General features: G+C 56.3%; 42 protein-coding genes, 2 tRNA genes and 1 pseudogene. 28 read left to right on the top strand and 17 right to left on the bottom strand.

The genetic code is table 11. From position 1 onward, the window contains the following. Positions 1-113, bottom strand: a pseudogene (locus H6F75_RS02095) (photosystem II D2 protein (photosystem q(a) protein)); the annotation flags it as partial. A gap of 517 nt (positions 114-630) precedes the next feature. Here H6F75_RS02095 and H6F75_RS02090 point away from each other — a divergent pair. From H6F75_RS02090 to H6F75_RS02065, 6 genes are all read left to right on the top strand, one after another. Further along, a complete protein-coding gene (locus tag H6F75_RS02090; RefSeq protein WP_190748720.1) occupies positions 631-906 on the top strand; it encodes a hypothetical protein in 276 nt (91 codons plus the stop codon). A gap of 28 nt (positions 907-934) precedes the next feature. Further along, entirely contained in the window at positions 935-1,624 is a 690-nt protein-coding gene (locus tag H6F75_RS02085; protein WP_190748718.1) for an ATP-binding cassette domain-containing protein, read from the top strand. Between the two features lie 112 nt (positions 1,625-1,736). Next, the gene (locus tag H6F75_RS02080) at positions 1,737-1,964 is read left to right on the top strand and encodes a DNA-directed RNA polymerase subunit omega (protein WP_073610122.1); all 228 of its coding nucleotides are present in this window, start codon (positions 1,737-1,739) and stop codon (positions 1,962-1,964) included. A 23-nt stretch (positions 1,965-1,987) separates the two neighbouring features. After that, positions 1,988-2,356: a DUF1818 family protein gene (locus H6F75_RS02075; RefSeq protein WP_190748716.1), complete on the top strand. Its 369-nt coding sequence runs from the start codon at positions 1,988-1,990 to the stop codon at positions 2,354-2,356. A gap of 88 nt (positions 2,357-2,444) precedes the next feature. Then, positions 2,445-2,518, top strand: a tRNA-Pro gene (locus tag H6F75_RS02070). A 674-nt stretch (positions 2,519-3,192) separates the two neighbouring features. Further along, a complete protein-coding gene (locus H6F75_RS02065) occupies positions 3,193-4,572 on the top strand; it encodes a carotenoid oxygenase family protein (protein ID WP_190748714.1) in 1,380 nt (459 codons plus the stop codon). 21 nt (positions 4,573-4,593) lie between these two features. On the opposite strand, the gene H6F75_RS02060 is transcribed toward H6F75_RS02065, so the two are convergent. The 4 genes from H6F75_RS02060 to H6F75_RS02045 form a co-directional block, all read right to left on the bottom strand. Continuing rightward, complete coding sequence (locus H6F75_RS02060; RefSeq protein ID WP_190748712.1) at positions 4,594-4,959, bottom strand: DUF4345 family protein; 366 nt, start codon at positions 4,957-4,959, stop codon at positions 4,594-4,596. A 108-nt stretch (positions 4,960-5,067) separates the two neighbouring features. Then, entirely contained in the window at positions 5,068-5,979 is a 912-nt protein-coding gene (locus H6F75_RS02055) for an alpha/beta hydrolase (RefSeq protein WP_190748710.1), read from the bottom strand. Positions 5,980-6,066: 87 nt separating this feature from the next. Next, the gene (locus tag H6F75_RS02050) at positions 6,067-6,513 is read right to left on the bottom strand and encodes a hypothetical protein (protein ID WP_190748708.1); all 447 of its coding nucleotides are present in this window, start codon (positions 6,511-6,513) and stop codon (positions 6,067-6,069) included. 158 nt (positions 6,514-6,671) lie between these two features. Continuing rightward, positions 6,672-7,457: an RNA polymerase sigma factor SigF gene (locus H6F75_RS02045; RefSeq protein ID WP_190748706.1), complete on the bottom strand. Its 786-nt coding sequence runs from the start codon at positions 7,455-7,457 to the stop codon at positions 6,672-6,674. A 334-nt stretch (positions 7,458-7,791) separates the two neighbouring features. On the opposite strand from H6F75_RS02045, the gene H6F75_RS02040 reads away from it, so the two are divergent. Next, positions 7,792-8,523, top strand: coding sequence for an HAD family phosphatase (locus H6F75_RS02040; protein WP_190748704.1), 732 nt, complete (start codon positions 7,792-7,794; stop codon positions 8,521-8,523). Between the two features lie 118 nt (positions 8,524-8,641). Further along, positions 8,642-9,301 carry an NAD(P)H-dependent oxidoreductase gene (locus H6F75_RS02035; protein WP_190748702.1) on the top strand — a complete coding sequence of 220 codons (660 nt, stop codon included), beginning with the start codon at positions 8,642-8,644 and terminating at the stop codon, positions 9,299-9,301. Positions 9,302-9,318: 17 nt separating this feature from the next. Here the strand turns inward: H6F75_RS02035 and H6F75_RS02030 are convergent, their stop codons facing one another. From H6F75_RS02030 to H6F75_RS02015, 4 genes are all read right to left on the bottom strand, one after another. Next, positions 9,319-9,882 carry an NUDIX hydrolase gene (locus H6F75_RS02030; protein WP_190748700.1) on the bottom strand — a complete coding sequence of 188 codons (564 nt, stop codon included), beginning with the start codon at positions 9,880-9,882 and terminating at the stop codon, positions 9,319-9,321. 59 nt (positions 9,883-9,941) lie between these two features. Further along, positions 9,942-10,445 (bottom strand): 2-amino-4-hydroxy-6-hydroxymethyldihydropteridine diphosphokinase, encoded by a 504-nt coding sequence (gene folK / locus H6F75_RS02025; RefSeq protein ID WP_190748698.1) that lies wholly within the window; start codon positions 10,443-10,445, stop codon positions 9,942-9,944. A 3-nt stretch (positions 10,446-10,448) separates the two neighbouring features. Beyond that, positions 10,449-10,769: a thioredoxin gene (gene trxA, locus H6F75_RS02020; protein WP_190748696.1), complete on the bottom strand. Its 321-nt coding sequence runs from the start codon at positions 10,767-10,769 to the stop codon at positions 10,449-10,451. A gap of 161 nt (positions 10,770-10,930) precedes the next feature. Further along, the gene (locus H6F75_RS02015; protein WP_190748694.1) at positions 10,931-11,791 is read right to left on the bottom strand and encodes an alpha/beta fold hydrolase; all 861 of its coding nucleotides are present in this window, start codon (positions 11,789-11,791) and stop codon (positions 10,931-10,933) included. A gap of 187 nt (positions 11,792-11,978) precedes the next feature. On the opposite strand from H6F75_RS02015, the gene H6F75_RS02010 reads away from it, so the two are divergent. The 5 genes from H6F75_RS02010 (at position 11,979) to H6F75_RS01990 (ending at position 18,198) form a co-directional block, all read left to right on the top strand. After that, a complete protein-coding gene (locus H6F75_RS02010) occupies positions 11,979-12,758 on the top strand; it encodes a DUF1350 family protein (protein WP_190748692.1) in 780 nt (259 codons plus the stop codon). 87 nt (positions 12,759-12,845) lie between these two features. Beyond that, positions 12,846-13,271, top strand: a complete 426-nt coding sequence (locus H6F75_RS02005; RefSeq protein ID WP_073610112.1) for an anti-sigma regulatory factor — start codon at positions 12,846-12,848, stop codon at positions 13,269-13,271. 65 nt (positions 13,272-13,336) lie between these two features. After that, complete coding sequence (locus H6F75_RS02000; protein ID WP_190748759.1) at positions 13,337-14,119, top strand: TIGR00297 family protein; 783 nt, start codon at positions 13,337-13,339, stop codon at positions 14,117-14,119. An 880-nt stretch (positions 14,120-14,999) separates the two neighbouring features. Next, the gene (locus tag H6F75_RS01995) at positions 15,000-17,546 is read left to right on the top strand and encodes an EAL domain-containing protein (RefSeq protein WP_190748690.1); all 2,547 of its coding nucleotides are present in this window, start codon (positions 15,000-15,002) and stop codon (positions 17,544-17,546) included. Positions 17,547-17,829: 283 nt separating this feature from the next. Continuing rightward, a complete protein-coding gene (locus tag H6F75_RS01990; RefSeq protein WP_190748688.1) occupies positions 17,830-18,198 on the top strand; it encodes a thioredoxin domain-containing protein in 369 nt (122 codons plus the stop codon). Between the two features lie 62 nt (positions 18,199-18,260). Here the strand turns inward: H6F75_RS01990 and ribD are convergent, their stop codons facing one another. Beyond that, positions 18,261-19,379 carry a bifunctional diaminohydroxyphosphoribosylaminopyrimidine deaminase/5-amino-6-(5-phosphoribosylamino)uracil reductase RibD gene (gene ribD, locus H6F75_RS01985; protein WP_277874217.1) on the bottom strand — a complete coding sequence of 373 codons (1,119 nt, stop codon included), beginning with the start codon at positions 19,377-19,379 and terminating at the stop codon, positions 18,261-18,263. 149 nt (positions 19,380-19,528) lie between these two features. Between ribD and H6F75_RS01980 the strand changes: the two genes are divergently transcribed. The 4 genes from H6F75_RS01980 (at position 19,529) to H6F75_RS01965 (ending at position 25,727) form a co-directional block, all read left to right on the top strand. Further along, positions 19,529-20,686, top strand: a complete 1,158-nt coding sequence (locus H6F75_RS01980; RefSeq protein WP_190748686.1) for a DegT/DnrJ/EryC1/StrS family aminotransferase — start codon at positions 19,529-19,531, stop codon at positions 20,684-20,686. A 260-nt stretch (positions 20,687-20,946) separates the two neighbouring features. Then, positions 20,947-22,629, top strand: coding sequence for an AarF/ABC1/UbiB kinase family protein (locus H6F75_RS01975; RefSeq protein ID WP_190748754.1), 1,683 nt, complete (start codon positions 20,947-20,949; stop codon positions 22,627-22,629). A 118-nt stretch (positions 22,630-22,747) separates the two neighbouring features. After that, the gene (locus tag H6F75_RS01970) at positions 22,748-23,110 is read left to right on the top strand and encodes a hypothetical protein (RefSeq protein WP_190748684.1); all 363 of its coding nucleotides are present in this window, start codon (positions 22,748-22,750) and stop codon (positions 23,108-23,110) included. Positions 23,111-23,825: 715 nt separating this feature from the next. Beyond that, positions 23,826-25,727: a DMT family transporter gene (locus tag H6F75_RS01965; protein ID WP_242019584.1), complete on the top strand. Its 1,902-nt coding sequence runs from the start codon at positions 23,826-23,828 to the stop codon at positions 25,725-25,727. Positions 25,728-25,933: 206 nt separating this feature from the next. On the opposite strand, the gene H6F75_RS01960 is transcribed toward H6F75_RS01965, so the two are convergent. Continuing rightward, positions 25,934-26,020: transfer RNA gene (locus H6F75_RS01960), tRNA-Ser, on the bottom strand. 258 nt (positions 26,021-26,278) lie between these two features. On the opposite strand from H6F75_RS01960, the gene H6F75_RS01955 reads away from it, so the two are divergent. The 6 genes from H6F75_RS01955 to H6F75_RS01930 all read left to right on the top strand — a co-directional run bounded on the left by H6F75_RS01955 (position 26,279) and on the right by H6F75_RS01930 (position 31,408). Beyond that, on the top strand, positions 26,279-26,647 hold the full coding sequence (locus H6F75_RS01955) for a 2Fe-2S iron-sulfur cluster-binding protein (RefSeq protein WP_190748682.1): 369 nt from the start codon (positions 26,279-26,281) through the stop codon (positions 26,645-26,647). Between the two features lie 44 nt (positions 26,648-26,691). Next, the gene (locus H6F75_RS01950) at positions 26,692-27,525 is read left to right on the top strand and encodes an inositol monophosphatase family protein (protein WP_190748680.1); all 834 of its coding nucleotides are present in this window, start codon (positions 26,692-26,694) and stop codon (positions 27,523-27,525) included. Positions 27,526-27,671: 146 nt separating this feature from the next. Continuing rightward, positions 27,672-28,628 carry a J domain-containing protein gene (locus H6F75_RS01945; protein ID WP_190748678.1) on the top strand — a complete coding sequence of 319 codons (957 nt, stop codon included), beginning with the start codon at positions 27,672-27,674 and terminating at the stop codon, positions 28,626-28,628. After that, entirely contained in the window at positions 28,628-29,881 is a 1,254-nt protein-coding gene (locus H6F75_RS01940; protein ID WP_190748676.1) for an ATP phosphoribosyltransferase regulatory subunit, read from the top strand. Before H6F75_RS01945 ends, H6F75_RS01940 begins: the two co-directional genes overlap by 1 nt. Positions 29,882-30,010: 129 nt before the next feature. After that, entirely contained in the window at positions 30,011-30,238 is a 228-nt protein-coding gene (locus H6F75_RS01935; protein WP_073610099.1) for a ferredoxin family protein, read from the top strand. 60 nt (positions 30,239-30,298) lie between these two features. Next, positions 30,299-31,408, top strand: a complete 1,110-nt coding sequence (locus tag H6F75_RS01930) for an ATP-binding protein (protein WP_190748674.1) — start codon at positions 30,299-30,301, stop codon at positions 31,406-31,408. Positions 31,409-31,422: 14 nt separating this feature from the next. On the opposite strand, the gene menD is transcribed toward H6F75_RS01930, so the two are convergent. The 3 genes from menD to H6F75_RS01915 all read right to left on the bottom strand — a co-directional run bounded on the left by menD (position 31,423) and on the right by H6F75_RS01915 (position 36,653). Then, complete coding sequence (gene menD, locus H6F75_RS01925) at positions 31,423-33,204, bottom strand: 2-succinyl-5-enolpyruvyl-6-hydroxy-3-cyclohexene-1-carboxylic-acid synthase (RefSeq protein ID WP_190748672.1); 1,782 nt, start codon at positions 33,202-33,204, stop codon at positions 31,423-31,425. 17 nt (positions 33,205-33,221) lie between these two features. After that, positions 33,222-34,658 (bottom strand): isochorismate synthase, encoded by a 1,437-nt coding sequence (locus H6F75_RS01920; protein ID WP_190748670.1) that lies wholly within the window; start codon positions 34,656-34,658, stop codon positions 33,222-33,224. A gap of 282 nt (positions 34,659-34,940) precedes the next feature. Continuing rightward, positions 34,941-36,653 (bottom strand): diflavin flavoprotein, encoded by a 1,713-nt coding sequence (locus H6F75_RS01915; RefSeq protein WP_190748668.1) that lies wholly within the window; start codon positions 36,651-36,653, stop codon positions 34,941-34,943. A gap of 535 nt (positions 36,654-37,188) precedes the next feature. Here H6F75_RS01915 and H6F75_RS01910 point away from each other — a divergent pair. The 3 genes from H6F75_RS01910 (at position 37,189) to H6F75_RS01900 (ending at position 40,483) form a co-directional block, all read left to right on the top strand. Then, positions 37,189-38,232 carry a WecB/TagA/CpsF family glycosyltransferase gene (locus H6F75_RS01910; RefSeq protein WP_199303700.1) on the top strand — a complete coding sequence of 348 codons (1,044 nt, stop codon included), beginning with the start codon at positions 37,189-37,191 and terminating at the stop codon, positions 38,230-38,232. A 133-nt stretch (positions 38,233-38,365) separates the two neighbouring features. Continuing rightward, a complete protein-coding gene (locus H6F75_RS01905) occupies positions 38,366-39,199 on the top strand; it encodes a 3'-5' exonuclease (RefSeq protein WP_190748667.1) in 834 nt (277 codons plus the stop codon). Between the two features lie 150 nt (positions 39,200-39,349). After that, the gene (locus tag H6F75_RS01900) at positions 39,350-40,483 is read left to right on the top strand and encodes a WG repeat-containing protein (RefSeq protein WP_190748665.1); all 1,134 of its coding nucleotides are present in this window, start codon (positions 39,350-39,352) and stop codon (positions 40,481-40,483) included. A 2-nt stretch (positions 40,484-40,485) separates the two neighbouring features. Here H6F75_RS01900 and H6F75_RS01895 read toward each other — a convergent pair whose 3' ends face one another. Then, entirely contained in the window at positions 40,486-41,373 is an 888-nt protein-coding gene (locus H6F75_RS01895) for an alpha/beta fold hydrolase (RefSeq protein WP_190748663.1), read from the bottom strand. Between the two features lie 208 nt (positions 41,374-41,581). On the opposite strand from H6F75_RS01895, the gene H6F75_RS01890 reads away from it, so the two are divergent. Then, positions 41,582-42,202 carry a hypothetical protein gene (locus H6F75_RS01890; protein WP_190748661.1) on the top strand — a complete coding sequence of 207 codons (621 nt, stop codon included), beginning with the start codon at positions 41,582-41,584 and terminating at the stop codon, positions 42,200-42,202. A 15-nt stretch (positions 42,203-42,217) separates the two neighbouring features. Here H6F75_RS01890 and H6F75_RS01885 read toward each other — a convergent pair whose 3' ends face one another. Next, positions 42,218-42,937 carry a COP23 domain-containing protein gene (locus tag H6F75_RS01885; RefSeq protein WP_242019582.1) on the bottom strand — a complete coding sequence of 240 codons (720 nt, stop codon included), beginning with the start codon at positions 42,935-42,937 and terminating at the stop codon, positions 42,218-42,220. A 369-nt stretch (positions 42,938-43,306) separates the two neighbouring features. Here H6F75_RS01885 and H6F75_RS01880 point away from each other — a divergent pair, with 369 nt between their 5' ends. Next, the gene (locus H6F75_RS01880; RefSeq protein WP_190748659.1) at positions 43,307-45,541 is read left to right on the top strand and encodes an AMIN domain-containing protein; all 2,235 of its coding nucleotides are present in this window, start codon (positions 43,307-43,309) and stop codon (positions 45,539-45,541) included. A gap of 97 nt (positions 45,542-45,638) precedes the next feature. Here H6F75_RS01880 and H6F75_RS01875 read toward each other — a convergent pair whose 3' ends face one another. Next, positions 45,639-46,073: a DUF1824 family protein gene (locus H6F75_RS01875; protein WP_190748657.1), complete on the bottom strand. Its 435-nt coding sequence runs from the start codon at positions 46,071-46,073 to the stop codon at positions 45,639-45,641. Positions 46,074-46,138: the final 65 nt, after the last annotated feature.

The raw sequence follows: 46,138 nt of genomic DNA, 5'->3' as shown, positions 1-46,138 counted from the left end.
AACAGCAGGATGCCCGACCACCCGATAAACACAAAGCGATCGCGCTTTAGCCAGTCGTCGAGGACGTCGAACCATCCTCGCTCCGCTTGCGCGCGTCCCATTGCTATGGTCATACGCTAATCTCCGTAACTATCTAACAACAAGGTATATACACGGAAGATGATGCCGCTACTTCTAGCCTGCAAACAATTGACCGACTCAGTCAATCAACTATCCACAGATTATGAGTAGTGTTTACTATTCTTTACCGTACGTATCATTATAAGGGGTATTTTTAGGAGGGCTGACCAGGGAAACCAAATTATCTTTGAATTTCAGCAGTTCTAGTAAGCATTTTTGCTTACCTCTTGGGGAAGGATTTAGGTTGTTCTAGTTCAAGCTTATTCTTTATAGTGTTGCAGCTTAGCCAAGCATCAGCAGAGACAAGCGGCATCTCGTTCTGGCGGGGGCTGTAGTTACCGGATGCTAGACGGCAACCTATTGTCTATCACCCACACAGGTAGCTTTTTGCTCCTACCAGAGCTGTAGTTGTCCAGTAGGAACCTTTACACTCTATATATGTATAGATAGGCAAGCTTAGTTCAAGCCACCTGGTCTCCAAATATTCTGTTTACTGAGTAGTAGTCAACCATGTTCACGATCGAGTTAACGCTGAAACACACGCCAATGCCCCTCTCTGTGCAAAAGAAAGAATCAAGTGAGGCACAGGCTCTTTTTGGCTCAATTACAGAGAGCCTACGCAACAACAATGGTCACCTCATCGAAATCACCTGCGACCAACAGCCTCATAAACGTATCAGCGTCCTGGGTAGCGAAATTGCAGCCGTCCAAATTTTTGAGAAAAGCGGTACGGCTACAGCATCAGGTCGCCCACCGGGGTTCTTCTCTTTAAGTAGCGATCAGTAAGCGATCGCTACTTAAGGAGTCAAGATCAGTGCCTAGTAACATTGTTTCAGCTCAAGAGCATAGTGCCATTTGGGTCAATCAGTTGCAGTTTCAGTGGCCATCGGGGCTGCCAGTTCTGCAAGATTGCTCGCTTACGGTGCAGCCCGGTGAGTTCTGCATGCTGCTAGGCAACAATGGTAGTGGTAAGTCAACCCTTCTAAAGATCTTGGGCGGGCTGCTGAAACCTCAAGCAGGAGAGTGGTCGGTCGGAAAGCCCCTAGGATTTGTATTTCAGAACCCCGACCACCAGTTAGTGATGCCGACTGTGGGAGCTGACGTAGCGTTTGGCCTAGTAGATGAGCACCTTCCCTTAGCAGAGATTCGCAATCGGGTTGATGATGCCTTGTCCGCCATCAATCTATTGGAGCTAAAGCGTCGACCTATCTATGCTCTCAGCGGCGGTCAAAAGCAGCGGGTGGCAATTGCTGGGGCCATTGCCCGACACTGCCAGGTGCTACTACTAGATGAGCCTACTGCTCTACTCGATCCCGATAGCCAAATTGATTTGGTGAAACGCGTAAGAAATCTGGTTAAAGAGCGGGGGCTAACAGCTCTATGGGTAACCCACAGACTGGTAGAACTTGACTACTGCGATCGCGCCTTTCTGCTGGAGGCAGGGCGAGTACTGGACGAGGGCGAGCCGGCTCGTCTTAAGCAGCGCCTACAAAGCCAAGTCTGAATGTCTTCAATGGCTGTTTATGGTCCAACCCTAGGCCACCATGCTTGATTGGAGGCGGTGATACCAAAAATTGTTGGTAGAATGAGGGCATGAGTTATTTATTCAGGTTGTTATGGCTAAGCGCTCTCCTTTCGACAGTACGCAGGTTATGCGACGCACCGAAGACCTGATTCGGGCCGCTTCAAATCGCTACCGCATTACGGTACAAGTAGCTAATCGAGCTCAGCGGAGACGCTTCGAAGATTTTGAAAACTACGAAGACCCTAAGATGAAGCCTGTGCTACGGGCCATTATCGAGATGTCTGATGAGTTGACTCAACCTGAGATTATTGGCGAGTAGCAGCATTAAGACTGGCCGCGTTCATGGGTGAGCGGTTTACAAAGGAAGGTAATGGGTGGCGGCTCGGCTGGGACGCCACCGCCCCTAAATACTGTGGACTGCTAGCTGGCTCCAACTGGGCTATAGAGTTAACTAGGGCCGAGTTTGGTGCCTTTCAGCGGCTAGCGATGGAAATAAGTGAAACCATGCAGGCGATCGCCGGCGAACTCATGGACGATGAACGCGTTACCTGTGAAGCAGAAGCCGATCAGCTATGGATAGAAGCAGAGGGCTTTCCAGGGGCCTACGGCATACGGTTCATTCTCAAGTCAGGTCGTCAATGCGAAGGCGAGTGGGATGCGGAGGCGACCCAGCAAATGCTGCAGGCTATCTTCCATCTCACGGTGTTTTGAGGATTTTTCAGCACCGGTTGCAAAATTCTCGAATTTCATTCGGCTATGTACCGCCCTGTGGTATTCTAGGTAAGCACGATTAAAAGACCGGGGCGTAGCGCAGCTTGGTAGCGCACCACTTTGGGGTAGTGGGGGTCGTGGGTTCAAATCCCGCCGCTCCGATTGAGTTAAAAAGCCGGAATCACTGCTAAGCAGTGATTCCGGCTTTTTAGTTCTAGCGTACTAAAATACATTTCGGCGTACTTTAGCAGTACTTAACGGACAGTTAAAGGACACGACAGAATGCGGCTTTCAGCATCCCACTTCAATGGAGTACAAAAGCTTGTAGTAATACTGCATCAAGTACTTAGATCGATGTTCCTGTGACTACTTCCAGAATCTAGTACACAGTTACACATATACCCTTTGTTCATTACTCCGCTAGGGTTTAAGCGTTGCCACAAGGCCGCACACGAAGTAATAAACAAAACACAGATAATTAAGGGCACCTTAGCAACACTCATTGTTGCGGTTAATAAAGCCAGCAGGGTTCATCCCAGTCTTGCAAGACTCAGGCTGAGAATTGGCCATTGAGATACACGCAATCATGACGAGACACTTATGGAGCGTTGCCTTGTTGCCTTACTTCCAACGCTGATTGCTTGGCAGATGACACAGCTAAATTCAGCCAGTAACTTTTTGCGATCGCCCCCAGAGTTGTTGGCCGGTTCTAATCAACTATCAGCGACCTTGAGCTTGCGATCGCCTGCCTGTCCTGATGATGGCCTTATAAGATAGGCAGGCTGCCTATCACACAAAACCAAAACACTCCCACTTATCGTCAATCTACTGGTCCTATGACAACCACCCTCAACCCCTACCTCACTGGTAACTTTGCCCCTATCGAGACGGAGTTAACGGTCGCTCAGCTGTCTGTCGTTGGCGAGTTACCAGCCGAACTGAGTGGCATGTTTGTCCGTAATGGTCCCAATCCGCAGTTCTCACCACTGGGGCTTTATCACTGGTTCGATGGGGATGGCATGCTGCACGGCGTTCACATCCAAGACGGTAAAGCGAGTTACCGCAATCGCTATATTCGGACGCAGGGGTTTAACCAGGAGCACCAAGCAGGGGAGGCCGTGTTTGGCGGATTGCTCCAACCGTCTCAAGGCGGCTTCAAAAACGTGGCCAATACAGCACTCGTATGGCATCGCGATCGCCTGTTGGCGCTTTGGGAAGGAGGGGAACCGCACGCGATTGATGTGCCCGGGCTAGAGACAATCGGTACCTACACCTTCAACGGCAAGCTGTCCTCTCCCGTGACGGCCCATCCTAAAGTGGATCCGGTGACCGGGGAAATGATGTTCTTTGGCTATTCGCTGGCCCAACCGCCCTACGTCAACTACAGTGTCGTGTCGGCTGAGGGAGACCTGTTGCGAACAGTCCCAATCGATCTGCCGGTGGGGGTGATGATGCATGACTTTGCCATCACAGAGCAATACACCCTTTTCATGGATTTGCCCCTCACCTTCCGCTTGGAGCGGCTGCAGCGGGGAGAACCTGCCTTTGCCTTCGAGCGCGATCGCCCCAGTCGATTTGGAATTATGCCTCGCCATGGCGACAACGGGACGATTCGCTGGTTTGAAGCACCTAGCTGCTATGTCTTCCACACCCTAAATGCCTATGAGGATGGGGATGATATCGTTCTAATGGCTTGTCGCACGGGTAACACCAACGTTTTGGGAGCGTCTCCTGATGCCCACGAGGGAGATAATCACCAGGTTGGCAGCGACGTGCCTTTGCTCTACCAGTGGCGATTTAACCTGAAGACAGGGGCTGTGCAAGAACAGGCCCTCGACGATCGCGCCTGCGAGTTTCCTCGTATCAATGAGCAGTATTTGGGTCGGCAATCTCGCTATGGCTATGCTGGCAAGAGCGCTCCTACCGCAGTGCCGAAGTTTGATGGGTTGCTGAAGTTTGATTTGGACAATGGAAACGTTCAGGTTCACTCGTTTGGAGCCGGACGCTATGGTGGGGAAGGGGTCTTTGTACCCCGACCAGGCGCAACCGCCGAAGATGATGGGTGGCTGATGACCTTTGTGCACGATGAAGCGCAAAACACGTCTGAGTTAGTCATCGTCAGCACGCAGGCAATAACGGATGAACCCGTTGCTCGCATTCAAATACCGCAGCGGGTTCCCTATGGCTTTCATGGCACTTGGGTTCCACTGCCGTAGTGCCAATGAGCTAGTTCTAGCTCAAGCCTGCCACATCCAACTGAACAAAAACAAAGCCCCCAAGAAAGCTTCTGCTACCACACCACCAATATTCTTGACAGTGATGCTGCGGTCAACGATGCTCGATATCAACCGCACGGCCGCAGCTACTAAAGAAGCTACCCCTAGGACGGTAAAAGCATCCGTAGACTGTAACCACAAACAGGTGGCTCCTAACCCCAGGAAGAAACTGCCCAGGGTTGAGCGAATTTCAGAAACTCCGACCGGAGCGATGGGACCAAGCCCCACAAAGGCAGCCATTGTTTTGGGAAAGAGCAAGGCTGCGCCCCCTAGCAGCATCAAGAGCACTGACGCTAGATTGGGAGCAATCTGAATGGAAGTTTCCACAGGCATTACGGAATCACGACTCTCTCCATTGGAGGCGATCAGGATTGGGGCAGGGTACCGTCGGTTGGTAGACTTTCTGTTTTCTCTGGTGCTCCTATCTCTCTCAATTCAGTGGGCAAAGGACAACAGGTGATCCGCAACGACCTGTGGTTGATCGAAGTGGGGAACGTGCCCCGCTCCCTCAACCCAGACCAGCTGACTACCCGCGATCGCTTGCTCAAACCGCGTGGCATCTACCGTTCCTAAGACATCATCGGCTTTTCCCCACAAAATTAGGGTGGGATGTATGACTTGAGCGATCGCATTGCTCAAGTTTGCGTAACCTCCACTTTGGGTAAAGGATGCGATCGCATGCCTCCACCCCGGCATCTCCTGATGCAGCAACGAGCAGCGCAGGGCATCCATCAGGCTTGCATCCCATATCGGCAAGGCTGAGGCAGCAGCCAGAGCTGCATGTTTGCGAAAATACAGCCAATCTGCGCCCAGTTCGATCAGTGGACTTGGGAGAAACTGCCCTATGGGGAAGCTGCCAGAAAAGCCAACAATGTCTATAAGAATGAGCGATCGCACCCAACTCGGATAATGCAAGGCAAAGTCGATCGCGACTGCTCCTCCCAAAGAGGCTCCCACCAAAGTGACAGGTTGCCCAACCCAATCTTTTACAACGTTGAACAGATGTTGCTGAATCGTCTGGGCATTGACCGCCAGCGTAGCTGTGTATTCAGTAAATCCTGAACCCAACAAGTCGATCGCCCAGGTTTCGTGACGATGCGTCAGTAAAGGCAGTAACCGCCGAAATTCCAGCAGGGAACTATCAAATCCGTGCAGAAGCAGAATAGGGATTGTGTCAAGTACAGGAGTTGGTGAATCAGGCGGATAATGGGCATAAGCGGTTGTGATCGCCGTTGTACTTTGCCTCACCGGCACTTGAACAACACGACGCTGGATTTGTTGCAGCAGGGCAACAGCCTCCACATCCTGGATCTCACTTGTGGAGGGCGGTAAAAAATGAGCAAGCATGTGTCTCAACCCAAAGCGGGCAGCCTTACCAGTACCAGAAGCGGCAATGCTGCTACATCCTAGGCCATCAAGGCAAAGGGCAGTCGCTTATTGAGCAAATAGTTTAGTAATATCTCCCTGCAACGGTGGCTCTGCACAGTTAGCATCACAAAGAAAGTTTGCCTGAAAAGTGCGATCGCTCAACCAGGTAAAGCTACTCAGATCAGCGGGGGCAGCCGTATAGTCAAACATTTTAGACTCTCCAATCTGGAGATCTAACGCGATGAACCAGGTAACCCCTTCCATTGATTCGGCAAACACGGCGTAGCGTTCATCCATCGACCACTGCACCCAATTCTGCCCACCGTACTTAGCGATAGAGATTTTCTGCACTTTTCCAGCTTCACGATCAACAAGAAACACAGCCCAACACAATCCAGTTTCATCGGTGGAATCTTCGCAGGCTTTTAAAATGTTAAATCTGCCCGATGGGGATAGCTCTGAAACGAACAGCCGCCGAGCATAGGTGACACTGCCGTCACTCGTATATGGCAAGGCTTTTTGCTGTCTAAAACTTCCAGTTGTGGTCTGCCTATCTTCACGAGAAAATCTAAGCGGTATACCCCAGAACGGGAAAGCCGCAGATAGTCTTGGATAGACTACCTGCGGCGATCGCTCTCGTAACAACTTTAGATTAGGAATCCATGCTTAGACTAGGGATCCGTGCGAAGCTCCTGAGGTTGCAGGTAAGCAATCATTTCGTCGACACCGCGTTGAATGCGTCGGGTAACGGTCATAGGACTAACGCCAATTTTCTCAGCTACCTCTTTGCGGGATAGACCTTTGAAGAAGACAAACTCAATAGCAGTGCGAGTTTTAGACTCAAGCTGGTTCAACGCCCGCTGGATTTGTTGACGATCTTCTTCCAGTGCCTGCATGAGTTGATAGTGACTGTCAGGCAGGGTTTCGCCCAAGGTGATGTTGGAGTCAACCTGCTGACATACAGTTGCATCCAAGCTGAGGGGAAGGCGATTTTTATGAGCCATTTTGACTTCCCGCCATTCTTTTACAGACACATCTAATGCATCAGCCATTTCGCTATCGCTGGGGTTGCGGCCTAAGGAGCGCATCAGCTCCATCTGTAGTTTTTGAGACTCTTTTTGTAGATCCTGCCAGCGGCGGGGAATCTTAACAGTGGTGCCGCGATCGCGCAGGAAGTGCAGCATCTCACCGCGAATATAAGGTACGGCAAAGGAGCTAAAGGCACAGCCTTGACCAGGGTTAAACCGCTCAATGGCACGAATCAAACCGATGTAGCCAATCTGCTCAAGATCTTCGTAGGGCTCAGAACACTGATGGCTGACGCGGTGGGCAATTTTGCGCACTAGTCCAGCATTGAGTTGCACCAGCCGGTTACGCAGGTGTACAGAGGGAGACTGCTTGTACTGCATCAGCAGTTCCATGCCACGGGAGCGAATTGTCGAAGTTTGAGTAGCCATATCTGCGGTGTCCTTACGAGAGCGGGTTCGCTGAGAACTGTCCTTATTCTCGGGATTGACACCGGCATTCACCATCGTTGATCCACGGTACTCCAGCGGAGGGTCAACGCCAATCTCCGTAATTTCACGGGACGAGAGTCTGTCGCTTGAAGTGCAGCTAAACGCCTTTGATCTAGAGGTGAGGTCTGGCTGTCATACTGCACTGCACTGATTGGCAATACCTCGAACTCGTTGATCTAAAAGGCCGGAAGAGCCTTCTTTAGCAGTCGAAACCGGGCTAAGCTAGAGGCTGCATCCAAGGCATTACATCTCTTAATATTCCTCCGATTAGATAATGGCTCTTAAGGCAGTTTTACTCGACTTCAACGGTGTCGTGATTAACGATGAGGCCATCCACGGGCGGTTGCTTGAGGAGTTGCTCCTAGAAGAAAATCTCCGACCTAACCCCCACGATTTGGCGGAATACTGTCTGGGCCGCTCTGATGCCGCTTGTCTCAGTGAGCTACTTACTCGTCAAGGACGGGTAATCTCTGAGGGGTACTTAGAAAAACTGCTTGACCGTAAAGCTACTCGCTACCGAGAAGTACTGTCTGCCCTAGATCAACTGCCGCTATATCCAGGGCTTGACGATTTGATTTACCAAATTAGGGCAGCGCAGCTAAAGCTGGCTATTGTCTCTGGAGCAAGGCGCGAGGAAATTGAAGCCGTACTGGCACAGACAGCTTGGGGAAACTATGTAGAGCTGATTATTTCGTCAGATGATCTGGCGATCGGAGTTAGTAAACCTGCCCCAGATGGCTATCTACTCGCCATTGAGCGCTTCAATCAACAGTTTGCCGACCTCGCTCTACAGCCAACGGATTGCTTAGCCATAGAAGATTCCTTCGCTGGTATTGAAGCCGCTAAACAGGCAGGAGTCCCCGTACTGGGCGTAGCCCATGTCTACCCCTACCAAATGATTCACCGTCGAGCTACATGGGCGATCGATCATCTCTATGAACTGAGCCTAGACTGGCTCAAACCCTACTACGGGTCTGGACCCGGCGCCGAACGGGTTTCAGCTTAGAGTCAAGCGTTGACGCAGTGGGTAGCTCCGTGGCTTAGGATGCTCTACAGGAACGTTATCTGCAAAAATCTTATCGTTCTTACCTTGAGGCTGCTGTTACTGCACTTCCACAACCGCCATGACACATTCACTTACTACCCCTGACCAGGTTATTCAGCAGTTGAACTGGCGCTATGCGACTAAGCAATTTGACCCAAGCCGCAAAATCTCCGATGCTACGTGGGCCGCTCTGGAGCAGAGCCTTGTGCTGTCGCCGTCGTCCTTTGGACTACAACCTTGGAAGTTTTTTGTGGTGAGAAACCCTGCTCTGCGGCAACAGCTGAGAGAACATGCTTGGGGTCAGGCCCAAGTCACTGATGCCTCTCACCTAGTAGTGCTGGCCATTAAAAAAGATGTGGGTACTACGGAGGTTGACCAGTTCGTAGAGCGCACAGCAACGGTGCGCCAGGTGCCTACCGAAACGCTTGATGGTTACAGCAACATGATCAAAGGCTTTCTGGCAGAGCCTCCTTACCCGATCACGATGGACAATTGGGCAACTCGGCAGGTCTATATTGCTTTAGGGTTTTTGATGTACTCTGCGGCCATGCTGGGGGTCGATACCTGCCCGATGGAGGGCTTCGAACAAGACAAGTTTAACGAGCTGCTGCAACTACCTGAACAGGGCTATTCGGCGGTGGTGCTATGCGCAGTAGGGTACCGTGCCGACGATGACAAGTACGCCACCCTACCTAAGGTACGCTACGCCACTGAAACCGTATTGGGATACTACGACTAGCGTGTATTTTGGGCTGGCTATAGAGCTGCCAGCTTCTCCAAATAAGGCTTTGCCAGGTAGAAGCTGGCGATAGACTTAGCGTCTACCGCTTCCCCAGCCAAAATGGCTTTCTCGAGCTGGGCAGGGGTAAACCGTACGACTTCGATATCTTCATCGTCATCAGCGTCGGGAGGTAGCTCGATCGCATCTAGGTCAGTGGCTAGAAAGGCATAGATAATCTCGTCTGAATAGCCAGGAGCTAAAGGAAAATTGCCAATGGGTAGCCAAGTTTGAGCGCTGTAGCCAATTTCCTCTTGAATTTCTCGACGAATAGTGTCGGCAGGGGATTCGTCAGCCTCGATTGTGCCGGCGGGAAATTCTAGCAACCGCCCAAGCAAAGCAAAGCGATACTGACGCACCATGATCAATTCACCATTGGCGGTTACGGGTACAGCTAAGGCACCACCGGGATGGCGGATACATTCCCAATCGCCTTCTGCTCGGTTTGGCAGGCGCAGACGATTAACCTCGAAGTTGAACTTGCGGCCCTCATAAAATAAGCGCTGCTTGAGCAGTTGAGGAGGCTCTTGACCCAAAGGCATAGGTGACGGCGAAGAAAGGGCGCATGCGAACCCATTGTAGCCGGCGGAGAGCGAGTAGATTAGGTTGAGGCGCTGATTGGGCCAAGTGGCTGTACTCCAGTAGGGTCAACAGCTTGACATAGGGATTGTATCGATTGACCACTTACAGGGTCGCGCCAGTTAGGAGCGATCTCAGCGAGAGGGATGAGCACGAAGGCGCGCTCCCGCAGACGGGGGTGGGGAACGTGCAGGGCTGCTTCAGTAATGATTGCCTGACCGTAGAACAGCAAATCGAGGTCAAGGGTGCGTGGGCCCCACCGTTCCCGCCGCACTCGACCGAAGTGCTGTTCTGTGGCTAGTAGCTGATTGAGTAGGTCTTGAGCTGAGAGGGAGGTCTTGAGCAGAGCACAGGCATTTAAGATATCGGGCTGAGGGGGGCCAACGGCGACGGTTTGGTAAAGGCTTGACTGCGCTATGACCTCGATACAGCAGTTTTGACGCAGAGCCGTGAGGGCTTGCTGCAAAGTTTTCCGGGAGTTGCCCAGGTTGCTGCCTAAGGCGATCGCACAGGGTACAGCCATCATGCCCTAGCTTAAATGAGGTTGAAGCCGAGCCACTAGCTGGTCAGCTGGTAGCACGCCTTCGATGCGATCTACGGGCTGCCCGGCTTTGAATAACACCAGCGTGGGCAGGGCCGCAATCCGATGCTGAGAGGCAATTTGCGGATACTTATCGGTGTCAATTTTGACGATTTTGAGCTGTCCTTTGAGCTGGCTGCTGACGGTAGTTAGAATGCCTGCCATCATCTGACAAGGGCCACACCAGGTGGCATAGAAATCAACCAGCACTGGGCCTGAGGCTCCAGCTAATAAGTCCTCAAAACTCTGAAATTGCTGTTTGACCGCCATCGCGTACTCCCTTGGTAAATCCCGATTGCCTAAGCAACAGCATTGCCCGTTTGACTGGGATAAGCTATTGCTTTAGGCATTATTTTATCGTTCTACCCGCTATCAATTGGGCTGAGCAGCGGGGAAGGATGGGTAGCATTAACTTGGCCGTCCGCTCCTAGCTACACAGCCATTTGACGCAGGAAAGTATCGAGGGCAGCGGCGACTTTTTCGGCCCAGTCTTCTTGAGCATAGTGACCAACTTCTTCTAAGGTTTGGAGTTCACCGTTGGGAAGGGTTTGAACGGCGGCCTCAGCTAGACTGACCGGCAGCCAGGGATCCTTTTGCCCCCACAGTACTAGGGTAGGGTGATCCCAGTTGGGCAGGGCAGCGGCGATCGCCTGACTGCTGGCTTCAAGGTCTATGCGGCGCACGGTGGTCATCAAGGCCCGTCCCACGTCGGAGCTTTTCAGGAACGGTCGGCGGTATACGTCTAGGTCGGCGTCGTCGATCTGGTAGGGGCCACCGCCCTCTAGGGTGCGATCGACCAGGAGCGGATCCTGGGTGATCATATCTCCGGCTAGGGGCAGACCCATCTGGCGAATCTTCCAGGGGAGTTTAGCGCTAGGGCCAATGGGAGCGTTGATCATCACCAGGCGATCGACGCGATCAGGATGCTGGAGGGCGTACTGAATGCCGACGGAACCGAGGAATCCCTGGGCCACTAGATGCACTTGGGGTAGCTCTAGGGCATCGATAAAACTACCCAAGGCCGAGGCTAAGGCAGCGGGGGTGTAGTCAAAGTCGCGGCGATCGGGCTTATCGGAGAAACCATGGCCAAGCCAGTCGGGGGCGATCGCTCGAAATCCTTGCTGAGCCAGGGTAGGCATGACCTGCCGCCAGCTGTAGCTTTGCGATACCAGACCGTGGAGCAGCAGCACCGGCAGCCGGGAAGAGTCACCCAGGGGCTGAAGGTCGCGGTAGAACCAGGTTAACCCGTTGACCGATATCGTGCGCTCTGCGATCGCAGTATCTTGACTCATAGCCTTTCCTTAACCCAGCCCACCGAGCTTACCCTTCTACGGAATGGGAACGCAACAGCGGTAACTTAGCCCGTCCAATCTCCCCAAATTGACGGTGGTGATGCCCTCACTGCTCCAAACTGGCTACAGTAATAATAGAGGGGATCCCCATCTACTGTAATTTTGGGCAAAGGCACTACAAAGCACAATGAACTGGCAAGAGGTCTCTGGCAACTGGATTTTGGTGCCGCCTAACCCCACGGCGATCGTGCATTTTTTGGGGGGAGCCTTTGTAGCAGCCGCCCCCAGCGTCACCTACCAATGGCTGCTGGAGAATCTGGCTGGGCAGGGTTATTTGGTCGTGGCAACGCCCTTCATCAATACCTTTGACCATGCTGCCATCGCCCAGGAAGTGTTGGTCACCTTTGGTCAAGCGCTGCGGTATCTCGACAAGCGCGGGCTGGCTAACTACCGAATGCCTATTTACGGCCTAGGGCACAGCATGGGCTGCAAAGTCCACCTGCTGATCAATAGCCTCTGGGAGGTAGAGCGGGCTGGCAATATCTACATGAGTTTTAATAATTACCCAGCCCGGCGATCGATTCCCTTTTTAGAGCAGGTGGTGCAGTTCAACCCTGCCTTCAATGTGGAATTTACCCCCGACCCAGAGGCTACTCTGGCATTGGTGCGCGATCGCTATCCTGTATCTCACAATCTACTAATCAAATTCCGCAACGATACCATTGACCAAACCCGTCCCCTGTCGGAGGTGCTGGTGCGACGGTTTCCCGAGTCCACTACCGTTCAAATTTTGCAGGGTTCTCACACCACACCCATTGCCCAAGAATTGGGTTGGCAGCCAGGAGTAGCCTTCAGCCCCCTCGATGCTTTGGGGCAATTTATGCGCCAGGAGTTTTATCGAGACCTCACTCACCTGCGCCACCATCTGCTAACCTGGCTCAACCCCCTAACTGTAATGGGGCGATAGGCGATGTAAAACTCTTGCCCTTAATGCTTTTGCCGGGGTGGGGTTAGGCCTATGATGCAAAGGTGAGCTATCTAGCCGTTGCCCGCTTTGACTTATCAGCACACTAGCCAGATTGAAACCCAAACCGACCCAACGGAGCTGAAGTCGGTGCTGGCGTGGTTTGACCAGTTTCAGGCAACGCCTATCCCCCACAACATTTGGCTTCAGTGCCAGCTCGCTCTGATTGAAGGGTTTACCAATGCGGTGCGCCACGCTCACGCAGGGCTGCCCCTAGAAACCCCCGTTGGCATCGAGGTGTCGGTGAGCGATCGCACCATCGACATTCGCATTTGGGATCGCGGCCCTGGCTTTGATCTAGCCTCAATGCTGAGGCACAAAATTAGCGTTAACAACCCTGACTCAGAGGGAGGCCGTGGGCTAAAAATCATGTACCTCGTTGCCGATCGCCTCACCTATGAACCAGCCCCCGACCAGGGGAACTGCCTGCATTTGCACAAGACCTTTGCCCTATAGGGTAAGAATGCCCCTAAAGTGACGCTATGGCTTTATCTGCGGTTTTCTTGGCGCTAACCCCATTTATGCAAAGCTCTGGGCAGCTGACGGACTGGCTCATAGGCGGGCTGGTGAATACTCTGCTGCTGGCGATCGCCTGGAAACTGCCCAAAAAGCTGTTAACCCCAGCCGGCTACGGCCATGCCTGGGCGCTGGGGGTAATTGTTTGGGGCTGCCTGGGTTGGCGTGGTTATGCCGTGATGATGACCTATTTTCTGGCTGGAACAGCGGTTACCCGTTTGGGTAAAGGCCGCAAGGAAGCCGCCGGCATTGCTGAAGGGCGAGCTGGAGTCAGAGGGCCGGAGAATGTCTGGGGCTCTGCCCTAGCGGCAGCAGTCTGTGCTGGAGCGATTGCCATCCTCAAAGCAACCGCCAATCCTCCCAGCCAAGCCCTCTGGCTACCGTTGCTAGCCCTAGCCTACGTCAGCAGCCTCAGCACTAAACTCTCCGATACCACCGCCAGTGAGGTGGGCAAAGCCTACGGCCGCCACACCTTTCTGATTACCTCACTCAAGCCCGTACCGGCTGGGACTGAAGGGGCGGTTAGCCTAGAGGGCACCTTGGCTGGGGTAGCGGGGTCGGTGGTGATGGCCCTGGCAGGTTGGGCCGTTGGTTTAATTGACCTCTGGGGCATCATCATTTGCCTGGTAGCCGCCTTTATAGCGACCACCCTAGAAAGCCTCATTGGAGCCACACTGCAACCCCGCATACCGTGGTTAACCAACGAAGTCGTCAACGGCATGAACACGACTATAGGTGCCCTGATTGCCCTCTTACTGGGTCTAGCAGTGGCGCAGATGAACTGGTGAGGGCGATCGCGGCTAGAATTCCGTAGGTTTACAGATGATTTGTTCAAATTTTTGTTAGGAGCAACAGCCTAAAAGGCCGCCTCTCCCACTAGCATTTACTGAAATCCGGAAAGTTTTAGGAAATTTTATACAATCCTCACAAACTTTTGTCTTGGGTTTAGAAAAGTTCCGTGAATTTTCGTAATCCTAAGTTCCGTGGGTCCTCTGTCGATGGTCTCCGCTAACTTCAGCCTTAATAGATTTAGGCTGAAGCTACTTTAGAGAGCGGGCCTGGGTTGCCAATGTTGTTTAGGGAGCGTCTACCCTCAGTTATTTACATACCTGAGGACACAACGATAACTGTTATGCAAACTTCGCTAGAGCACACGGTTCGTTCTCACCATTCGGTTCTTGCTATTGGAATGCTATCGCTAGCTGTTTTGATCATGTTTCAGGCCTTTGGCACAGGGTCAGCGGCAAGCGCCAAAAGCCGAGACGAATTTCCAGGCCGACGCCAGGGTGGCGGCACCCACTGGGTAACTCCCCTTCAGCCTAGCAACTACTAGTGAAGACCAATCGCCATGCCGTCCACAGTGACAGCAAAGGCACATGATTAAAAGAGATATTGAAACCAAATACTAACCAAAGGCGGCGGTTCCACATCTAGGAGCTGCCGCTTTTGGCTTGTATTACAAAAGCCAAAACCAGCATCGCCACCGGCTCTAGCTGCTAGGCTACAGGGGCGATCGCAAGCGACTACCCGGCGAGAGTTACACAACTCGATCTGGGCATGCTTAAAAAATGTCCTTCACCTCGGTCGGCGTTCCAAGGCTAGGGCACTGGGTGTGCTACCTGAGACATTCTTCGTCATCTAGTTTCTGTCTTCAAAGGCCCAGCGATTGTGAAAGCGACGCTCAATAGAATAAACCATCGACTGCGGCGCCGGGTAGTTCCCCAAGTGCTCCACTGGTGGGGAGCGACTCCCTTGACCACCGGAGGCAAAATTGTGCTGTTGGCCAGTTTGGTGGCCAGCGCACTGGTGACCGGCACCAAAGTATTGACTGTTTTAGAACCAGCTGAACTCTTTCTCTTCGACCAGCTGGTGCGGTTGCGCCCTAGCCAAGACCTCGACCCCCGCATGACGATTGTGGGCATTACTGAAGCAGATATTCGCCAGTATGGCTGGCCCCTCAACGATGAGATATTAGCCGATGTTATTCAAACCCTTCAAATTCATACCCCAAGGGTTGTCGGCCTAGACCTCTACCGCAGCACGCTGCGTCCGCCAGGGTCGGTTGATTTGGTCGAAGCCCTAGCTGCACCCAATCTGATAGCCATTATGAATGTGGGCAGCACCCAGGGCCAGGGCGAGGTGCCGCCTCCGCCCACTGTTGAGCCAGAGCGGATCGGCTTTAACGATTTTCCCACCGATTCTGACGGCATTATCCGCCGCAACTTAGTTTTTGTGCGCAGCCTCGACGGCGGCTACTACTCCTTCGCCCTGCGGGTAGTGATGGTCTACGAGGGCTATGCAGCTGAGGCTTTAAGGGCTGGGGCAAATCACCTTTATCTGGGCGATCGGGCTATTCCGGTGCTCTCTGCTCGAGACGGCGGCTACCAAAATGTAGACAGCAGCGGCTACCAAATTTTGCTGCGCTATCACACCGCCAAAATGCCCGCGCGCCACCTCTCCATTAGCCAGGTACTTAGCGAGCAGTTTGATCCAACCTGGATTGACGACAACATTGTCCTCATTGGAACCACCGCCGCTAGCCTCAAAGACCGCTTCTACACACCCTTCAGCTTCAATCAAGACAACGAGCTGACCATGCCTGGAGTAGTTATCCACGGGCAGATGGTGCGCCAGCTGCTGGATATTGTTACCGGACAGCCTGCCAGTTACCGATTCCTGCCGCCCTGGGCTGAAGGGCTTTGGCTTTGGAGCTGGTGTTTAACTGCCGGTACCCTAGTTTGGATTGCTAAGCGCCCTAGCGAGCTACTGCTATCCTGCGGACTGCTCCTGGGCAGCTTAGGAGGAGTTGGCTGGCTGGGGGTTAATGGATTAGTGTGGCTCCCCCTGGCCGAGCCGTCTTTAGGAATGGTAACCGCAGCAGCAGTGGTTTTAGCTTACAAGCTGCTTTACCGCACCACCCATGACTCCCTCACCGGTCTGCCCAACCGCGAAGCCTTCATCAATACGATTCAGCAGGCCCTTCACTACCGGCAAAGCCCTGATCAGCCTGTGATAGTGGCATTTATGGGCATCGATCGCTTTAAGATAATCAACGAAAGTCTGGGTCACCAGGTGGGTGACGAGGTGCTGCAAATGATGGCTAGGCGGCTGATGCAGCACATACCCCCAGAGGTTCAAGTAGCCCGGGTCGGGGGCGACGAGTTTGCCCTCCTACTCACTCAGCTCTCTAGCACTGCTGCCGGAGAACTAATGGATCAGCTTCAGTACGTCCTTTCAGAACCTCTAACCCTGCATAATCAGAAATTGCCCAGCACCCTTAGCATTGGGGTAGCTATCAGCCAGCCAGGGTTAGAGCACAAACCGGCTGATCTGCTGCGCGATGCCCACACCGCCATGTACCGGGCCAAGGCCCTAGGCAAGTCACGGTTTGAGGTATTTGCCGCTGGCATGCTCATCGAAGCGGTCAACCGCCTTCAACTCGAAAGCGACTTGATTAGTGCCCTTGATAATCACGAGTTTTTGCTTTACTACCAGCCGATCATTAACCTCAGAACAGGGGCACTGGCTGGGTTTGAAGCTTTAGTGCGATGGCACCAAAAAGATCGAGGCTTTGTTCTGCCCAGTGCATTCATTCCGGCGGCAGAGGAAACCGGGTTGATTATGGCCTTGGGGCAATGGATTTTCCGCGAGGCCTGTCAGCAACTGCATCAGTGGCATACCTTACTGCCCCAATATCGCCACCTGACTATGAGTATCAATCTCTCTAATCGTCAGTTTGGTCAAACCGATTTGATCAATCAAATCGAAGTCGCTTTGAAAGAAACCCAGGTTGACGGCCACTGCGTTAGGCTTGAAATTACCGAGAGCATGGTGATGGGCGATGTGGATGCTGCGATCGATCTGATGCTCAAGCTCAAGTCTTTAGACCTAAAGCTGGCCATTGATGACTTTGGTACCGGCTACTCGTCCCTTAGCTACCTACACCGATTTCCTATGGATACTTTGAAGGTGGACAAATCCTTTGTGGGGCGACTGGAGAAAAGCAACGAAGATCGAGCCATCATTAACACTATTCTGACCCTTGGGCAAAAACTTGGCATGGAGGTGGTGGCCGAGGGAGTAGAAACCGCCGCCCAGGTCGCTATGCTACAGCAGGAGGGATGCGACTATGGTCAGGGCTATTTCTTTGCTAAGCCTTTACCGGCCGCTGAAGCTTTGAACTTACTACAGCAGCACCAGCCCCTTGGGTGCTAGATCTCCGGCCTGAGGGCAAAGCCTATGTCTAGTATCTTGGATGGAGTGGCTATTTGTAGCTGTTCCGTGACGGAAATTAGCGGTAGCTTTCAGTGCTAAAGCCCTGTGTTAGGGGTTTGGCACAATCCTTATTCTGACCTATTAACTTCCATTCTCAACTGGTCTACAATGATCCCGATAGCAACTCCATATTTTCCCCAACTTCAACAAGCTCATATTTGTCCAGCGGTTCCGCTCGGGAATTGGCTTGGAGAGTTAGTTAAATTCCTTTATTGATTTATAGATGCCGATGTCTGTTGGCGAAGCCACGTTTAGAACAGCTGTGCTTGAGTCAGAGCTTCCCGTACTGGTTCATTTTTGGGCTCCTTGGTGTGGGCTCTGCAAGCTCATTATCCCGGTTTTGCAAAGCTTTCAGGCCGAGTGGGAGGGCCACGTCAAGCTGGTAGATATCAATGCCGATGAAAATCTACGTCTAGCCAATGCCTACCGCCTCTCAAACCTGCCAACGCTGCTGATATTTGAGCAGGGTGAGGTGCGTCAGCGAGTAGAGTCATTTCGCGGCAAGGATGATCTACGGCTGGTACTGGACGCCTTTATGCGCCACCGAGAGTTGACCTACGACATCCCTCGGCTTGTACGCATATATCCCTAGCCCTTAATAGCCAAAACAGTAGGCCCTTCCAGCTCCATCGATCTGATTTGAGTTGGTTAGGGCTAGCTGTCACCAGGCAGGTTTAAATAGCCTTCTAATAGCAGGTCATCTCCTAGGAGACGCCAAGTAGTACGCCTCAAGGCCAAGGCCTGGCCCATATTTTGAAGGCCTAGATCGCCGATGGGGCTTGGGGCAGCTAGACCGCCTATCAGCTTGGGAGCCACAAAGGCCCAAAGCTTATCGATGACCCCATCCTGAATAGCCTGAGCCGCTAGAAAACCGCCGCATTCCCATAGCACCATCGCGCAGCCGCGTTGGTAAAGGTGCTCAGTGACTGTCCGAGGGGTGAGTGCCGGTAGCGTGACGACATTTACTCCTTTGGCAGCTAACGCTTGGTGGTTTGCTGGGTCGGCCTCAGGTCCAGTAAAGACTGTGGTTGGTGCGTCTTCTGTATGCCATAGGTTGGCTTCGGGGGGGAGTTCGAGGCGGCGGCTCATGACGACACGTAGAGGGTTATGGGGGCTATAGCCATGGCTGGTCAATCGAGGGTTGTCGTGACGAACGGTGTTGCCACCAACGACTACTGCATCGCAGGTGGCACGTAGCTGGTGCACGGCGGCGCGAGCTGCGGGCCCGGTGACCCAAGCGCTATGACCACTGACAGCGGCAATTTTGCCGTCTAGGGTCATGGCATACTTCAGCAGGCCTAGGGGACGCTGGCGAGTTATCCGCTGCACGAAGGCTTCATTGAGCTGTTGGCAGGCGTCTTCTTCGACCCCAACTATGACCTCAAGACCAGCTTGGCGAAGCCGCTGAATACCTGCGCCGGATACTCTGGGATCAGGGTCAACCATACCCACCACCACCCGACCAAGGCCCGATTGGATCACCGCTTCGGTACAGGGGGGCGTACGCCCGGTGTGGTTACAGGGTTCCAGGTTGACGTAGAGAGTGGCCCCTCGAGCATGGACTCCAGCCTGCGCTAGGGCAAATACCTCGGCGTGGGGTTGCCCAGCTTGTGGATGAAAGCCTTCTCCAACCACTAAACCCTGCTGCAACACTACGCATCCCACCATTGGATTGGGAGCTGTTTGGCCAGCCGCGAGGCGGGCCAGCTCTAGGCAGCGCTGCATCCAACGAGGATGCTCGTCTCCAGGGATAGACGAGCCAGTAGAAGTCAGAGATGAATCGAGCACGGGAAACTCCTAGATCACAGAGCCATGGGTAGATTGGGAAGGGGCAGCGATCGCCCTTTGGGCAACACCTAACGCACTCGACGCGGCCATGGGGTAGGGTAAACTAGGCCTATCCACTAGGTGAGTGTGAGCGAGTGAGTGTAATTCCTCCTGTTGATCTTACGGAGCAGTTTCGAGCAATTCAATCTGATGTGAATGCTGCCGTGGCCGAGGTGCTGGCCTCTGGACAATACATCAATGGACCCATTGTCGAAACTTTTACTCAGGCCTTTGGAGGCTATGTAGGCACTAAGCACTGCATTGGGTGCAACTCCGGCACAGACGCCCTCTACCTGGCTTTGCGAGCTTCTAACATCGGCCCTGGCGACGAGGTAATTACTTCGCCCTTTACGTTTATTGCCACGGCGGAAGCGATTAGTGCCGTGGGGGCAACACCGGTGTTTGTCGATATTGATCTCGACACCTTCAATATAGATGTGGCCAAAATTGAGGGTGCTATCAGCGATCGCACCCGGGCCATTATGCCCGTACACCTGTTTGGTCGGCCTGTAGATATGGGTCCAATCTTGGATTTAGCGGCTCGCTACGACCTGATGGTGATCGAAGACTGTGCCCAGGCCACTGGCGCGAAATGGATGGGGCAGCAGGTCGGTCGAATTGGGCAGGTGGGCTGCTTTAGCTTTTTCCCCACAAAAAACCTGGGGGGCTGTGGCGACGGTGGTGCCCTGACCACCAACGACGACAATCTAGCCGCTACTGCCCGCATGCTGAGTGAACACGGCAGCCGAGTAAAGTATCACCATGAGGCCATTGGCGTTAACAGCCGTCTCGACTCGGTGCAGGCAGCTATTTTGGCCATTAAACTACGCCACCTCGATCGCTGGAACCAGCAGCGATCGCAGGTAGCCGATCGCTACTACCAGCTGCTAGCTCCAGTTACCGAAGTTGTTCGCCCCCTACCCGTGACCTTTGGCCGCTCGGTGTGGAACCAGTACACCCTGCGTCTACCCCAGGCTACCGCTGAGGGCCAAGAGCGCAACCAGGTGCAACAGCTGATGCGAGAGTCTGGAGTGATCTGCATGGTGTACTATCCACTCCCTCTGCACCTACAACCCGTTTATCGCGACTTGGGTTACCAACCGGGCACTCTTCCCCAGGCAGAAGCCGCAGCCCATCAGGTGCTGTCGCTGCCCATGTTCCCCGAACTGGGAGAAGCGGCCCAGGAACAGGTGGTGCAAACCTTGAAATCGGTGCTGGCTAAGGTAGGGCTTAAAGCCGCCCAGTATTGCTAACCCCTCCGCCCCGATCTACAGGCCAAAGTTTCGACAAGCCCTAAATCTCTCACCGGGCTTAGCCGAATTTGTTTGTAGTTTTATATACTATATTTAAGGTAGATTAACCCAGCTTAGGGGTTCTCGATCGCCGCTTGTCTCAACGCGCTCTTTGCCCGTTGACGGCATCCCTAAACCAGCGATAGCCCCACCCGCTAGGGCAGCACCGCACAGTCATGTAAGGGGCAGGTGGCATAGTGGCAACGACAGATCCGGCTTTGATGGGCACCTACGATGCAGCGGCGATCGCCCGCTACTTTCGCTGGCGCATAGGCACCCTGGCCTGGAGAGTTTTACAAATTTTGTGGTGGTTGGGCACCTTTGTGCTGGGCCTTCAGATGGATCAGTGGTTCGGCTGGGAAGAAAAAAATCGCCCGCGCCGCGCCATTCAGCTGCGCCAGGTGTTAACTAACCTGGGCCCGACGTTTATTAAGGTGGGTCAGGCACTCTCCACCCGGCCCGACCTGGTGCGGCAAGACTTTCTCGATGAGCTCACCAAGCTGCAAGACCAGCTGCCACCCTTTCCGACCGCCAAGGCGATGGCGATCGTAGAGGCAGAACTCAACTACAGCCCTGAAGAAATTTTTAGCAATCTATCTGCTCTGCCGGTTGCCGCAGCTAGCCTGGGGCAGGTATATCGGGGGCGGCTGTTTACGGGGGAGGAGGTCGCCGTCAAGGTGCAGCGCCCCTACCTCAGGCCAGTGTTGTGTCGCGACCTCTATTTAATGCGCTGGGCCGCGCGCTGGCTGGGCAACTTTTTGCCCCTCAACCTAGGGCACGACCTGACCTTGATCGTTGATGAGTTTGGCACCAAGCTGTTTGAGGAAATTGACTATCTCAACGAAGGTCGCAACGCCGAGCGATTTGCCGCCAATTTCAAAGAGGATCCCACGGTTAAGGTGCCCGTTATTTACTGGCCCTACTGTAGTCAGCGGGTACTCACCCTCGAGTGGATCGACGGCTGCAAGCTCACCGATACGGTCTCGCTAAAAGAAGACAACCTTGACCCCGATCGCTTAATCGAGATCGGCGTGACGGCAGGGCTGCGTCAGCTGCTGGAGTTTGGGTTTTTCCACGCTGACCCTCACCCTGGCAACCTGTTTGCTCTAGCCGATGGGCGAATGGCCTATATCGACTTTGGCATGATGGATCAGCTCGACCAGGTCACCAAAGAAACCCTAGTGGATGCGGTCGTACATCTGATTAACCAAGACTTCGACAGCCTAGGACGAGACTTCGTCAAGCTGGGCTTTCTCACACCTGAGACCGATCTGGGCCCAATCATTCCTGCCCTCCAGCGGGTGTTGGGCAGCGCTCTAGGCTCCAAGGTGAGCGACTTTAACTTCAAGACCGTCACCGATCAGTTTTCAGAGCTGATGTACGAATATCCATTCCGGGTGCCGGCTAAGTTTGCCCTGATCATTCGCTCGCTGGTTACCCAGGAGGGTTTGGCGTTAAGCCTCAATCCCAACTTCAAAATTATCAATGTGGCCTACCCCTACGTGGCCCGTCGTCTGCTGGTGGGTGAAACCCCGGCTCTGCGTCAGCGGCTGTTAGAGGTATTGTTTCAAGACGGCCAACTCCAGTGGCAGCGACTGGAAAACATGCTGGCGATCGCCCAGGGAGACACCGGTTTCGATCTGCTACCCACGGCGGGGATGGGCATTCGCTACCTCATGTCTGAGGAAGGAATGCACCTGCGCCAGATGATTGTGCTGGCTCTAACCGAGGACGACCGGCTGCACACTCAGGAGGTGCAGCGGCTGTGGTCGCTGGTGAAGGACGATATTACCCTTGACCGCGTGCTGGGGGTGGCCTGGGGAGCGTTAACTAGCTATTCCCTGGAGCGGGCGGAGCAGCTGGTACCAGTTGTCGGCGATCTACGCCAGGTGCTGCGATCTTAGCCCTGAGGCAAGCCAAGCTGAGCCGTGGTTAGGGAGCGAATGGGTAAGGAGTGAGGGGTAGGGGCAGCTCTCCCCTATAATCTGGAAAAGTGAACTATTGTTTCGTTTTTCTAAACTCGTGTACTCACAACCGCCCTACGTTTTGTTTTTTGCTGGTTTTCTGGCCGCTGTAACTTCAGGCTTTGCCTTTAGCACCGCCCTACAGCAGTCGGTTAACGAATGGAACAGCAAACGCTCTACGCGCATTTTGGCCACAATGCGTGGCCCTCAGCTGCAAATTCCCTTTTTGGGCATCTGTGCCGGAGTCTGCGTATTTTTGGCTTCAGGCATTCAGCTGTTCGGCTTTTCGGCTAAAGCCGCCTACGCCATGGGGGTACCTATGACCTTGCTCTGTGGTCTGCTGATCTGGTCACAGCTGGGCAAGATTTTGGTGCTGATTGAAGAAGGTGGCTCCAAGGCCCTTGATTTAGACATGTTTTAGCGCTGGACGGGTTTTAGGAATTTAGGCCAGTCCATCAACGCGATCGCGAAAAGCCGCTGCTATCTTTGCGCTGGTGCCAGCCTCCACGGGTTGAAGCATCCTTAGTCTCAGCTGCTGCCAGAGAGCCTCAAAGATAGCCTAACTAGCTATTTGAATAGTCACCGACAGTAGCAGCGCAATGCGGTTGTGGCTCAAACTAGCGCAGTCGGGCAACTTACCCTAACCAAAAGCTAGCAGGGTAAGCTGAGGCATCTCACCAAAACCGCACACCTGAGTACCGTCGAGATCGTAGATCGCCCACCGAGAACCACCTGATTGATTTGAATGCCTTGGAGGCTAATCGATCAGCAGATCGTCCCTGAGGGTGATCAGGGTTAGCTTTATCTAGCCGCCCGAGGGCCTAGGCGGCAGATAGAGATAAGGAAGGCAGATAGTTAAGCGGCTCCTGCTCCCACCCCATAACTGAGGGCACCAGAATTACGCCCTCAATAACGACAATGCCTACGAATACCCAATCAGCAATGTGTTTGGATAGCCTGGCCGTTAAGAAATCACCAAGGGATTGCAGGGTTGGATAAAGCCGAGCCATTCTAAATCTGGCGTCACTAGAGATCTTTTTGGATTTTTTGAGCACAATACTAGCATTCGCGCCGGGGGCAGCCTATCGACTTGCCTACCGACCGCAGCTAATGACCGCACCCTGAGAGACATACCCATGGGGCCCTCTGACCATCTACCCAACTTCGCTACTTCCCAGCCTGAACCTCAGTCGGCTGAGGCTATTTTGCGGATCTTGGGCCATGACCTCGAGACCCTGCGCCACCAGATCTCGGGCTATCTATCAGAGGACATCGCTCATCTCCAGGCCAAAAAGCAGCGGCTAATGGCCGACATTGAGGCTCTGGAGGGAGACTTTGAAACCCTTCAGGCCCAGCATCAGCAGTTACAAACCACCTATGCCGAAGGGCTGAGCCAGCAGCAGATCGCCCAGCAGCAGGCCTGGGCCAAGCGCCTGGCGATCGCCTTAGCTACCCACCTGCAAGGACGGCTCGAAACCGCTCTGACCAACGCGCACCCCAACGCCCTCCAGGCCGCTCCCTACGAGGCCGCAATTCCTCCTTTAGCTAGTGCCAGCCAGCGCCTAGCCGCCCTCGACGCAACGCTTCAAAGCACCCTAGCCTCTCTACAACACGATCTGACTAGCTATCAGAGCAACATCTCTCAACAACTCAACCGCATGCAGAGTGTTGAACAGCAGGGGGAAGCCATCTTAGAAGCCCTGGTTGCCCGGCTGAGCCAACAGCTGCAAAGTCAAATGGTGCCGCCCCCAGGGACTACCGTCCCCAGCCAAAATGGCTATAGCACTCTCCCCCCCAAGCCCGGCAGTTTAGCAGAACCGGCACTACCCCTTAGCCCCTACCGAGGAACCCAGTTCGACCCAGGTTACCCAGGGTCTACTCCCCGTGGCGACGCCTCACTGCCGCAAGGCACCGCACAGCACCCTCCAGCGACTCTGCTGCGATCGCAGCCCAACCCCGCAGAAACTGCGTCCTCAGAGACCAGCCGCCGCCCAACCCCCACCGATCTTCAGCTAGGGCTGCTGATGGTGGTGCTCTCGACGTTGGCCCTGTCGCTGCACAACGTCATTGTGGGCGTCATCGGCTACGGTGGACAGCTGCTGGGGCGCATTCCGATAGCGGAGGTCTTGCCCTTAACAATTCCTAACTCGCTGCTGCTGCTGTGGTTGCGCATGGTGGTAGTTGTACCTCTACTGGCGCTGGTAGCCCCCCGCCTCTATCCCAACGTTGGCAACGATTTGCGCCAGATCTTCCACCGCGAGCAAAGGCGCCCCCTGATACAGGTGATTGCCAGCGGCTTCTTCTTATTTTTGTCGCAGGTGCTGATCTATAAAGCGATCGCCGACGTCGGCCCCGGCGTAGCCGTGACGCTGCTGTTTATGTATCCGCTGATTACGGTGCCGCTGGCCTGGTTCTTGTTCGGCGATCGCCCAACACCCCTGCGCCTGGTGGTGATGTTTGCCATCACCATGGGAATCGTGTTCACTGCCCTGCCCCGGATCTACACTGATCTCAGCGGCAACGGCGTGTCGCTGTGGGGAGTAGGCGCCGCACTGCTGGCTAGCGTTGCCTTTTCGCTATTTTTGATTGCCATGCAGCTGTGCTTTAAGCGGCTGCATCCAGTCTCGGCAAGCCTGCTTCAGTTTTCGACCATCTTTATTCTCACCAGTGTGATTTTGATTGTGGGGTCTTTCGTTGGCCTCGACCCTGGTGAGCCCACTCGTCCCCTCGGCCTCTATATCGGAGCCGGGCTGCTGGGGCTGCTAACGCTGCTGGGCTACCTCTTTAATAACTACGGCGTCAAGCTGCTTGGGGCATCTCAAGCCTCAATTGTGGCCGCCAGCGGGCCGGTAGCGACTGCGATTTTGGCCTACTTAATTACCCCTGGCGAAAAGTCAGCGCTGCTATTTATCCAATGGATGGGCGTCATTTTGGTCACCCTGGGGGTGATTTCTCTGAGTTTAGAACGACTGGCCAGCCAGCGCCGTCAGGCCAAACGACGCAGTGCCGTGCCCCCCAACACAGGACAATGGCCTTAGCTCAGTAGCAGCTCAAGGCAAACCAGGTAGAATTCAGCGGCGCAAGCACCTGCTGACAAGCTTAAAGATCGGCAGGTGAGAGGCTTGACCACACCAGCCTTTCAACCTGCTGACCGGAATTGCCAAGTTTGGTGGCTCGATTGCCTTTAAAACAAGTTAGCTAAACCTTGGTTAATCCAAGGTTTTAGAAGCTAAACCAATTAGAACGGAGAGAGAGGGATTCGAACCCTCGTTAAGGTCACCCCTAAACAGCATTTCCAGTGCTGCGCCTTCAACCGCTCGGCCATCTCTCCAGGGGGCGGTTCATCACCGCTGAGAGGCTATCGTAGCAAACAATGGAGTCAGAGAACAGGGGCTACGCTAGTTTCTATTGCAGAATTAGGCCCGTCTGCCCTAGAGGAATTGTTTCGTGAGAGCATAGCAGGGGTAATTGACGATCGAGGCGCTGGCCTGCGATTCGCGAAGCGATCCGTCCCGGAATCGCCCCTTCGACCTCGATTTTCTCAATTTATTTCATACCCGCCGTTACTCTGCCAACCCCAACCTACCCCATGGCCCGCACCCACACCGTTACCGTCCACCACCGCCAGACCGGGCGCATATACACCGTAGAGGTGCCCGAAGACCGCTACATTCTTCAAGCCGCCGAGAGCCAGGGGGTAGAACTGCCGTTTGCCTGCCGCAACGGTGCCTGCACCACCTGCGCGGTACGCCTGCTCGAGGGCGAGGTTGCTCAACCGGAAGCCATGGGGCTCTCTCCCGACCTGCGCCAGCAGGGTTACGCGCTGCTGTGCGTCAGCTACCCCCGCAGCAATATTCAGGCCGAAACCCAGGATGAAGACGAGGTTTATGAGCTTCAGTTTGGCCGCTACTTTGGCAAGGGCAAAGTACGACGAGGGCTACCCCTAGACGAAGATTAATCAGCCTCACCCTCGTTACCTTGAGTCGTCCCAACGCTAATTCCATGTCTCTTCCTGCCGAGTCCGATTTACAGCGCTGGTTAGACAGCGCCACTGAGGCGGCCCTAGCCGCCGGAGCGGTGCTCCAGCACTACTGGGGCAACCTCACCACCATTGATGAAAAAGGTCGGTCTGGCGATTTGGTCACCGAAGCCGATCGCAGCGCAGAGGCGGCCGTTATGGCCGTACTTGAGCGACACCTCCCCGCTGACCACGGCATCTTAGCTGAAGAGTCTGGGGTAATTAGAGAGCGAGGGACCGGTCTTCTATGGGCCATAGACCCCCTCGACGGCACCACCAACTATACCCACCAGTACCCATTCTGTGCGGTGTCCATTGGGCTGCTGGCCGAGGGAGAGCCGGTGCTTGGGGTAGTTTATAACCCAATCCACTGCGATCTCTTTCGCGCGGCTAAGGGCTTAGGGGCTACCCTCAACCGCAGCCCGATTCGAGTATCGACCACGGATCAGCTGTCTCAAAGTCTGCTGGTAACCGGATTTGCCTACGATCGCCGTGAAACTCCCGACAATAACTATGCCGAATTTTGCCACTTCACCCATCTCACCCAGGGGGTGCGCCGCGGGGGGTCCGCCGCCATTGACCTCGCCTACGTCGCCTGTGGCCGCCTAGATGGCTATTGGGAGCGAGGGCTGTCGCCCTGGGATATTGCCGCTGGGATTGCGATCGTGCAGGAAGCTGGGGGCCAGGTGACTGCCTACGATGGCTCGCCCCTGGATGTGATGTCGGGGCGGCTGTTGGCCACCAACGGCCAGATTCATGGGGCCATGAGCCAGACCCTTGGGAAAATTAAGCCGCTAGTGCTCCCCTCCCTCATCTAGCCAGTTCGCAACTCGATCTTCGGTTCTAGTTGGCCTCAAACCGCTAAAAAAACCAGGGGATGGTTAAACTGAGGTTGACTGGGTAGAGTGAAGAGAATTTAATTTGTGTCTTATTGCTCCCTGAGTCGTCCCTCGGGTAAGTGACCATGAAACCAGATCAAGGGCTGTTTCAACTTGACTTTGATGATCATCACGCTGTGCTGGGAGTGCCAGTAACCGCCGATGCCAAGGCCGTGCGCAAGCGCTACCTGGCGATCGCCCGCATGCTGCATCCCGACAGTTTGTCTGGGTCCACCACTATCGATGCCCAGCGGGCCAGCGACGTTCTCTCCAAGCTGGTCAACCCCGCCTACGAGGCCCTGACCCAAGAAAAATCAAGCACTGAGCATGGCATCATGCTCAAGCTTAAAGGGCAGTCCCTGCGCCAAGTCGGCACAGCACCCACAGTTAGCTCTACAGAGGCTCAGACCCTGCTCAAAGCTCCCCATGCCGACGCGGCCTATCGTAAAGCCGTTAGCAGCTTAGCCGAAAGCCAATTCGACGATCTGGAGAATGTGACTGGGGTAATTGGCCAACTGAGTGAGCTCAACCTAATTTATCTGTACCGCAGCAGTGCCAACGATGGACCATCGGCTGGTTCCCCGGCTAGCGCGGCTAAACCGCGACCCAATGCTGCCCCTACCAGCCCCACGACGACAGTGCCAACGCCTCGGCAAAATCAGGCGGCTATTTTAGAGAGCTACGTTAACCGAGCTCAAGAGTATGAGCTAAACCGCGACTATAGCCGAGCCATTTTAGAGCTGCGGGAGGCCGTCAAAGCCTATCCCAACAATGTTCAGTGCCATAGCTACCTGTCGGCGATTTATCTCAAAGCCGGTCAGAGCACCATGGCCCGCATTCACGCCAAACGCGCCCTCGAGATCGACCCCAATGACGAAAGGGCGCAATCCGTTCAGGCGCGGGTAGATAAAGCTAGCGGTGGGTCTGCGTCCGGGTCGGCTCAAACCGCCAAATCAAAGGGGAGTAATGCCAAAGCCGCTAACTCCAAATCTTCTAATCAGGGCGGCGGTTTCTTTGGCCTGTTTGGAGGCAAGAAAAAGTGATGACCTACCAACCCCCGGCCGGCGCCCGCGACCTACTGCCCCTCGACGTTGCTCAAAAACACTGGATTGAGAATCGCCTAGAACAGGTATTCCAGCGCTGGGGCTACCACCGCATTATCACCTCCACCGTAGAGCGGATGGATACCCTGATGGCAGGGGGAGCCATCGATCAGGAAGCGGTAATTGAGCTTCAACCCGTCGCGGGTAAGCGTCTGGGGCTACGGCCTGAGCTGACCGCCTCGATCGCCCGCACCGCTGTTACTCGCCTAGCCCGAGTAACCTATCCCCAGCGGCTCTACTACAACGCCAACGTATTTCGCCAGGCCACTCAGGGTAGCCATGGGGGCCAGCAGGAGTTTTACCAGGCTGGAGTCGAGCTGCTCGGAGCCGGGGCAACCGTAGCCGATGCCGAGATCGTGCTGCTGCTGCTGGACTGTCTCCACAGCCTCTCCCTCGACTCCTGGTGCTTGATCTTGGGCGACGCCCAGCTTACCCAGGCGTTGCTTACCCCCTTTTCCCCTGACCAGCGCCAGGCGGTGCGTCAAGCCCTGGCTACCCTCGACCGGGTAGCCCTCGATGACATGGGCCTAGCCCCAGAGCTGCATCACCATGCCCTGCATCTGCTCGACCTCCGCGGTCACCCTGAGGACGTGCTTCAGGCTCTGGGGCAGCTTGTCCTAGAGCCTGAAGCCCAGACAGCGGTGGAGCGTCTAAAATCGCTGGTTGCCCTAGTGCGAGACGTCATCAACATGGCAGGCGATAGTCAGCGGACCCAAGGGGGCCAACGCCCCGCTTTGACGCTCGATCTCAGCCTGATTCAACCCTTTGACTACTACACCGGGCTGGTATTTGAGGTGGTCACTGGCCCTGAGCAGGGCTGCCAAGTGCTTGGGCAGGGGGGCCGCTATGACCACCTACTGGGTGTCTTTCAGGCGCAGAGCCAGGGGTTTCCGGGGATTGGCTTCGTACTCAACATTGAGGCTCTGCACCAGGCGCTACTGCCTACGGGCCATCTGCCTCAGGATACGCCCCCTAGCGATTGGCTGGTAGTGCCCACCGCGCCCCAGGCAGCGGCAGCAGCCTTTACCTACGCCCAAACCCTACGGGCCTCAGCCAGTCTGGTGCGGGCTGAGGTGCACCTAGCCAACGGTGAGCCGCCCGCTGCCACCCGCGATCTAGCCCGTCAGCGCCGCATCAGCCGCATTGCCTGGATCGGCCCCGACGGCTTGCCAGATATTGAAGCTCTGAACTAACGTGGGGGATGGCGGCAGCCCTGGCTTAATTCCTTCTGGGAAAAGAGTTTCAGGGTTAGGGCAGCCTCAACTGTCTACCCAAGGGAACCTCAAGTTCCCAATATTATTTCGTGCCCGTGAGGAGAGATTGTGGCTCATACCATTGTGACTAACGTTTGTGAGGGCGTCGCCGACTGCGTTGACGCCTGCCCAGTCGCCTGCATCCACGAGGGCCCCGGCAAAAATACCAAGGGCACCGATTGGTACTGGATTGACTTTTCAACCTGCATTGACTGCGGGATTTGCCTCCAGGTGTGCCCTGTAGAAGGCGCTATTCTACCCGAAGAAAAGCCTGACCTACAAAACACTCCGGCCTAGTTTTGTCTAGCCTAGGGTTCTGAGTTTCCTCTCTGGGCTAAACAAAGGTTGCCCTGTACTATGGCCAAGATTAGCCTCCGTAGTCGTCTCTTCATCTCTCATCTGGCAGTGATGGGAATTGGCATTTTGGCCCTGGCCATCTTTGGCAGGCTTTATACCCCCCGTCTCTTTGTGATCTCCCTGGAGCGCTATGAGAATGGGGTGCTGAGCGTGCAGCGCCGTACCCAGCTAGTCAAGGGGTTTGAGGCCGCCTGGAGCCGAGGCATGCTGTGGGCGATTTTGGTGGGTGGGGGCACCGCAGGGGGACTGAGCTACTTGGTGTCGCGACGCATTATTCGCCCGCTCGACCAGATGACGGAGGTGACGCGATCGTTTGCCGCTGGCCGATTGAACGCTCGCGTGCCGCCTTCAGAAATTTTAGAAATTCAGCGATTGGCCAGCAGTTTTAACCGCATGGCGGCAGACCTGGAGGGTGTGGAAGAGCACCGCCGCGAGCTGATTGGCGACCTCACCCACGAACTGCGCACCCCGCTGACCATTATCCACGGCTATCTTGAGGGGCTGGCCGATGGCACCGTTGCCCCAGAACCCGAACTTTATCAACGGCTAGCGGGGGAAACAACGCGCCTTCAGCGCCTGGTCAATGACCTGCAAGAGCTGTCTAAGCTGGAGGCAGGCTATCTCCCCATTCAAGCCCAGACGGTGGCGCTGTGCCCACTGCTGACCGCGCTGGTGCGTCCTTTCGCTGACCAGCTTGCCAACACCGATCGCGTCACGATTACATTGCAGTGTCCGTCCGATTTGCCATTGGTGCACGCCGACCCCAGCCGCATTGAGCAAATTGTGATCAATCTGCTGGGTAACGCCCTGCGTTACACCGAGAAGGGCGCGGTTACAGTCAATGCGTGGTTCCAGAGCGGCCGGGTCTATGTCAGCGTGACTGACACCGGCATTGGGATTGCTGAGGAAGACTTACCCTACGTATTTGAGCGATTTTGGCGGGCCGATCGCTCCCGCAACCGCAATTCTGGGGGTACAGGTCTAGGTCTCACCATCTGCCGCCGCTTGGTCGAGGTGCAAGGGGGCAAAATTGAGGTTAAAAGCACCTTGGGCCAGGGCAGTGAGTTTACGTTTTGGCTACCCCAGGCGAAGGGGAGTCAGGGCAAGTAAGTCGGGTTTGTAGCCTAAGGGTTCTGGGTCAAAAGGTTTGATAGAGCCTCTGGGGGAGTGAGGAGCTGCTGGCGAAGATTGTGGGATTGGGTGCGATCGCACCGTACCTCCAGCAACCTCACTCCGGTGGTAGGTAAACTGCTGACGCTGGCCGTGAGCTGGCTCCAGGTTTCAACTCGCTCGTAGTTTACCCCGTAGGCGGCGCAGAGGCGGTTGAGATCGACGGTTTGGGGCGTGGTAAAGAAGTCTTCAAACCAGCGTTCGCCAGGGGTGGGCAGGGTGGCAACGGGCAGTTGATCAAAGATACCGCCCCCCCGGTTATTCACGACTACCACGGTGAGATGACCCCGCAGGCGCGGCACGCTGAGCCAGCCGTTAGTGTCGTGCAGCAGGGCCAGATCGCCCGTCAGCAGCACCGCAGGCGGGCCACCGTGGGCGATGCCTAGGGCCGTCGATAGTGTGCCGTCGATACCGTTAGCCCCCCGGTTGCAGTAGGGGCGCAGGGCGCGATCGCCCGGCGGCCAAAACCATTCCACATCGCGGATTGACATACTGTTAGCGATCACTACCGCAGTTTCCTTCGGCAAAGAGCGGGCCAGCAGCCAGGGTATTTTGCCTTCAAAGAGTTGATCCAGATCTGCCAAGGCGCGATCGAGCTGTTGGCGCAGTCTCGCCTCTAACACTAGCCATTGATCGTGGTAGCAACCAGGCAGACGCGCTTCTAAAACTGGAGGCAAAACCTGGGTCAGGGCGGTAACGCTGAGGGACAAGGGCGTCACCGGACCGTGGAGAGGGTCGAGGTTGGCGCTTCCAGGGTCAACGACCCAGCGGCGAGGCTGGGCTGTCTGTAGCCACTGGCGCAGTCGTTTGCTGGTGGGCAGCGGGCCGAGCTGGATCACCTGCTCAGGCACCAGATCTTTTGCCCAGGTGGGTTGTCTCAATGCGATGTCATAGGTGGTGACCAGAGAAGCATTCAACCCAGCAGCATTGCGCAGCGGCGATAGCCCCTCGGCCAGTACTGGCCAGCCCAGGTGGTCGGCTAGAGCTGCAACGGCCTTGCAGTAGCCCAACGGATCGACGGGCTGGGCTGGGCCAGCGATGATTAAGCCGCGATCGCATTTCCGCCAGGTCTCCAGCCAGGGCAAATCTATCCCTAGCGTCGAGAACTCCTCAGGCGCCGGCACTCCAACCGCCGCTAGAAAGTCGTCGCTGAGTTCGTCTTTTAAGTGCGTTACCGAACCATCGGCAATGGGGGCTAAGGGGTCGCGGAAGGGACAGTTGAGGTGCACCGGCCCCGCCACTGGATAAAGCGATTGCCCCCAGGCCTGTCCTAAGATCTGTCGCAGATAGCGCAGCATACCCAGCTCTGCCACGGGCACCGCTAGCTCCGCATACCAATTCGGGAACGTGCCAAACAGCCTTTGCTGATCAATGGTTTGGCCCGAGGCACAATCGCGCAGCTCGGGAGGGCGATCGGCCGTCAGCACCAGCAGAGGAATGCGGCTTTCTCGCGCCTCGATAACAGCGGGGTAGTAGTTGGCCCCGGCGGTGCCGGAGGTGCAGACCAAAACCACCGGCTGCCCGGTCCGCCGAGCCAGGCCCAGGGCGAAAAATGCCGCCGATCGCTCATCGAGCACCGGCACCGCCTCAATCTCAGGATGGCTGACCAGAGCCACAGTCAGCGGCGTAGAGCGTGAACCAGGCGAGATTACAGCGGTTTTGAGCCCCAGCCGAGCCAGTGTGGCCACCAGCACCGAGGCCCAGAGGGCGTTAGTGTTGCGAAAGTCAAAGGTCATGGATCAACAGCAGGGGCCTACACCAGCGACTCGCCCAGGGCGCGCAGCTTGAGCTTAATTTCTGCCCACTCGCGATCGGGGTTAGACCCTGCCACAATACCAGCCCCGGCGTACAGCCGCACCCAAGTATCCGCCACTAAAGCCGAGCGAATGCCCACAATAAACTCGCTGTCGCCATTCGCCCCCACCCATCCCAAGGGAGCCGCGTAGAGCCCTCGATCAAAATCCTCAAAGCGCAGAATCTGGTCGCAGGCTTCGCGGGTTGGCACCCCGGCCACCGCGGGAGTTGGGTGCAAGGCCTCCACAATATGCAGCGGGTGAATATGGCGGGGCACGCGGGCACGCATCGGCGTATGCAAATGCTGAATGTTGGACAGCCGCCGTACCTTAGGCCGAGGTTGGTACTGGGGCCATAGCCCTACGCTCCGCAGTTGCCGGGCCAAAAACTCCACCACCAGCCGGTGCTCTCCCCGTTCTTTGGGGTTGTGCAACAGCCCCTGGGCGAGATAGTCATCCTGGAATGGTGCCGACCCCCGAGGTGCCGACCCAGCTAAGGCATCGGTGATCAGCTGGCCCTGGGTGAGGCTGAGCAGCCGTTCTGGACTGGCCCCCATAAACGTCTTACCGTTGCCCCGGCCCACCGAAAACACGTGGCAGTCTGGGTAGCGCTGCCGCAGACGCCCTAGGGCCGCTAGAGGCTGGATCGGTTCAGTGCTGACCCAGTCTAGGGCGTGAGCTAGCACAATTTTTTGCACCGGATGCTGGGTCATATAGCCCAGGGCACGATCCACAGCTGTCCTGAACTGTTGGCCAGCCTCGGGCACAGGCTGTACCGGCAGCCGAGCCGGATGCAGCGGATCGCGCCAGGGAGCCGTGCCCAGGCGCTCTACTGCGCGCAGCTGGTTAGCCAGGTCGTCAATGATGGTGTCTACGTCGGAGGTTGCCGTCACTAGGTAATTCAGCGTTAGGACGCCCTGCCCCCCCTGGCGCACTAGCTGCCACTGAGGTAACACCACCGTCGCCGCCGGAAAGGCCGTCTCGCCATCTTGGGAGTCGGCAAAGAAGGTGAATGCGCAAAAAAATCGGGGTCCATCGGCCCCACTGAGGGCCGCAGCTGGCCCTGCTTCGCTGTAGCGGTGGGTTTTGCTGCGCCACTGCTCAATAAATCGGCGGGCTTGGGCAAACCGGCGCGCGCCCGCAGTTTCGTAAACCAGCGCGGCCCCAAATCCTACCACCGATCGCTGGGCGGCGGGGGTTTCAAGGTACAGGTGGCGATCGCTGCTAGGAGCCAGCCGGGCCAACACCACCAGCGGGTCAACCGGAGGAATATCAAAACTCAGGTTCACCAGCTGGGGCTGATGAACCTGCCGCGCCTGACCCAGCCGACGATCTAAAAACCGGTAGGCCGACTGCAACGTCTGGTCGCGATCGGAGCAGTGAGAAACAACGGGCATAAACCTTGGGATTTTAAAGCGGTTTACTGTGTGAGCGGTTAACCTATGTCACGGTTGGCGGTGTTGGCTATAGGATGCCCAACCGCCCCGGTTGCCTGGGCTCACTGAACCCAAACCACCGGCACCCTGACCCAATTTGCCCCGCCCGCTGAACCTACGCTCTAGGTTTCATGGCAAGCTGAAACAGTCTCCAGTTAAGCCGCTCAGCCCCTTGGGCAGTATCCCTACTGGTAGCATATTCGGTTATGGCGTAACCACTTCGGGGCCAGTCGTTCACGCAGCTTAATAGTGGGTGCCGGTCTTGCGGTGGTGAATGGCGGTTTTACCGTTGCCATCCAATACCCGGCCCGCCTGCACCGTGGCGTATACCAGCCAGTGATCGCCGCACTCCATGCGCTGCTCGACGGTGCACTCTAGGTAGGCGATCGCCTCGGTCAATATCGGCGCACCATTTTCGGCCACCTCAGTCTCAATTTCGGCGAAGCGATCCTCGCCAGGGGCAAAGGGTTTGAGAAAATGCTTCATCGGCCCCAGATGCCGCCCCTCGGCCAAAATATTCAGCACAAACGCGTAGCTGGGGTACAGCAGCGACTCGATCGCTCGATCTTTGGCCACCGCCACCGTAAAGCCCGGCGGCGCAAAGGAAGCCTGGGACACCCAGGAGGCCAGCATGGCGCTCGACACCTCCCCGTGGCGGGCGGTGACGATGCACAGTGACCCCACAATTCGGCCCACGGCCTGTTCCACCGCTGAGGCCGGGGTGCGAGGCTGCTTTGCCCGCGTGGCTTTTTTAAGCCCCTGGGCGAAGTCAGTACCCACCTCTTCGCAATATTTGAGCGTGACATCGGTGGGCTTAAACTTAACGCGGATGGGCTCAAAGGCCAGGCTATAGCCGCCGTCCTTCAGCTTGCTCTCCAGCAGATCGATGGCTTCCCCGCTCCAGCCAAAGGAGCCAAACACCCCGGCGGGCTGGGTTTTAGAAGCGGTCGACAGCACAATACCCAGGGCCGTCTGCATGGGGGTAGGGGTATGTCCGCCCAGGGTAGGCGACCCCATTAAAAACCCAGCCGAGCCTTCCACAGCTGTTTTGATTTCATCAGGGCTGGCCTGCTCAGCATTAATTGACTCCACTGACACCCCAGCCTTGGTGATGCCTCGGGCTAGCGCCTGGGCAATGGTGGCCGTATTGCCGTAGGCCGAAGCATAGATCAGCGCCACCGACAGGTCTTGGCTGGTCTGGGCTTGGCCCCAGTCGCGGTAGCTCTGCACCAGTTCTCGGGGGCTGTAGCGCACCACCGGCCCGTGACCAGGGGCCAAGGTCTGAAAGGGCAGCGTGGCCACACGCCCCAGGGCAGCTAGCACCTGGCGAGCACTGGCGGCAAACAGACAGTCGAAGTAGTAGCGGCGGTCTTCGAGCAGGTCTTGCCAGCTGAGGTCAAAGACCGCATCGTCACAGCGGTGAGCCCCAAAGAACTTGTCAGAATATAGCACCTGGGAGTAAGGGTCAAAGGTAGCCAGCCCGCCAGGGTAGCGCGGGGTAGGAATCAGCTCAAATTGAAGGTGATGGCCCTGGCCTAAATCGAGGCGATCGTCACCGCTGCGAATTACCCGAAGGCGAGACGAGGCCTCGGGCAGCAGGTCATTGAGGGCCAGGGCGGCAGGGTTAGAGCACACCACGGTGACTTCTGGCAACCGCTTCAGCAGAATCTTTAAAGTCTCAACCCGGTTGGGGTTGATGTGCCCCAAAACAATGTAATTCAGCTGAGAGAGGTCGATGTGGCCCTCTAGGGCAGCCAAAAATATGTCGCTAAACGATTCACCAGGGGGGTCAATGAGGGCGATGCGATCGGCCTGAATTAGATAGCTGTTTGCCGTAGTGCCACGCTCTAACCCGTACTCAATCTCAAACCGAAGGCGGTTCCAACTGCGGCAGCGCAGTACGGTAGTGCCTGCGGCCATAGCGTAAAGCTGAACATCGCGAGGAGGGGAGGTCATGGGCATTAGGTAACGGCAGTTTTCAAGCGCCCTGGAGTTAATCCGTACTCGGTGAAAGGCCGTACAGAACCACCAAAGCATTAGTCAGACTGCTGCAATTCTAAAGGATAGCGGGAACAGCAGCCTGAGCCGCTATCACCTCAGGTTCCTGCATCCTGCGATCGCCATGAAGTCAAAGTCAGCTTCACAGAGGTATTCAGCTTTTATGAACTGTGTCGATGCTGTCCGTGCTTTCTCGCACCCTGCCCTAGACTGAGTGAGTCTCCTGAGACAATAAGCGAAGATCTGCGCACTGGGTTGAGGTGGGCCACCCCTTCCCACCACCCAACCAGCAAGCACCCCGATAAAATACCGTGATTATACTGAGATGACTAGTTATTTCTATAACACTAAGCTAGTTTGTAGCAGCGGTGCATTTGCCCAACGGGCCATCGAGGGTTGAGCAAGCGATGGGGATTGTTTGGCGTAGGGCAAACAGTTACCTAAGCGCTTTAGTTGATCGGTATCTCTCTGGTTCTTGAAGTTGGATAATCCTATGGAGTCACAGTCTACTGGACAAGCTGTTACATCAGCTATTGATGCAGCTGTTGTCAACGAAGTCGTTATCAACCCAGTTGTAGAGCAGGGTTTAGAGCCCAGCAATTTGTCATCGATTGACCCGGCGGGTGCTTCCCTAGCGGCGGTTCAGGCTGGTGAGCCGGTGCCCGCAGAAAACGTCAAGCAGCTGTATCGGCAGTTTCGTAAAGCAGCCCTAGAATCCACCGCTCGAGAGCTGCGCAAACAGCAGTATGAGCGCATTCAGACCCAGGTCGAAATTCTCAGTATTCCGATCGACAACATTTCGGTCAATGACTTTTTGAGCCAGCTGAAGAAGGGCGTGGTGTTTACCCCCAACGTCGATCACCTGATGAAGCTCCAAAAGGATATGGACTTTGTCAAGGCCTACAGCAAGGCCGACTATCGCGTCTGCGATAGCCAGGTGCTCATGTTTGCTTCTAAATTTTTGGGTACGCCTCTCAAGGCCAAGATCTCGGGGTCGGATCTATTCCCAATGTTCTGTGAGCACCACCGAAATAATGAAGCCATTAAAATCTTTTTGATGGGGGGAGCTGACGGCATTGCAGCTCAGGCGATGGAGCGCATCAACGCTCGCATTGGTCGGCAAATTATTGTGCAGGCCCATTCGCCGTCTTTTGGCTTTGAAAAGAACGAGGCCGAGTGCGATCGCATTCTAGACATGATTCGTCAGTCGCCCGCCAACGTGCTGGTCGTGGGTGTTGGCGCACCCAAGCAGGAAAAGTGGATTGCCAAGTACCGCGATCAGCTGCCCAATATTGATATTTTCCTGGCCGTAGGGGCCGCCATCGACTTCGAAGCGGGCAACAAGCCCCGGTCCCCAGAATTGTTGAGCAAGCTGGGCCTGGAGTGGCTCTACCGCCTGAGCACCGAGCCTGGGCGGCTGTGGAAGCGTTACCTAGTCGACGATTTTCCCTTCCTGTGGCTCGTGATCAAGGAGCGCTTTGCCCGGCTCTGGCGCAAGCCAGCTGTGGATGAGACCGCGTCTCGCAAGGTTGGATAGTTTCACCGGAATATGCTCGATCCATTAACTTAGCCCGGTAGCTATTAGGTTGCCTGGGTAAGTTTTTGGAGTTTGGGCGGTGGCATCGGACAAAATATGGCACCTTAGGAGGGTTCCCCGTAGTCATTGCCCTATGGTTCCTGTGTCGGTGGGTGGCATTGCTCAATCTGCGCTCTTGACAGACCAGTTGTTGGCCTACTACCGCCAGCTGTCTCAGGGGCTGCTGACGGTTGTCGATGTTGAAACAACTGGGTCCCGCCCAGACGAGGCCAGGGTGATTGAGATTGCGGTGGTACAGGGTTCGCTAGACCAGGGAATTACCCACGAGGCGTCCTTTGTAGTCAATGCCAACGTGCGCGTACCGTACACCATTACCCGGCTGACGGGCATCACCACCGCCATGGTCGAGCAGGGCACCGCTGCCGATGTAGTGTGGCAGGCGCTGCGATCGCCCCTCGACCAGGGGGTACTCACCGGCCACAACCTGGCCTTTGACTACAGCTTTATTCAAGCGGAGTACCAGCGGCTAGGTCAGGGGTTTAAGCGCCCTGAGGCCCAGCAGTTTTGCACCGTAATTTTGTCTCGGCTGCTGCTGGCCGATCTGCCCTCCCGCAGTCTGCCGCAGCTGGTACGACACTTTGGCTTTGATGTGGGGCGATCGCACCGCGCCCTAGCCGATACCAAGGCCTGCTGGCTGCTGGCCAACCTGCTGCTAGAGCGCTTGGCCAACACCTCTGACGATGCCCTGCGGCAGCAGTTTGCTGAGCAGTGGGTGCCCCTGCGGGATGCTGTCAAGGTGTTTGACTGCACCCGGGTCGAGCTACAGCAGCAGCTCGACGCCCGAGGCTGTGAACGCCGCACCTCACGGCGCGGCAACCGCCACATGTATCGCCGAGGCGACCTAGAAACCCTCTACCGCGAGCTCTACCCGCAGCTGTCCTTAAACCTGGGCGAGGCGGGAGGCTAAAGGGCGTCGCCTGCGCTTGCTCTCTACTGGGTACTGAGCCTAGATTTTTTGATTTTCTCCCCACAGCCGGGAAAAAATTCGTCATGGTTACAGGGGTAGGGGGCCAGGGAAGTTGCCATCGCAGGCCTAGGCAAGGCCAGGGAGATTTCTATGGCGCGATCGCACAGACGACAGTGGACGTGGGGCTGGGGCGGAGTAGCCTTGGTGCTGCCGACCCTGGTGGCCTGTGAGCCGCTCCCCGCTGCCTTTGGCGGCATGCCGCAGCAAACCACCGTAATGCTAGAGTTCATAAACCCTCAACCCATTGCTCTGGCCAGCGCGATGACTAGCCCCCTGCTGTTCGATACCGTCTCAGACTTTGCCGAAGGGGTCGCCCTGGTGCGCCTCAAAACCAGCCTGGGCTATATCGATCGCGAGGGCAACCTGACCATCAGGGTTACTGACGACAACATCACTATGGCCGCCGACTACGCCGAAGGGTTGGCGGTCGCCCAAGCTGGAGCCTACTTTGGCTACCTCGATCGCCAGGGTCAGTGGGCCATACCGGTGCAGTTTCGCAAGGCCAAGTCGTTTTCTGAAGGGCTGGCGGCGGTGCAGGGGGGCACCAAGTATGGCTATATCAATCGCCAGGGTGAGTGGGTGATTGAGCCCCAGTTCGACCTGGCGGAACAGTTTGTGGGCGATCGCGCCCTGGTGAAGCTGGGGGAAACCTACGGCTACGTCGACCCCGAAGGCCACACCGCCATTCCCCTGGAGCTAAAGGATGCCTGGAGCTTTTCTGAATCACTGGCGGTGGCGCGGGTAGATCGGCTCTACGGCTACATTGACCCCAGCGGCACGATGGCGATCGCCCCCAGCTACGATGGGGCCTTTAGCTTTTCTGACGGCCTGGCCCGGGTGCGCCAGGGCCGCAACTTTGGCTTTATTGATGCCACTGGGGCCATGGTGGTGGAGGCGACTCTACCCTTTGCTTCTGACTTTTCGGAGGGGCTGGCGGCCGTGCTGAGCGAGGGTCAGTGGGGCTACATCGACCGCACCGGCCAAGTCGCCATTGCTCCCAGCTTCGCCTACGCCGCCGATTTTTCCGAGGGACTGGCTGCCGTTCAGAAAGATGGGCTCTATGGCTATATTGACCCTAAGGGAGCCTGGATCGTAGAACCCCAGTACACCAATGCCGGGCGGTTTTCGGAAGGGCGAGCACGGGTGCAAATCGACAACCGCTGGGGCTTTATTGACACTGAGGGTAAGGTTCTCACTGGGGTTGGCTTCAAGAGGTTGGAGTAGCTCTACTGGGCCAAATCGGTCAAAAATTGCTGAATTAGCCCAATAGTGACTCCAGGCTGCTCCAGCTGAGGGGTCAGCCCTACCCCCGGCAGCACCTCAAAGTGGCGGATGGCAGCGGAGTTAAGGGCTGCGAACCGGCGACCAATCGACACGTCAGTGAGCTGGGCTACTTCCCCCCAGAGCAGGGCGGTGGGAATGGTGAGCTGGGGCAGGTAGGTGGCCAGATCAAAGCTCAGGTCACCTCGCACAAAGGCGAGAGCAGCGACATCGGCATTGGGCTGTTGGGCCGACTTCAGGTAGGCCGCTACCATGTCGTCAGAAATTTTGCTAGCGTCGGCAAACTGGCGCTGGGTCAAGAACAGCTTAATGCCCTCGGCGGTGGCGATCGCCCCTCGATAGAGCACCTGATCAATCACCGGCAGCTTCACGAGCTGGTTGATCGGTGAGCGGCTGGGGTCTTGGCCAAAGTCGGCCAGCCCCACTGGGGTCACCAAAAATAGTCCTCGCAGGCGATCGGGGTGGTCAATGGCAACCCGCACCAGCATGGCCCCGCTGAGGGATGAGGACACCACCACGGGTGGAGCCGGGCAGAGGTCGATCAATTCGCTTAGCAGGCTCAGGTAGTTGGCGGTGGTCAAGGGGCGATCGGGATGGTCGGAGCTACCCCAGCCGATCAGATCGGGGGCCAGCACCGGGTGTTCGGCGGCGAAGGCTGGATATACCTTGGACCACTCATAGCTCGACGACCCACCGCCAAAGCCGTGGACAAATAACAGCGGCACGGCTGAGACCGGGGCCTTAGGCCAGAAGCCAGGGTCAGCTTCGATGTAGGCTACGGTGCCCAAGCTCAGGGCCACCGATCGCTGGATAAAACCGGGAGGGATAAACATAGAACCACGCCGTTACTGCCTTCTGATTACCACGAAGCCTTGCCCCTTGCCCACAGGCCCGGACGCGATGGCCATCAGCGGGGTCATTTCGATAGCCTTAGCGTTGCAGGGCGTTGGTGCAGCCTTCTGTAGGAACCGCGGCAACCATTGCCCCAATCCGCCGTCTTAACCCATAGCAATTTTTAACGAGCTTTGGGAGCCAACAGCCATGGGACAACGCGTTCAGCGGCTTTCTCTGGTGAGCTTTGGGGGATTGGTGCTGATCTCGGCGGGGCTGGCAGGGTTGATTCACCAGGTGTCGCCCCGACGAGACCCCAGCTTTGAGGTGAATAGCGGTAATGCCGGTACGCTGGTGCCCTGGCTGCAGTGGGTGCCTGAGACCCTGTGGTTGTGGACTAGTTTGGCCCTAGCGGCGCTGCTGGCAATGAGTTTGACTTGGGTACTGAGGCAGTGGAGCCAAGCACCGGAGCGACCCGGTCACTGGGCGAGGTGGATTGCGATCGCCGCCGTGCTTTTTCTGGCGTTGGGGTTTACCGGCTACATGCTAGCCCTCAGTTCGTCAGCCTATTCCCACAAGTCCATTGGCCCCATTAAGCTGGCTGCGGCAATAACGCTGCCAACCCTGCTGACAGTTCACTTTACCGGCATGATTTGGTTTTGGCAGCGGATAAAAACAGCGCTGGCCCAGGACTCTGGGCCAGCGCCGGCATTGCAGCGGTGGGGGCAACTCTACACCAGCGTCTACTGGGCAGGGTTTGCCGCCAGCTTGTTTACCGCTCTGCAAATTTTATTTTTGAGCTATCTCTTTGCTCAACACATGGTGGACTAGATCAGCCTAGCGCTTCTAGCGAAACGCATCAGGGTTGAGGGACCGACCGTTGGGGCTGCCGCCGCTCAGGCGAGCACCGGTGCCGCCATCGGTGGGGTCGAGAAAGGGCTTGAGGTTGATGCCGCTGCTGCGCGAGCTGCTGGTGGAACTGGGCAGACCCAAAATATTGCCAATTTGGCCCAGCACATCGCTATTGCCGCCCGCAAAGGTGGTCACCGCGTCAGTTTGGTCGCCTCGGTCGGCGATGGCCAGGTTGTCAAACACGAGATCGCGGGTTGCTGTCGCATCTTGCCCCGGGGGCACGGTGAATACGATGCGGCAGGCGGGGGTGGACTCGGTGGTCACGCATACGGTGTTGTAGCCGTTTTCTACCGAGGTTTCAAGAGCCATCAGACCGTCAGGACGGTACTCCTCTAGGCGGGCGCTAATGGTGGCACAGCGTCGTTCGGCAGGCCAGGCACTGCCCATATCTTGGGGTACCGCCCAGGGGTAGGACTGCCCCGGCTGACTGGTAGGGGAATACATTACGGTGTATTGCCCGTCCTGCATCTGACAGGTGAAGCGCGGCGCGGTATCGGCCTCAGCGGGCTCTGCCGGAGTAGTTTCGGAATTCCCTTCAGGGGTGCTTTCTGGAGTTTGGGCTTGGCCCACAGCCCCAAACGGTCCGGTCAGTAGGGCGGTGGCTAGCCCACCCATAAGTACTTTAGCGAACGTGCCAGTCGTAGAACGAACCATGTGTGCTGCCTCCAGAAGTCGATTTGGCGTGTGAGTATATCTTTGCTCAGGGTGCCCCAGCGGCTGAACTACAGACCAGCCCGCAAGGCTTAACCCCAAAAGCGATTCCCTGTAGTGCGCGACGCGATCGCTCCCCCACAAGTTCCCCTCACTTTCTATCCCCTCGTCACCTTGATCTTCAACCTGCTTAAACTCTCCTCTCCCCCTTGCAATTCTCAAAATTGTGCGTATCCTTAGTTAGGCTTTGGGCTCACGCTGTATTTAGGCTAGGTAAACCTAGGTTTGACGCTACATCTAGCGTTTGCCGAAAAAATCATTGGTATCTGCGTTCACTCCACACTCACACCGCCCCAGAGGGAGACATAACCCATGGAACACCCAACCCACCATTCTGCTGCATCGCGTACCGGCTACCGTCTGGGTGGCTGGGCAGGCGTTGGTCTAATGGTGTCTACCCTGCTGCTTATCAGCCCCGCCGCCCAGGCCGAAACCCTTACTGCCTGGCAGTTTGACCCAGCGACCCAGCAGTTAACCTTTACCCTGCCCAGCGGCATCACTCCCCAATATGCCGTCGCAGCGGACGCCTCCCAAATTGTGGTGACCCTGCCCCAAACCCAGCTGGGAACGGTAGCCACCCAGCAAACCTACAGTGGTACCGTCAGTCAGATCAGCCTCAGTCAGGTGAACGATGCCACCGTGGTGGTGCTCGACCTGGTCGCCGACACTGTGCTGGCCGCAGAGGGAGTCAGCCTGATCTCAATTGCAGCGGGTGATCAAACCCGCTGGGTGCTTACTGCCTTAGCCGCTGGTTCTAGCGAAACCCCTACGGTGTCTGCGCCCAGCAGCGCCCCTGCACCGGGCAACGTCGCCATGATTGTGGAACTGCCGGTGATTCCAGGAAACGACCCACAGTTAGGCTTTCCGGAAGCGGGTACCGGACGGCTGAGCACATCGGCCGCCAACTTGATGCTGCCCAGCGATATTGCCAGCCTGACGAACCTGCCTGAGACTCTGCCCGTAGACCCCTTCAACCTCGGGCAACCCGGAGAGCAGATATCGGTGCCCAGCCTGGCTGAACTCGACGCGGTGATCGGCCCAGTGGCCACTGCGCCCCAAGGGCCAAGCGCAGCCTCGGCCCAACCGCCGACCGCTGGGGCGGCACCCGAAGCGGCGATCGCCCCACTGCCCGCCGTACAGCCCCCCACCAGTACCGGCTCGGTGCTGACCTTTGAGCCACCGTCGCTGGCCGAGGGCGCTGTCACCACTGCCCAGCCACCGGTTGCCGCAGCTCCTACCCCTGGGCCCGAAGCAGTGGCAATCCAGCCAGCCAGTCCTCCGGCATCTCCTGCCGCACCCGCGATTGATACCGAGACCAGCGGTGTGCCGATTGCGGTCACCCCACCTGAGCTGCCAACCCCTGGGCAACCAGCGGTAGAGCCTGAAGCGGTTGAATCGGAGGCGATCGCGGCTGCTCCAACCACTGCTCCTCCCGTCGAAGCCAGCAGCCCGACTCCGGTCATTGCTGCCGACCCACCAGCCCTACCAGAATTGCCCGCAGAGACGACCGCAGCTGCTCCAACCCCTACCCCTTCTGTCGAAGTCAGCAACCTAGCTCCAGTCATTGCCGCCGACCCACCGGCTCTACCAGAACTGCCTGCTGAGGCGGCTACGGCTGCTCCAACCACTACCCCTGCGGTTGAAGCCAGCAACCCGGCTCCGGTCATTGCCGCCGACCCGCCAGCCCTACCAGCATTGCCCGCAGAAACGGCAATGGTTGAAACCCAACCTGCTGGAGCGATTGCCGTTCAGCCCAACGCGATCAGCCAAGAGCCCCCTCCGGTGGCCACTGTTCCCGTTGAGTTAGCTGGCACCGACCCCAATCTTCTAACCGTACCCACTGCCCCAACCACCACCAGCCAGGGTACTGTAGTTCCCCCATCGAGCCCGGTGATGTTGGCCGCAGCTAGAGAAACCGTTCTGTTTGGTAGCCCCCTGCCCGGCAACGGCGACCAGGCAGCTCTACCTAGCGCTATTAACTCCACTCCTAGCGATCGCCCCCTTTCCCCCGACACGCTGGTGGCAGCGGGCACGGTGCTAGAGCTGCGCTACGTCGGTAATGAGCCCCTCGATCTGAACACCAGCTCCAGCCAAAACCAGGTGCTGCTGCTGGCCCACGACATTCGCGACCCCATCACCAACGGCATTGTCGCCCCGGCGGGCAGTCAGCTAATTGGTCAATTTGAACCCACCCCTGAAGGCCAGCGCTGGGTGAGCAAAATGCTGATCGCCCCCAACGGGCAGCAGGTCGATTTTGCCAGCACCACCGAATATATGGTGGGTAACACTGAGGTTAGCAGTCCTCGCCTGGCCGCTGGAACGGGGTTAGGCGCCCTAGCTCTGCTGCTGTTGACTGGCTTTAGCGGCATCGGGCTACTCGGTGGCGCTCTAGTCGGGGCGACAACCGTGGTGGGCACCTCTCCCCAGTACGTTGTCATAGAGCCCAACCAGGTGATTCAGGTGCAGGTGATGCAGGATGTTCCCCGCGCCATCCCCATTGCTGCCGTCCCAGAAACCAGCCGCGAGTGGGGCAGCGGCGGCTGGTAGACCAGCACTAATCCAGCAGAACAGGCAAGCAAAAAGGCTTCAGGTAGAAACATACTCATACCTGAAGCCTTTTTGCTGCACTCTCAACCTCAATCGACTAGGGCTGCGCTGGGAACAGGTCGAACGGAAACGGGCCGTAGGTGCCCGACAATTCAGTTACCTCAGGGTCAGAGGTGTGGAAGGTGATTAGCACCCCGCGCGATTGACCGCTGTAGTCATCCAAATACCACGCGCCTTTAAGGGTGTTGAACTTGAGATAAACCGCTCCCTCACGGGCAGGCAGGTCCAGGCTGACGGTAACCCCGAGGGCTTTCAAAAACAACTCTAGGGCTTGCTGCCCCTCAGCCAAGGTATCGGCGCAAATGCCCAAGGTTTGGTAATCAGACCAGTCGTTAAAGTCGCTCAGGTCAGCCCGCACCTGGGCGGCTTCGGCATCGCTAAGGGTGGGCGGCGTGGTGAGGCAGCTAAACTGGCCCAGCCGCTGGCGAATGGCGGCGATCGCAGCGGCGGCGGGAAAAGGTGAGGTGGTCATAGGGAGTTCTCTGTTGTCTGTTTCGGAGGTGAATTATCCCAAAGCGGTTTGGGCTTACTAGCAAT

This window comes from Nodosilinea sp. FACHB-131 (assembly GCF_014695395.1).
Classification (GTDB): Bacteria; Cyanobacteriota; Cyanobacteriia; order Phormidesmidales; family Phormidesmidaceae; genus Nodosilinea.
This window is presented reverse-complemented; position numbering and strand designations above follow the sequence as displayed.

Coding starts and splice junctions, on each gene's coding strand:
- H6F75_RS02090 (WP_190748720.1), top strand. CDS start 631: ATGTTCACGATCGAGTTAACGCTGAAACACACGCCAATGCCCCTCTCT.
- H6F75_RS02080 (WP_073610122.1), top strand. CDS start 1,737: ATGGCTAAGCGCTCTCCTTTCGACAGTACGCAGGTTATGCGACGCACC.
- H6F75_RS02075 (WP_190748716.1), top strand. CDS start 1,988: ATGGGTGAGCGGTTTACAAAGGAAGGTAATGGGTGGCGGCTCGGCTGG.
- H6F75_RS02065 (WP_190748714.1), top strand. CDS start 3,193: ATGACAACCACCCTCAACCCCTACCTCACTGGTAACTTTGCCCCTATC.
- H6F75_RS02055 (WP_190748710.1), bottom strand. CDS start 5,979: ATGCTTGCTCATTTTTTACCGCCCTCCACAAGTGAGATCCAGGATGTG.
- H6F75_RS02045 (WP_190748706.1), bottom strand. CDS start 7,457: ATGGCTACTCAAACTTCGACAATTCGCTCCCGTGGCATGGAACTGCTG.
- H6F75_RS02040 (WP_190748704.1), top strand. CDS start 7,792: ATGGCTCTTAAGGCAGTTTTACTCGACTTCAACGGTGTCGTGATTAAC.
- H6F75_RS02035 (WP_190748702.1), top strand. CDS start 8,642: ATGACACATTCACTTACTACCCCTGACCAGGTTATTCAGCAGTTGAAC.
- H6F75_RS02030 (WP_190748700.1), bottom strand. CDS start 9,882: ATGCCTTTGGGTCAAGAGCCTCCTCAACTGCTCAAGCAGCGCTTATTT.
- folK (WP_190748698.1), bottom strand. CDS start 10,445: ATGATGGCTGTACCCTGTGCGATCGCCTTAGGCAGCAACCTGGGCAAC.
- trxA (WP_190748696.1), bottom strand. CDS start 10,769: ATGGCGGTCAAACAGCAATTTCAGAGTTTTGAGGACTTATTAGCTGGA.
- H6F75_RS02015 (WP_190748694.1), bottom strand. CDS start 11,791: ATGAGTCAAGATACTGCGATCGCAGAGCGCACGATATCGGTCAACGGG.
- H6F75_RS02010 (WP_190748692.1), top strand. CDS start 11,979: ATGAACTGGCAAGAGGTCTCTGGCAACTGGATTTTGGTGCCGCCTAAC.
- H6F75_RS02000 (WP_190748759.1), top strand. CDS start 13,337: ATGCAAAGCTCTGGGCAGCTGACGGACTGGCTCATAGGCGGGCTGGTG.
- H6F75_RS01990 (WP_190748688.1), top strand. CDS start 17,830: ATGCCGATGTCTGTTGGCGAAGCCACGTTTAGAACAGCTGTGCTTGAG.
- H6F75_RS01975 (WP_190748754.1), top strand. CDS start 20,947: ATGGGCACCTACGATGCAGCGGCGATCGCCCGCTACTTTCGCTGGCGC.
- H6F75_RS01965 (WP_242019584.1), top strand. CDS start 23,826: ATGGGGCCCTCTGACCATCTACCCAACTTCGCTACTTCCCAGCCTGAA.
- H6F75_RS01955 (WP_190748682.1), top strand. CDS start 26,279: ATGGCCCGCACCCACACCGTTACCGTCCACCACCGCCAGACCGGGCGC.
- H6F75_RS01950 (WP_190748680.1), top strand. CDS start 26,692: ATGTCTCTTCCTGCCGAGTCCGATTTACAGCGCTGGTTAGACAGCGCC.
- H6F75_RS01945 (WP_190748678.1), top strand. CDS start 27,672: ATGAAACCAGATCAAGGGCTGTTTCAACTTGACTTTGATGATCATCAC.
- H6F75_RS01940 (WP_190748676.1), top strand. CDS start 28,628: ATGACCTACCAACCCCCGGCCGGCGCCCGCGACCTACTGCCCCTCGAC.
- H6F75_RS01930 (WP_190748674.1), top strand. CDS start 30,299: ATGGCCAAGATTAGCCTCCGTAGTCGTCTCTTCATCTCTCATCTGGCA.
- menD (WP_190748672.1), bottom strand. CDS start 33,204: ATGACCTTTGACTTTCGCAACACTAACGCCCTCTGGGCCTCGGTGCTG.
- H6F75_RS01920 (WP_190748670.1), bottom strand. CDS start 34,658: ATGCCCGTTGTTTCTCACTGCTCCGATCGCGACCAGACGTTGCAGTCG.
- H6F75_RS01915 (WP_190748668.1), bottom strand. CDS start 36,653: ATGACCTCCCCTCCTCGCGATGTTCAGCTTTACGCTATGGCCGCAGGC.
- H6F75_RS01910 (WP_199303700.1), top strand. CDS start 37,189: ATGGAGTCACAGTCTACTGGACAAGCTGTTACATCAGCTATTGATGCA.
- H6F75_RS01905 (WP_190748667.1), top strand. CDS start 38,366: ATGGTTCCTGTGTCGGTGGGTGGCATTGCTCAATCTGCGCTCTTGACA.
- H6F75_RS01900 (WP_190748665.1), top strand. CDS start 39,350: ATGGCGCGATCGCACAGACGACAGTGGACGTGGGGCTGGGGCGGAGTA.
- H6F75_RS01895 (WP_190748663.1), bottom strand. CDS start 41,373: ATGTTTATCCCTCCCGGTTTTATCCAGCGATCGGTGGCCCTGAGCTTG.
- H6F75_RS01890 (WP_190748661.1), top strand. CDS start 41,582: ATGGGACAACGCGTTCAGCGGCTTTCTCTGGTGAGCTTTGGGGGATTG.
- H6F75_RS01885 (WP_242019582.1), bottom strand. CDS start 42,937: ATGGTTCGTTCTACGACTGGCACGTTCGCTAAAGTACTTATGGGTGGG.
- H6F75_RS01880 (WP_190748659.1), top strand. CDS start 43,307: ATGGAACACCCAACCCACCATTCTGCTGCATCGCGTACCGGCTACCGT.
- H6F75_RS01875 (WP_190748657.1), bottom strand. CDS start 46,073: ATGACCACCTCACCTTTTCCCGCCGCCGCTGCGATCGCCGCCATTCGC.